The organism is Streptomyces coacervatus (genome assembly GCF_029223485.1).
Classification (GTDB): Bacteria; Actinomycetota; Actinomycetes; order Streptomycetales; family Streptomycetaceae; genus Streptomyces; species Streptomyces coacervatus.
In genome coordinates this window covers 114,987-171,922 of the sequence record NZ_JARHTP010000015.1, presented here as the reverse complement: position 1 = coordinate 171,922, position 56,936 = coordinate 114,987, and the positions used below count along the sequence as shown (strand labels likewise).

The 56,936-nt window shown below is 69.6% G+C and carries 51 protein-coding genes and 1 pseudogene (1 of these 52 only partly in view); 24 read left to right on the top strand and 28 right to left on the bottom strand.

The window, feature by feature from the left end; translation table 11 throughout:
* The 4 genes from P2Q00_RS32790 to P2Q00_RS32775 all read left to right on the top strand — a co-directional run.
* Positions 1-780, top strand: partial view of an AI-2E family transporter gene (locus tag P2Q00_RS32790; RefSeq protein WP_275777090.1) — the 3' portion only. It extends 558 nt beyond the left edge of the window; the window shows 780 of its 1,338 coding nt (coding positions 559-1,338); its start codon lies off the left edge, out of view; the stop codon is at positions 778-780.
* 132 nt (positions 781-912) lie between these two features.
* The gene (locus P2Q00_RS32785) at positions 913-1,737 is read left to right on the top strand and encodes a MarR family transcriptional regulator (protein WP_275777089.1); all 825 of its coding nucleotides are present in this window, start codon (positions 913-915) and stop codon (positions 1,735-1,737) included.
* An 85-nt stretch (positions 1,738-1,822) separates the two neighbouring features.
* Positions 1,823-2,215 carry a roadblock/LC7 domain-containing protein gene (locus P2Q00_RS32780; RefSeq protein ID WP_275777087.1) on the top strand — a complete coding sequence of 131 codons (393 nt, stop codon included), beginning with the start codon at positions 1,823-1,825 and terminating at the stop codon, positions 2,213-2,215.
* Positions 2,216-2,219: 4 nt separating this feature from the next.
* On the top strand, positions 2,220-2,648 hold the full coding sequence (locus tag P2Q00_RS32775; protein WP_275777085.1) for a hypothetical protein: 429 nt from the start codon (positions 2,220-2,222) through the stop codon (positions 2,646-2,648).
* Between the two features lie 15 nt (positions 2,649-2,663).
* On the opposite strand, the gene P2Q00_RS32770 is transcribed toward P2Q00_RS32775, so the two are convergent.
* The 5 genes from P2Q00_RS32770 to P2Q00_RS32750 all read right to left on the bottom strand — a co-directional run bounded on the left by P2Q00_RS32770 (position 2,664) and on the right by P2Q00_RS32750 (position 7,543).
* Positions 2,664-4,988 carry an ABC transporter permease gene (locus P2Q00_RS32770; RefSeq protein ID WP_275777084.1) on the bottom strand — a complete coding sequence of 775 codons (2,325 nt, stop codon included), beginning with the start codon at positions 4,986-4,988 and terminating at the stop codon, positions 2,664-2,666.
* On the bottom strand, positions 4,985-5,671 hold the full coding sequence (locus P2Q00_RS32765; RefSeq protein WP_275777083.1) for an ABC transporter ATP-binding protein: 687 nt from the start codon (positions 5,669-5,671) through the stop codon (positions 4,985-4,987). The genes P2Q00_RS32770 and P2Q00_RS32765 overlap by 4 nt, the downstream gene beginning before the upstream one ends.
* On the bottom strand, positions 5,668-6,192 hold the full coding sequence (locus tag P2Q00_RS32760) for a PadR family transcriptional regulator (protein WP_275777082.1): 525 nt from the start codon (positions 6,190-6,192) through the stop codon (positions 5,668-5,670). Before P2Q00_RS32760 ends, P2Q00_RS32765 begins: the two co-directional genes overlap by 4 nt.
* Before the next feature lie 161 nt (positions 6,193-6,353).
* Entirely contained in the window at positions 6,354-6,611 is a 258-nt protein-coding gene (locus P2Q00_RS32755; RefSeq protein ID WP_275777080.1) for a type II toxin-antitoxin system antitoxin, read from the bottom strand.
* On the bottom strand, positions 6,608-7,543 hold the full coding sequence (locus tag P2Q00_RS32750) for an SPFH domain-containing protein (RefSeq protein ID WP_275777079.1): 936 nt from the start codon (positions 7,541-7,543) through the stop codon (positions 6,608-6,610). Before P2Q00_RS32750 ends, P2Q00_RS32755 begins: the two co-directional genes overlap by 4 nt.
* 282 nt (positions 7,544-7,825) lie before the next feature.
* Between P2Q00_RS32750 and P2Q00_RS32745 the strand changes: the two genes are divergently transcribed.
* Positions 7,826-10,195 carry a transglycosylase domain-containing protein gene (locus tag P2Q00_RS32745; RefSeq protein WP_275777077.1) on the top strand — a complete coding sequence of 790 codons (2,370 nt, stop codon included), beginning with the start codon at positions 7,826-7,828 and terminating at the stop codon, positions 10,193-10,195.
* A gap of 195 nt (positions 10,196-10,390) precedes the next feature.
* Positions 10,391-10,507, top strand: a pseudogene (locus P2Q00_RS32740) (DUF397 domain-containing protein); the annotation flags it as partial.
* Positions 10,508-10,841: 334 nt separating this feature from the next.
* Here P2Q00_RS32740 and P2Q00_RS32735 read toward each other — a convergent pair.
* The 11 genes from P2Q00_RS32735 to P2Q00_RS32685 all read right to left on the bottom strand — a co-directional run bounded on the left by P2Q00_RS32735 (position 10,842) and on the right by P2Q00_RS32685 (position 25,098).
* Complete coding sequence (locus P2Q00_RS32735; RefSeq protein WP_275777076.1) at positions 10,842-11,273, bottom strand: hypothetical protein; 432 nt, start codon at positions 11,271-11,273, stop codon at positions 10,842-10,844.
* Between the two features lie 277 nt (positions 11,274-11,550).
* Positions 11,551-11,856 (bottom strand): hypothetical protein, encoded by a 306-nt coding sequence (locus tag P2Q00_RS32730; RefSeq protein WP_275777074.1) that lies wholly within the window; start codon positions 11,854-11,856, stop codon positions 11,551-11,553.
* A gap of 16 nt (positions 11,857-11,872) precedes the next feature.
* Positions 11,873-12,058 carry a hypothetical protein gene (locus P2Q00_RS32725; RefSeq protein WP_275777072.1) on the bottom strand — a complete coding sequence of 62 codons (186 nt, stop codon included), beginning with the start codon at positions 12,056-12,058 and terminating at the stop codon, positions 11,873-11,875.
* 73 nt (positions 12,059-12,131) lie between these two features.
* The gene (locus P2Q00_RS32720; RefSeq protein ID WP_275777070.1) at positions 12,132-15,986 is read right to left on the bottom strand and encodes a carbohydrate-binding protein; all 3,855 of its coding nucleotides are present in this window, start codon (positions 15,984-15,986) and stop codon (positions 12,132-12,134) included.
* Positions 15,983-16,534: a hypothetical protein gene (locus P2Q00_RS32715; RefSeq protein ID WP_275777069.1), complete on the bottom strand. Its 552-nt coding sequence runs from the start codon at positions 16,532-16,534 to the stop codon at positions 15,983-15,985. The genes P2Q00_RS32720 and P2Q00_RS32715 overlap by 4 nt, the downstream gene beginning before the upstream one ends.
* Before the next feature lie 403 nt (positions 16,535-16,937).
* On the bottom strand, positions 16,938-19,040 hold the full coding sequence (locus tag P2Q00_RS32710) for a SpoIIE family protein phosphatase (protein WP_275777068.1): 2,103 nt from the start codon (positions 19,038-19,040) through the stop codon (positions 16,938-16,940).
* 310 nt (positions 19,041-19,350) lie between these two features.
* Positions 19,351-20,052: a cytidylyl-2-hydroxypropylphosphonate hydrolase gene (gene fomD / locus P2Q00_RS32705; RefSeq protein WP_275777067.1), complete on the bottom strand. Its 702-nt coding sequence runs from the start codon at positions 20,050-20,052 to the stop codon at positions 19,351-19,353.
* Between the two features lie 72 nt (positions 20,053-20,124).
* Positions 20,125-21,510, bottom strand: a complete 1,386-nt coding sequence (locus tag P2Q00_RS32700) for a class II fumarate hydratase (protein WP_275777065.1) — start codon at positions 21,508-21,510, stop codon at positions 20,125-20,127.
* Between the two features lie 89 nt (positions 21,511-21,599).
* Positions 21,600-22,400 (bottom strand): helix-turn-helix domain-containing protein, encoded by an 801-nt coding sequence (locus tag P2Q00_RS32695; protein WP_275777063.1) that lies wholly within the window; start codon positions 22,398-22,400, stop codon positions 21,600-21,602.
* A 234-nt stretch (positions 22,401-22,634) separates the two neighbouring features.
* Positions 22,635-23,195, bottom strand: a complete 561-nt coding sequence (locus P2Q00_RS32690; RefSeq protein ID WP_275777061.1) for an SH3 domain-containing protein — start codon at positions 23,193-23,195, stop codon at positions 22,635-22,637.
* A gap of 235 nt (positions 23,196-23,430) precedes the next feature.
* Entirely contained in the window at positions 23,431-25,098 is a 1,668-nt protein-coding gene (locus P2Q00_RS32685; RefSeq protein WP_275777059.1) for a fumarate hydratase, read from the bottom strand.
* Between the two features lie 168 nt (positions 25,099-25,266).
* Here P2Q00_RS32685 and P2Q00_RS32680 point away from each other — a divergent pair, with 168 nt between their 5' ends.
* On the top strand, positions 25,267-25,986 hold the full coding sequence (locus P2Q00_RS32680) for a DUF1707 SHOCT-like domain-containing protein (protein ID WP_338059364.1): 720 nt from the start codon (positions 25,267-25,269) through the stop codon (positions 25,984-25,986).
* A gap of 174 nt (positions 25,987-26,160) precedes the next feature.
* Entirely contained in the window at positions 26,161-26,538 is a 378-nt protein-coding gene (locus P2Q00_RS32675; protein ID WP_030929529.1) for a WhiB family transcriptional regulator, read from the top strand.
* A 181-nt stretch (positions 26,539-26,719) separates the two neighbouring features.
* On the opposite strand, the gene glpX is transcribed toward P2Q00_RS32675, so the two are convergent.
* On the bottom strand, positions 26,720-27,754 hold the full coding sequence (glpX, locus tag P2Q00_RS32670) for a class II fructose-bisphosphatase (RefSeq protein WP_275777055.1): 1,035 nt from the start codon (positions 27,752-27,754) through the stop codon (positions 26,720-26,722).
* Between the two features lie 127 nt (positions 27,755-27,881).
* On the opposite strand from glpX, the gene P2Q00_RS32665 reads away from it, so the two are divergent.
* Entirely contained in the window at positions 27,882-28,403 is a 522-nt protein-coding gene (locus P2Q00_RS32665) for a DUF4245 domain-containing protein (protein ID WP_275777054.1), read from the top strand.
* A gap of 79 nt (positions 28,404-28,482) precedes the next feature.
* Here P2Q00_RS32665 and P2Q00_RS32660 read toward each other — a convergent pair whose 3' ends face one another.
* From P2Q00_RS32660 to xseA, 3 genes are all read right to left on the bottom strand, one after another.
* The gene (locus tag P2Q00_RS32660) at positions 28,483-29,073 is read right to left on the bottom strand and encodes a malonic semialdehyde reductase (RefSeq protein WP_275777052.1); all 591 of its coding nucleotides are present in this window, start codon (positions 29,071-29,073) and stop codon (positions 28,483-28,485) included.
* Between the two features lie 147 nt (positions 29,074-29,220).
* Positions 29,221-29,454, bottom strand: coding sequence for an exodeoxyribonuclease VII small subunit (locus P2Q00_RS32655; protein WP_275777050.1), 234 nt, complete (start codon positions 29,452-29,454; stop codon positions 29,221-29,223).
* Positions 29,451-30,683, bottom strand: coding sequence for an exodeoxyribonuclease VII large subunit (gene xseA / locus P2Q00_RS32650; protein WP_275777048.1), 1,233 nt, complete (start codon positions 30,681-30,683; stop codon positions 29,451-29,453). The genes P2Q00_RS32655 and xseA overlap by 4 nt, the downstream gene beginning before the upstream one ends.
* 184 nt (positions 30,684-30,867) lie before the next feature.
* Here xseA and P2Q00_RS32645 point away from each other — a divergent pair, with 184 nt between their 5' ends.
* Entirely contained in the window at positions 30,868-31,878 is a 1,011-nt protein-coding gene (locus P2Q00_RS32645; protein ID WP_275777046.1) for a 4-hydroxy-3-methylbut-2-enyl diphosphate reductase, read from the top strand.
* Positions 31,879-31,907: 29 nt separating this feature from the next.
* A complete protein-coding gene (ppgK, locus tag P2Q00_RS32640; RefSeq protein WP_275777045.1) occupies positions 31,908-32,651 on the top strand; it encodes a polyphosphate--glucose phosphotransferase in 744 nt (247 codons plus the stop codon).
* 81 nt (positions 32,652-32,732) lie between these two features.
* Here ppgK and P2Q00_RS32635 read toward each other — a convergent pair whose 3' ends face one another.
* The gene (locus P2Q00_RS32635; RefSeq protein ID WP_275777044.1) at positions 32,733-33,323 is read right to left on the bottom strand and encodes a DUF6542 domain-containing protein; all 591 of its coding nucleotides are present in this window, start codon (positions 33,321-33,323) and stop codon (positions 32,733-32,735) included.
* 198 nt (positions 33,324-33,521) lie between these two features.
* On the opposite strand from P2Q00_RS32635, the gene ychF reads away from it, so the two are divergent.
* The gene (gene ychF / locus P2Q00_RS32630; RefSeq protein ID WP_275777042.1) at positions 33,522-34,610 is read left to right on the top strand and encodes a redox-regulated ATPase YchF; all 1,089 of its coding nucleotides are present in this window, start codon (positions 33,522-33,524) and stop codon (positions 34,608-34,610) included.
* On the opposite strand, the gene P2Q00_RS32625 is transcribed toward ychF, so the two are convergent.
* Entirely contained in the window at positions 34,607-35,530 is a 924-nt protein-coding gene (locus P2Q00_RS32625; RefSeq protein ID WP_275777040.1) for a LysR family transcriptional regulator, read from the bottom strand. The genes ychF and P2Q00_RS32625 overlap by 4 nt on opposite strands.
* 82 nt (positions 35,531-35,612) lie before the next feature.
* Between P2Q00_RS32625 and P2Q00_RS32620 the strand changes: the two genes are divergently transcribed.
* Positions 35,613-36,437 carry an SDR family NAD(P)-dependent oxidoreductase gene (locus P2Q00_RS32620; RefSeq protein WP_275777039.1) on the top strand — a complete coding sequence of 275 codons (825 nt, stop codon included), beginning with the start codon at positions 35,613-35,615 and terminating at the stop codon, positions 36,435-36,437.
* Positions 36,438-36,457: 20 nt separating this feature from the next.
* Here P2Q00_RS32620 and P2Q00_RS32615 read toward each other — a convergent pair whose 3' ends face one another.
* A complete protein-coding gene (locus tag P2Q00_RS32615; protein ID WP_275777037.1) occupies positions 36,458-37,438 on the bottom strand; it encodes an SMP-30/gluconolactonase/LRE family protein in 981 nt (326 codons plus the stop codon).
* Between the two features lie 133 nt (positions 37,439-37,571).
* On the opposite strand from P2Q00_RS32615, the gene P2Q00_RS32610 reads away from it, so the two are divergent.
* The 7 genes from P2Q00_RS32610 to P2Q00_RS32580 all read left to right on the top strand — a co-directional run bounded on the left by P2Q00_RS32610 (position 37,572) and on the right by P2Q00_RS32580 (position 44,793).
* The gene (locus P2Q00_RS32610) at positions 37,572-38,018 is read left to right on the top strand and encodes a MarR family winged helix-turn-helix transcriptional regulator (RefSeq protein ID WP_275777035.1); all 447 of its coding nucleotides are present in this window, start codon (positions 37,572-37,574) and stop codon (positions 38,016-38,018) included.
* 98 nt (positions 38,019-38,116) lie between these two features.
* Positions 38,117-39,325, top strand: coding sequence for a DUF4190 domain-containing protein (locus P2Q00_RS32605; protein ID WP_275777033.1), 1,209 nt, complete (start codon positions 38,117-38,119; stop codon positions 39,323-39,325).
* 147 nt (positions 39,326-39,472) lie between these two features.
* Positions 39,473-40,225, top strand: a complete 753-nt coding sequence (locus P2Q00_RS32600) for a GntR family transcriptional regulator (RefSeq protein WP_275777031.1) — start codon at positions 39,473-39,475, stop codon at positions 40,223-40,225.
* 352 nt (positions 40,226-40,577) lie between these two features.
* Positions 40,578-40,778 (top strand): SPOR domain-containing protein, encoded by a 201-nt coding sequence (locus P2Q00_RS32595; RefSeq protein ID WP_266959676.1) that lies wholly within the window; start codon positions 40,578-40,580, stop codon positions 40,776-40,778.
* 26 nt (positions 40,779-40,804) lie between these two features.
* Positions 40,805-41,212, top strand: a complete 408-nt coding sequence (locus P2Q00_RS32590; protein ID WP_275777028.1) for a (deoxy)nucleoside triphosphate pyrophosphohydrolase — start codon at positions 40,805-40,807, stop codon at positions 41,210-41,212.
* Positions 41,213-41,407: 195 nt separating this feature from the next.
* On the top strand, positions 41,408-41,839 hold the full coding sequence (locus tag P2Q00_RS32585) for an ATP-binding protein (protein ID WP_275777026.1): 432 nt from the start codon (positions 41,408-41,410) through the stop codon (positions 41,837-41,839).
* Positions 41,840-42,135: 296 nt separating this feature from the next.
* A complete protein-coding gene (locus P2Q00_RS32580) occupies positions 42,136-44,793 on the top strand; it encodes a SpoIIE family protein phosphatase (protein WP_275777025.1) in 2,658 nt (885 codons plus the stop codon).
* A gap of 83 nt (positions 44,794-44,876) precedes the next feature.
* Here the strand turns inward: P2Q00_RS32580 and P2Q00_RS32575 are convergent, their stop codons facing one another.
* Positions 44,877-46,445, bottom strand: coding sequence for a hypothetical protein (locus P2Q00_RS32575; protein WP_425579638.1), 1,569 nt, complete (start codon positions 46,443-46,445; stop codon positions 44,877-44,879).
* A gap of 116 nt (positions 46,446-46,561) precedes the next feature.
* Here P2Q00_RS32575 and P2Q00_RS32570 point away from each other — a divergent pair, with 116 nt between their 5' ends.
* On the top strand, positions 46,562-47,779 hold the full coding sequence (locus tag P2Q00_RS32570) for a glycoside hydrolase family 18 protein (protein WP_275777024.1): 1,218 nt from the start codon (positions 46,562-46,564) through the stop codon (positions 47,777-47,779).
* A gap of 37 nt (positions 47,780-47,816) precedes the next feature.
* Positions 47,817-48,122, top strand: coding sequence for a hypothetical protein (locus P2Q00_RS32565; RefSeq protein ID WP_275777022.1), 306 nt, complete (start codon positions 47,817-47,819; stop codon positions 48,120-48,122).
* On the opposite strand, the gene P2Q00_RS32560 is transcribed toward P2Q00_RS32565, so the two are convergent.
* The 4 genes from P2Q00_RS32560 to P2Q00_RS32545 are packed head-to-tail and all read right to left on the bottom strand — an operon-like array spanning position 48,103 to position 51,973.
* Positions 48,103-48,873 carry a succinate dehydrogenase/fumarate reductase iron-sulfur subunit gene (locus tag P2Q00_RS32560; protein WP_275777020.1) on the bottom strand — a complete coding sequence of 257 codons (771 nt, stop codon included), beginning with the start codon at positions 48,871-48,873 and terminating at the stop codon, positions 48,103-48,105. The two genes, P2Q00_RS32565 and P2Q00_RS32560, sit on opposite strands and share 20 nt — an antisense overlap.
* Entirely contained in the window at positions 48,870-50,813 is a 1,944-nt protein-coding gene (locus P2Q00_RS32555; protein ID WP_275777018.1) for a fumarate reductase/succinate dehydrogenase flavoprotein subunit, read from the bottom strand. The genes P2Q00_RS32560 and P2Q00_RS32555 overlap by 4 nt, the downstream gene beginning before the upstream one ends.
* A 16-nt stretch (positions 50,814-50,829) precedes the next feature.
* Entirely contained in the window at positions 50,830-51,651 is an 822-nt protein-coding gene (sdhC, locus tag P2Q00_RS32550) for a succinate dehydrogenase subunit SdhC (RefSeq protein ID WP_275777016.1), read from the bottom strand.
* A gap of 31 nt (positions 51,652-51,682) precedes the next feature.
* Positions 51,683-51,973: an Rv0250c family protein gene (locus P2Q00_RS32545; protein WP_275777015.1), complete on the bottom strand. Its 291-nt coding sequence runs from the start codon at positions 51,971-51,973 to the stop codon at positions 51,683-51,685.
* 332 nt (positions 51,974-52,305) lie between these two features.
* Here P2Q00_RS32545 and P2Q00_RS32540 point away from each other — a divergent pair, with 332 nt between their 5' ends.
* Together P2Q00_RS32540 and typA are read left to right on the top strand one after the other, a co-directional pair.
* The gene (locus tag P2Q00_RS32540; protein ID WP_275777014.1) at positions 52,306-54,435 is read left to right on the top strand and encodes an ABC transporter family substrate-binding protein; all 2,130 of its coding nucleotides are present in this window, start codon (positions 52,306-52,308) and stop codon (positions 54,433-54,435) included.
* Between the two features lie 160 nt (positions 54,436-54,595).
* Positions 54,596-56,503: a translational GTPase TypA gene (gene typA, locus P2Q00_RS32535; RefSeq protein WP_275777012.1), complete on the top strand. Its 1,908-nt coding sequence runs from the start codon at positions 54,596-54,598 to the stop codon at positions 56,501-56,503.
* Positions 56,504-56,936 lie beyond the last annotated feature (433 nt).

The following is a 56,936-nucleotide window of genomic DNA, read 5'->3' as shown; positions in this document are numbered from 1 at the left end:
TTCCACGTCACCGACAAGCAGATCAACCAGATCGCCAAGAACCTGCGGGAGGCGGTCGGCGCCAACACCGACCAGATCACCTCCGCCGGGCTGGAGGGCGTCCAGGTCGTCGTCGAGGCCCTGACCGGCATCCTCCTGACCTTCTTCTCGACCCTCTTCCTCCTCTACGACGGCCGGCGCATCTGGGAGTGGACGCTGAAGCTGGTCCCCGCGGCGGCCCGCCCGGCCGTCGCGGGCGCGGGCCCGCGCGCCTGGCGCACCCTGACCGCCTACGTCCGCGGCACGGTCCTGGTGGCCCTCATCGACGCCACCTTCATCGGCATCGGCATCTACTTCCTCAACGTCCCGATGGCCGTCCCGCTGGCCGTCTTCATCTTCCTGTTCTCCTTCATCCCGCTGGTCGGCGCGGTGGCGTCCGGCGCGCTGGCGGTGGTCGTCGCGCTGGTCACCCAGGGCGTGTTCACGGCGGTGATGACACTCGTCGTGGTCCTCGCCGTCCAGCAGATCGAGGGCCACATCCTGCAGCCGTTCATCCTCGGCCGCGCGGTGCGCGTCCACCCGCTCGCGGTGGTCCTGTCGGTCGCGGCCGGCGGCATGGTGGCCGGGATCGGCGGCGCGGTGGTCGCCGTACCGCTGGTGGCGGTGACGAACACGGTCGTCGGCTATCTGCGTGCGTACGCTCAACCAGCCCGTCCGGCGTTTGAGGACGAGGCCGTTCAGGCCGACGGGGGGTCTGGGGGCAAAGCCCCCCGCGACGTCACCGAAAGCGCCGGCGCATAACACCCACCGCTCGATCAAATGCGCACCGAACAAAGCGATTTGAAAGAGTTCGAGGCTCAACTTCCGTCACCTGGGGACAGGTCGGAAATCTGCGGACGGAATATGCGTTCGGACTGATACACCTTCCGCGTGATGTCGGGCTACGACCTGTTGGCGCGAGCCCTCGCCGCCTGCTGGCGCGAGAGGTGGACCGGTGTCCTGCGTGTGTCCGGGTCGCCCGGCGGCATCCTGCATCTGCAGGACGGGCTCGTCGTCGCCGCCGAGTCACCCGGGGCGCCGGGCCCCGAGACGCTGCTGCTGCGGTCCGGGCGGGTGGACGGCGAGCAGTGGGCCGCGCTGGTGCGGGAGGCCGGGGGTGCGCGCTGGCCGGCCGCCGGGCTGATCGCCCACGGGTACGCCGGCGCCGCCCAGCTCCGGGTGGTGTGCCTGCTGGCGCTGGAGGACGCGGTGTTCGCGATCGTCGCGGGCCGCGTCGACGGCTGCGAGCGCGCCGGCGCCGGCGCCGGACCGACCGCCCCGGTGGCCGTGGGCGAGCCGCCCGCCCGGCTCCTTCAGGACGCGGCCCGCAAGCTCGCCGCCCTGGCCGCCCTGCCCCGCCCCGTCCACCCCGACCGCGAACGGCCCGTCCCCGCCCCGCAGCACGACGGCCCGCTCACCCCGCTGCAGCGCGCGCTGCTCGACCATGCCGACGGCCGCCGTACCGCACGCGACCTCGCCTTCCGTGCGGGGCGGGGCGTCTACACCGTCACCGTCGAGGTCGCGCGCATGCTCGGCGAAGGGCTCCTGGAGTGCCCCGCCGCGCCCGCGCCGATCCCGGTCCACGCACCCCCCGAAGGCATCCGCCACCGCACCCCGCCGCCGCCCGCACCACCCCCGCCGCAGCCGCCGGCACCCGTCGACCTGCCCCGTCGCAGACCGAGCGGCTTCTTCCGCCTGCGGAACGGAACCCCGAAATGAGCCGGCTGAACAGATACGACATACGAAGCGACATGCGACGCGACATACGAAGCGAAATGCCAAGAGAAATAAGGGAGTTGGTCATATGGATCACGAAGCTCTGGAGCTTGAGATGCGCGGCCTGCGGGAGCAGGTGACCGGAATCACCGACACCGCGGTCGCGGCCGCCGACGGGCTGCTGATCGCGGCCGACACCGCCGACACGATCGACCCGGAAGGCCTCGCCGCGCTCGCCGCGGCCGGCCTCGGTCTGGCCCGCCGCACCGCTCAGGCGACCGCCCGCGGCACCCTGCGCCAGACAGTGACGTACGGGAGCCACGGCTGTGCCGCCTTCTACGCCGTCGGCGACACCGCCCTGATGGTCGTGCTGGGCGACGAGGGCATGGACGTGGACGGCCTGCACCGGGCGACCGGGCCTGCGCTGGACCGCATCGGCTCGATCCTCATGCACAAGAACAAGACAGCAGAAGGAGTCTGAAGGGATGGCGACGAAGCGTATGACCCCAGGTTTCTCCGACCAGGTGATGGGCCTGGTCAAGTCCCTCCGCACCGACGCCCCCGACTGCGTCGCCTCGGGCGTGGTCGACATGTCCACCGGCATGCTGCTGTCGTACGAGACCGTCGACAACCACCCGCCGGAGGTCCTGGACCTGCTGGCGGGCGCGACCCTCGACCTGTTCCAGGGACGCACCGTCGCGATGATCGAGGACGTCTTCAAGGAGCGCCGCGGGATCCAGAGCGAGAACCACTTCTTCCAGGAGATCCTGGTCAACAGCGAGAACCTCACGCACCTGTTCGTGCGCATGAATGAGCAGCAGGACGTCGTCGCCGTCGTCGTCTGCCGCAAGTCGGTCAATGTGGGCATGCTGTTCGCGCAGGTGCGGCGGGTGGTGCGCGAGTACAGCCTGTGAAACGGCCCGTTCCGGCTACTCCGTGCGCAGGCCGTCCGGGCGCATCAGCCGCAGCAGCGGGGGCAGGCTGAGCAGGGTCACCGCGAGGACGACCCCCGCGCCGATCGCCGTCATCGACAGCACACTCGCCCAGTCCACGCTGATCGTGGAATCGACCATCTCCAGCAGCACCGCGCCCAGCGTCAGCCCGACCACCGACGCCAGCAGCAGGCCCAGTGCGATCGGGATCGCCGTCTGCCACAGCACCGACAGGCTCAGCGTGCGGCGCCGGGTGCCGAAGGCGACCAGCGAGGACAGCAGCTTCTTGCGCTCGCGCAACTGCTCCAGCTGGGAGACCAGCAGGCTCGCGCCGATCAGCAGGAGGACGCAGGTGGCGCCGACGAACAGGCCGTTGCGGATGGCGCGGAACTGCAGGTCCACCTTGCCGGACGTCAGCATGTACACGTCCGCCAGCGGATCCAGTCGCGCGGCGGTGTTGCGCGCGTACTCGCGGGCGTCCGGCACCGAGGGATCCAGCGCGACGAACACCTGCTGGTTCAGGCCGGCCACCGTCGCCTCGGGCAGCGCGCCCGAGGCGAACAGCAGGCCGCCGCGCTCATAGCCGGTCGGGTCCTCGCGCTGGGCGGCCGTCTTGATCCCGGCGGGCAACTTCCAGGACGTGGTGCGGACATCGGTCCCGCCGTCGAACCACAGGGTGGTGCCCGGCTTGGCGAGCTTCTTGGTGTCGTCGTCGTACCCGGTGCCCAGGATCTGGAAGACGTCGCCCTTGTGGCAGGACGGCAGCTGTGCCACCTCGCGCAGTTCCGCGCAGCTGCCGACGCCCACCTCGGTCGAGTTCGCCGGATCCTTCGCCTTGTTCCCGGCCGAACCGGTGGCCAGGGCCAGCGCGCTGCGCACACCCTTCGTGTCGGCGAGCTGCCCGCGGACGTCGGCAGGCCGGACACTGCCCTCCACGTTGATCTGGAGCTGGGCCCGGCGCAGGTTGTTGTCGGTCGCCTTGACGTAGTCGTGCTCGACGCCCGCGAACAGCATCTGCAGGGCGATCGCCCCGGCCACCGCGACCGCGATGCCGTTGACCATGCGGGCCGCCGAGCCACTGCTCAACTGCAGCCTGCGGACGGCCAGTTGCCAGGAGACCGAGCCGGAGTTGAGCCGGGCCACCGTGGCCTCGACGATCCACGGCAGCAGCGCGGTGACGCCGATCAGCAGCAGCACGGTGCCGCTGATCACCATCCCCTCGTTGAAGTTCCCGTTGGTCCTGCCCTGCCCGATCATCGGGTACAGCAGCGCGAGACCGCCCAGCGGCAGCAGCAGCCGCCACCACAGCCGGCGGCGCGGCGGCTTCGCCGTACGGACCACGCCGAGCGGTTCGATGACGACCCCGCGCAGCGCGAACAGCGTCACCAGGACGGCCGCGGCCGGTACCGCGACGGCGATCAGCGCGACGAGCGCGGGTGACGGGTTGAGGTCGCTCGGGAACACACTGATGTCCCGTACCACCAGCACACCTGCCAACTGCCGCCCGGCCAGGAAGAAGACGCTGCCGAGGACAAGCCCGAGCAGCGCCCCCGCGAGGGCCTCGCCGCCCGCGATCCGGCGCGCCATCCGCCCGTCCGCCCCGACCAGCCTGAGGGCCGCGAGCCGGCGGTCGCGCCGCTCGCCGCCGAAGCGCACGGCGGCCGCGATGAACACGCCGACGGGCAGCAGCAGCACCACGAAGATGATCATGATGAGCAGGATCAGGATCGGGTCGAGCTGGTCCTGCTGATGCTGCGGGGAGGGCCCGAAGTAGTTGATCCGCTCGGCGGAGCCGGCGGCCAGATGGTCCTCCAGCCCGGTCGCCCCCGCGTAGTAGGCGAGTTCGGCGGGCCCGATCACCCCGGAGTGCCCGATCGTCCCGACGACGCGATAGGGCAGGCGCTCGCGCAGCAGCTTGCCGGAGTCGGACTTCAGCAGGTCCTGCAGTGCGGGCGAGACGACCATCTCGCCCTTGCCCGGGAACTTCCCGACCCCCGGCGGCAACGGCGCCTTCACGCCCTCGGGCTCCAGCAGCCGCCCTCGCACGTCCGTACTGCGGAAGGTCGTGTCGGCCCGGCCGATGATCAGGGTGTCGTCCTTCTTCGGCAGCACCTTCCCGCTGTACGTGAAGTCGTCCCGGGCGGTGCTGCGCTTGTCCCGCGCGGACAGGGCGCTGGGTACCGCCGTGGTCAGCAGCAGCAAGGCCACCCCGAGCCCGACCCCCACGGCCGTCAGCACGGCCCGGGTCCATCCCTCACGCCCGCCGGCGAAGGCGAAGCGCACCCCCATGGCCAGATCCCCGGCCCACCCCCGCAGTCTCATACGACGCGCTCCATGTCCCGGGACTTGCCGTCCCGTACGACGATCTCGCGGTCGGAGTAGGCGGCGACCCGCGCCTCGTGCGTGACCAGCACGACGGCGGCGTTGGTGGACCGGGCCGCGTCCGTCAGCAGCTCCATCACGCGCTCGCCGTTGAGCGAGTCGAGCGCGCCGGTGGGCTCGTCGGCGAACAGCACGCGGGGGTTGGTGACCAGTGCCCGGGCGACGGCGACGCGCTGCCCCTGCCCGCCCGACACCTCACCGGGCCGCTTCTTCCTGAGGTCGTCGACCTCCAGCCGCTCCATCCACGTCAGCGCGGCCCGTTCGGCCTCCTTGCGGGAGGTGCCGTTCAGCCGGAGCGGCAGCGCGACGTTCTCGACGCAGGTCAGCTCCGGCACCAACTGCCCGAACTGGAACACGAACCCGAACTCGGAGCGGCGCAGCCGGCTCCGCTCGGCGTCGCTCATGGTCGCCATCTCACTGCCGTTGTACGTGATCGAGCCGGAGTCGGGCGTCACGATCCCGGCGAGACAGTGCAGCAGCGTCGACTTGCCGGACCCGGAGGGGCCCATCACGGCGACGACCTCGCCCGGGTGGATGGAGAACTCGGCACCGTCGAGCGCGACGGTCGGCCCGTACGCCTTGCGCAGCTCGTCGGCGACGAGCAGAGAACCTGCGGGAGTCACTTGGCCACCGCCTCAGCGAGCTTGTCGAGGCGCGCGGCGGTGAGCTCCAGCCAGCGCAGGTCGGCCTCGAGATGGAACAGGGCGTGGTCGCAGATGAGCTGGTCGGCCAGGTCCCCCTTCCGCTTCCGGTCGGTCAGGATCCGCATCATGCGCAGGTGCTCGGAGCGCTGCGTGTCGAGGATGTCGGCCGCGTCGCGGTGGGTGAGCAGTGCCAGGACGACCTTGGTGTACAGCGTGGACTGCAGATACGGCTCGGGCGTCTCCGGCGTCGCGAGCCACCGCTCCACGTCGGTGATCCCGGCGTCGGTGATCGCATACCGCTTGCGCTCGGGGCCACCGCCGGCCTCTATGCCGTCGACCTCGACCAGCCCGTTCTTCAGCAGACGGGACATCGTCGAGTAGACCTGGCCGTAGTGCAGCGGCCGGTCGTGACCGAACTTTTCGTCGAAGGCCCGCTTGAGGTCGTAGCCGTGGCGGGGCCCGGACTCCAGGAGTCCTAGAAGGGTGTGACCGATGGACATGACGAGGACTCTACACGGGGTGTATACGCCTTGTGTATACGCGGAGTGTGTAGATCATGGGTAGGGGTGAGAGTGCGCACGTGGGGGCCGATTGTCACGGTTCTGCTACTGAGCCGCGGTCGGCTGTATTCAGCCCGTCCGGCGTTTGAGGACGAGGCCCTTCAGGCCGACGGGGGTCTGGGGGCGGAGCCCCCAGGGGGGCGCCCACGACGGGGAAGCGGCCCGGCCTCCCCAGGCAACCGACCGGCCTCCGCGAGGGCCCGCCGCAACAGAAACTCGATCTGCGCGTTGGCGGAACGCAGTTCGTCCCCCGCCCACCGGGCAAGCGCCTCATACACGGACGGGTCCAGCCGCAGCAGCACCTGCTTACGCTGCTGCGGCCGACGCTGAGGGTCCGAACCCCCGGAGGGAACCGTCACTGGTAGAGGGTCCCGGTGTTCAGCACGGGCTGCGGCGCCCGGTCCCCGCACAGCACCACCATCAGGTTCGACACCATCGCCGCCTTCCGCTCCTCGTCCAGCTCCACGATGTCCTGCTCGGTGATCCGGGCGAGCGCCGCCTCGACCATCCCCACCGCTCCGTCCACGATCTGCCGCCGGGCCGCGACGACCGCCCCGGCCTGCTGCCGCTGAAGCATCGCCGAGGCGATCTCGGGAGCGTACGCGAGATGCGTGAAGCGCGACTCGATGATCTGCACACCGGCCGCCTCCACACGCGCGTGCAGCTCGGCGGCGAGCTTCTCGGTGATTTCCTCGGCGTTGCCGCGCAGCGAGAGCCCGCCCTCGTCGTGGGCGTCGTAGGGGTACTCGATGGCGATGTGCCGCACGGCCGCCTCGGTCTGTGTGGCGACGAACTCGAGGTAGTTGTCGACCTCGAAGGTGGCCTGCGCGGTGTCCTGGACCTTCCACACCACGACCGAGGCGAGCTCGATCGGGTTGCCGTAGGCGTCGTTGACCTTGAGGACCGCGGTCTCGTGGTTGCGTACGCGCGTCGAGATCTTCGTGCGCGAGGTGAGCGGGTTCACCCAGCGCAGCCCGTCCTGCCGGATCGTCCCCCGGTAGCGCCCGAAGAGCTGGACGACCCGCGCCTCGCCCGGCGCCACGGTGTTGAGCCCGCACATGGCGATGAAGGCGGCGAGCGCGATCACGATGCCGCCTGCTATGAGTGCGGCCTTGGCGCCGGTCGCGGACACCGTGGCCCCGGTGGCGATCATCCCGGCGCCGAGCGCCAGGCCGACCAGCCCGAGCAGCAGCGCAAGCGCACCGCCGATGCTGTGTGCGGCGAACTCCCGCACACGCGGCGCGGGCATCTCCGGTACGTCGGCTTCAGGTGTGGAGTCGTGCATGGACATGGGTGGTCCCCCGTAGTCGTAGTGCGCTTCATTCGTGGTGCCTTCTGGTGGTCAAGCGAAAGCACCTGTCTAGCTAAGTGATATCACTTTACCCCCGCAGAGCAACCCTGAACCCCTCCCGGCCGTCGGTTCCGTTGGAGCGGGTGCTCATTGTCACGTCCGCAAAAGACCGGATCCGCGGACCTTTGCCATATCTGCCGGTGTTAGCTTTCTGAGCTGACCTGTGCGGCGAACCTGTGTGACACACGAGCACACATGAACGAAGCGGAGCGGAACGGACCCATGGGACGGGCGGAAGACAGACGAGCGCGACAGCGCGGTGGCCGCCGCGCGGCGCCCCCCACACGCTCGTCCGGGATGGAGTCGTCCGGGACCGAGCCCACCGTCATAGGCGGCCGGGCCGAGGCCCGGCGGGCGGCTCAGGGCAAGGGCAGAGGGAAGAGCAAGGCGGGCAAGGGCGGCAAGGACGGCCGGAGCTTCATACGCCGGCTGTTCACCTGGAAGAAGATCGTCGGGACCTTCTTCGTGCTGTGCCTGCTCGGCATGGGCGCCTTCGTCGCGCTGTACATGATGATCAGCGTCCCCGAAGTCGGCAACGGCGACGCGACGCTGCAGAGCAATGTCTACAAGTACAGCGACGGCAAGCTGCTGACCCGGGACGGCCACCTCAACCGCGAGATCGTCGACCTGGCGAAGGTCCCCAAGCCCGTCCAGCACACCTTCGTCGCCGCCGAGAACAAGACCTTCTACAAGGACAACGGCGTCGACCTCAGGGGCACCGCCCGAGGCATCCTCAACACGCTCTCCGGCAAGGGCGCCCAGGGCGGTTCGACGATCACCCAGCAGTACGTCAAGAACTACTACCTGACGCAGAACCAGACCGTCACGCGCAAGCTGAAGGAACTGGTCATCTCGCTGAAGCTGGACCGCACGAAGACCAAGGACTACATCCTCGCCGGCTACATCAACACCAGCTACTACGGTCGCGGCGCGTACGGCATCCAGGCTGCCGCGCAGGCCTACTACCGCGTCGACGCCGAGAAGCTGACGGTCCAGCAGGGCGCCTATCTCGCCGCACTCCTCCAGGCGCCGAACCAGTACGACTGGGCGATCGCCTCCGACACCGGCAAGAAGATGGTGCAGGCCCGCTGGAACTACGTCCTCGACAACATGGTCGAGGAGAACTGGCTGGACAAGACCAAGCGCGAGGGCCTGAAGTTCCCGATCCCGAAGCCGCCTAAGGCGGCGCCCGGCATGGGCGGCCAGACCGGCTACCTGGTGGACGCTGCCAACAACCAGCTGGCCAGGCGGCTGGTGACGCAGGGCACCGCTGACAACTACAACGACGCCATGACGATGGTGAAGGCCGGCGGCTGGACCATCACGCTCAACATCGACAAGAAGAAGCAGGTGGCGCTGGAGAAGGCCGCCCAGTCGCAGCTGAACAGCAAGCTCGACGAGAAGAAGCGCTCGGTCGACGCGGACGTCCAGGCGGGCGCCGTGTCCGTGAACCCGAAGACCGGCGCGGTCGTCGCGATGTACGGCGGCAAGGACTACTACAAGCACTACCGCAACAACGCGACCCGCACGGACTACCAGCCCGCCTCGACCTTCAAGCCGGTCATCCTCGCCGCCGCCCTGGACGAGGCCGCCCAGACGCAGAGCGGCAAGGCCATCGGCGCGAACACGATCTACGACGGCACGAGCAAGCGCCAGGTCGTGGACAGCAACGGCAACAAGGTCGGCTTCGCCCCCGAGAACGAGGACGACCACAGCTACGGCCCCATCACCGTCCAGACGGCGATGAACCAGTCCGTGAACTCCGTCTTCGCGCAGATGGGCGTCGACGTCGGCATGCGCAAGGTGCTCAAGGTCGCGAGCCAGCTCGGCATGGACACGGCCGGCCTCGATCCGGTGTCCGCGCAGACCCTCGGCACCATGGGCGCGAGCCCGCTGCAGATGGCCGGGGTCTACGCGACCCTCGACAACCACGGAAAGCAGGTCACCCCGACCATCCTCAAGTCCGTGGAGAACAGCCGGCATTCGGTGACCCTGCCGAACCCGATCGGCGACCAGGTCATCAGCCCCGAGGCCGCCGACACGGTCACCTCGGTGCTGACCGGCGTGGTCGACGACGGTACGGCCAAGACGTCGGTCGAGGCCAACCCCAACCGCGACGGCCGCAAGGTCGCCGGCAAGACCGGTACGTCCGATGAGAACCGCTCGGCCTGGTTCACCGGCTACACGCCGGACCTGGTCACCTCGGTGGGCCTGTTCGGCGAGAGCCACAAGAACTTCGCACAGGTCTCGATGTACCACGCGGGCGGACTGCCCCGCGTCAACGGTGGCACGTTCCCGGCGCAGATCTGGGCGGCGTACACCTTCGGCGTCGCCAAGACGGACCTGAAGTTCGAGCTGAACACCACGCAGGGTGCGGCGGTCCAGCCGACCTGGACACCGTCGCCCACGCTGTCGCCGAGCCGGACGCCCAGCCAGTCGCCTACGACCCAGAAGCCGACCAAGTCGCCGACGCAGACCCCCACGCAGACGCCGACCCAGACGCCCACGCAGCCGCCGACGCAAACACCCACGCAGCCGCCGACAACGACCCCGACGACCCCGACGGACCCGCTCAACCCGAACGGTCAGTAGCAGCAACAGCGAAGGGCGCCCGGCGGGTGCCGGGCGCCCCTCGCGTTCTCGGCGGTGCTGTCGACCCGCCGTGTGGCGGGCTGGTGGCCTGTCCTGGCCGGACGCCTTCCTGTGCCCTGTGCAAACAGCGACGGCTCGATGCGTTCCGATGGATCTTGCGCGTCATATGGACCAAGCGTGGTCTGATTCAAGAGCAGCAATGGCGACGGCGGCGACTGCGTGGAGGTCGCCGACGGCGTGCCCGGCATTGTCCAAGTCCGCGACAGCAAGAACCAGGACGGGCCTGCGCTCGTCCTGGCAGCCGGTGCGTGAGCGCCGTTCGTCGGGGTGCTCAAGGCGGGGCGCCTGCAGAGCTGGCAACAGGGGCTGCAGCGGAGTGCTGCTATGTCTTTCGCCAAGACGCCTCTGCCGGGTGTCGGGCGGACGAGGCGAAGCCGGACATGGGCTTGGTCCTGCCGCGAGCTCGGCGGTTTCTCGGCCGGGCTCTCGCCCACAGATCCGCGTCAGCATGAGCGCGGCGCTCCCGGTCGACAGCTACCTGCCTTTCGCGTGCTCGGCGCCCGATTGTCGGGCGCCTGCCCCGAGCAGGTGTGCCTTCCCGCGGCAGGAGTCGCGGGAAGGCACACGGGTGACGGCAGAGCAGGCGTCAGGAGACGCCGGCCGAGCAGTAGTTCAGCAGCTTCGAGCCCTCGAATCGGGCGACCTCGATGTCGAGGTCCCAGATCCCGCTGACCCCGCCCGCGGTGGCGGATGTGTCGAACTCCTTGGAGGTGCCGTATCCGTCGTAGTCCGAGTGCCAGGGGTAGTACCCCTTGGAGCCGTCGGCGTAGTACGCCACCACACGGATGCTCACATGGTGGCGGTCCTCGAGCCAGTCATAGACCTTGAGCGTGATGGACGGCACCGTCCTCTGGCCGACGCCGCGGTGCCACCCGCTGGTGGCTATGGAACCGCTGGCACCCTCGGTCTGGCACGTCCCGGAGTACCTGTAGTCCGCAGCGTGCGCGGGGGCCACCCCGAGCCCCAGAGTGAGAGCCAGGCCGGCCACGAGTGTGCCGCACTTTTCTTTGATAGCCATGCAATTACCTCCAGAAATATGTAGATCATTTACTGCAGCGGGACCGGAGGAGATGTCAACGGATATTTATCTCCGGTGTCGTCGCTGTACTTGAAGAGGTTGGCCTGCAGTTTGGCGTCGTTGTGCCCTTGGGTACGTCGATAACCATGAGCGGCACCACGACGCCCCACGGCCGCGTTGCGCGCCTGTACGCCTATCTCGCTTCCGTTCGGCCCGGATTTAGCGCGGAACATGGAATGAGGGAACACCGATCGCGCGCTGAGGCTTTTCCATTCCCTCAACTGAGAATTTCCTGCTCATGCTCGCGCTTCCGCCAGATCTGGCGGGGCTTCTCGAGTATGCCCGTTGCTTCTGCGATCGCCCGGACAGCGGAGGTGTACACCGCTGCTTCAAAGAAGTCGCTCACCATGAACCGGTTTGTGTACCGGAATCCCAGTCCGAAGAAGACCGCCACGGCGCAGCAGTAGAGGGCTGCCCAAAAGCCACGCCGCCGGTTGAGCGGGTAGACCAGCAGCGGAATCACCGGCCATGCGTAGGCTGCGCACAGGAACGCGATGGACACGGCGATGATGAAGAATTTCATTTGTAGCCCCTGATCTCTACCAGGCGCCAGATTCATACATGCCGGCGATGGTGAGGACGCCTGCGGGAAAGAAGATGAGAGCCGTCGCGAACAGCCATCCCATTTTCCAGGACGTCTTGTCGGCGATTTTCACACACAGAAGCACAACCAGTGTCACATAGAGGAACAGTGGGATGAATACGAAACTGAGGCCTGATCCCATGCTGTCTCTCCCTTGCTGTGATCCCGGGGCCGAACCGAAGCAGGAACGGCCCCGGGAATTGGATCACCCGTTGTCAGGGTGTCAGGTTGTCAGTGAAATTCGTGCCCGAGTCGTCGCAGTGAACGACACTTGTTGGGCGGTTTCCAGGGCCGTCTCCGTAGAAGGGAACTGGCGGCTGGACGTTCCAGGGGTTACCGCCGCTTCCACGGTCTGAGGCGTCGCAGGTACCGTAGGCGTTTCCCTTTTCGAGCGGAACGGGGACGTTCGAGAAGTCCCTCCAGTCCCCTCCCCTGATTCTGCTGCTCGAGGGGCGTCCCAGGTTATCGGTCATCTTGTCGTCGATGTACAGGTACAGATCGGGCATGTAGCTCTGGTAGACGATGCCATTTGAGGGCGTGGCGTCTCGGTCGTCCTGCTTGTGGGTCGGCTTGACGCTGCCGTCGGCGCAGAACGCGGCCGCGACGTCCTGCCAGATGGGCGGAGCGTTGCCGATCAGTGATCCCCACATGTTCTTGTTCCAGTCGCCGGAGTTCTTGAAGAACATCGAGTAGATGTCTCCGGCGAACTGACGCACGCCGTAGTTGGTGTCCGGGCTGGCGTTGATCTTGTCGACCCATGCCTTGACGTTGTCGTTGACGTACTTGTGGCCGATCATGGCCCGGTAACCGTGTACGCCGCCGCCGATCGCCCGGAAGTCCACGCACGTGTGGTCCGCGTTCAGGCGTGCACCCCGGAAGTGCGGGAAGTAGGCCTGCCCCGGTGTGTCACCGTCTGTGTAGGGGCGGGACGTCATGACGTTGCCGTATTCGAGCGCGTCCTGGGTGGTGTAGTCGATGTTCGGCTTCGGGATGCCGTAGTCGGCTTCTATGCCCTTCATGATGCTGGTCAAGAAGGTGGGGAGGTGGGCGTTGCCGACCCGAACCCGGTAGTTCGAGCCCTCACTGCCCGGAATGATCTTCCCGTTGCCATCGGTGACGAAGGTCACGACGACATCGCTCTTGATCTTGTAGCTGTTGTTCCCCTGGTACGCCTGGCTCGCGGGCAGCGACGGATCGGGCCGATTATTGGCCATGCCCATCCACCACGGGATCGACATCGTTGGTGCCGAGCCGTCGGCATTCGGTGTGTAACCGCCGGCCTTGATGTCGTCGGCCCAGATCTTGGCGGCGTCCCAGGTCTTCTGGCCGGTGCAGTCCTCGGACACCCCGCCCGTGCACCGAGGCCAGGAAATGAGGCCTTGCGTGCGCACCGATGGGTCGTCGTTGTCCCACAGGTGGCCTTCGTCGGCGCGGCCCAGCGCCCACTCGTACAGCGACTTCATCGAGCGCAGGGGAGTGTCGACCTCGGTGGACACCGGGAAGTTCTGGTTGAGCTCCTGGTTCGGGTCGAAGATCGCGGCCGCGGTCAGGGTGCGCCGGACGAACGTGCCCTTGACGGGCTGGAAGGCCATGGCGCCGAAGGCGATGTCGTCGTCGCCGGTGCCGTCGGGGGTGAAGTTCGACAGGGCCACGCTCGGGGTGGAGGTGAACTTGTAGGCGCCCAGGGACACCCACTTGCCGTTGTTGCCGTTCTGGTCGACGTAGCGGTCGTAGGGACCACCGGACGCGCCGTTGATGACATAGTGCGCCCGCTTGGTCTGGGCGCCGGTGTCCGGGATGTAGGCCCAGACCTGGGCCAGGTCCATATTCTCGCCGAGCGTCCACTTGGCGTCGATGTTCATCAGGCCGTCGGGGCCGCCGAGATGGTCCTCGTCGCGGGTGTGGGTGTACCAGTAGTGACCGCCGTAGCCGCCGCCGATCTGGTGCAGGTCGGCTCTCGCCTCGTAGTGGGTCCCCAGCGTGTCCGGGTTGAACGTGAACTGGAAGGTGCCGGACGAGGTGGCCTGGCCGCAGTCGCTCCATGTCTCGGTGGTGTTCGGGACGGTGGCGATGACATGAGAGCCGGTCGCTTCACCGGAGCAGACGGCCGCACCGTTCTTGAGGCGGTAACCACGCCCCGGCTCCGAGATCTCCGTCTCGTACTTGATCAGCTCGTGCCCGCACTCAGTGGCGCAGTTCTTCTTCCATGCCGCATTGGGCTTGTTGAACCAGAACTGCTTGTAACAGTTCTCCGTGCCGCAGTTCGGCGGCTTGGTCGGGTCGCAGTTGTTGGCGCTGTTGCAGAAAGTGACCAGCGGCGGCGAGACCTGGCTGCGCGCGGCCGTGGTGTTCCACCAGGCCGGCCGGAAGCCCGCCGAGGAGAATCCGGGGTCGCCCTTCCAGTCCTGGCGGCCGTTGGTGCCGTAGGAGTAGCCGGTGTCGATGGACCATGCGGCCCAGCCCATCACCTTCTCCTCGTACGGCCAGTCCTGCGGATGCGCCGCGTCGTGGTTGGCCTCGGTGCCGTCCACGTCCGTGTCCATGAACGGGTGGTTCCAGCTGTTCTTGTAGATGGGGTTGGCCGGGTTGTTGTACCAGCCGAGCCCCCAGTGCCCGTCGTTCTTCGAGGCGTCGGAGGGCGGGTTGAAGCCGAGGTTGTAGTTCCAGACCGCGGTGAACCAGTTCTCGACGTAGGCGGGGTCGTCGTTGTTGACGGTGATTGTCTGGCCGGCCTTGTGGACCTCGTTCCACTTGTCGGCGAGGATCTTCAAGGAGGCGGCGATGTTCGTCGCGTAGTCGACGGCGACGGCCATCTGCACAGCCGGCTTCAGGCTGGTCTCATGCGGCTTCTCGTGACCGGCCAGGCGCATCCCGTCGGTGACCTGTCCGACGCCGTACCCGCAGTCGGACTTGTCCCAGTTGATGCTCCAGTACGACTCGGGGTTCCCCGGGTCGATCTTGTGCCCGTAGTAGCCGTCGACCGCCGCCAGCGGACTGCCCATCTGGCCGGGAATGGCACCGGATTCGGCCTGCCACAGGTTGGACTCCTGGGCCATGATGCCGAGCATCACGTTGGCCGGGATCCGCGCGTCCTTCGGGCCGGTCAGAGTGGGCGCGGGGAACAGGCCTTGCGGGTCGATATTGCTCATGCCGGTCTGGTTGCGGTACCCGCCCTGCCGGATGGAGCCGGCGTGCAGTTTGCCGCGTACGGCCATGTCGACGGCCCACTCGACCTGGTTGGGGGTCGGCTGGAGGGCCTGCGCCTTGACGTCGTTGCGGGAGATGGCGCACCAGCGGTCGGGGTCGGTGGGGTCGTGCGACACGTTCGCACCCCCGATCCGCCTCAGCCGCGTGTGGTTGCCCGCGGCCGCGCGGGGTGAGCCGCCGGAGGTGAGAGCGGGCGACAAGCCGTCGTCGCCGGCGGAGTTCGCGACGGCGGCGACCTTCTGGCTGATCTTCACGCCGGTGGTGGTGGCGGTGGAGGTGACCGTCACCGGCGTGTCCGCCGCAAGGGCACCTGGCGCCTGTGCCGGAGTGTCCTGCGCGGCGGGTTCGGTCTTGCTGAAACCCTTGCCGGCGTTGTTGACCCGCTCGATTCCCGCCCGGACACCGGGAGTGAGGACGGGGCCGACGGCCAGGCGCCCCTGACTGGAGATGTCCGTGTCGGCGGGGGCGTTGACGCGGGTGATCCCGCTGCCCGCGGTGTGGGAGACGCCGGCGGGATGGCCCGTGAGGAACACCTGCTCGGACCCGCCGCGCTTCAGGTCGAGGTCGCCGAGCCTGCCGCTGGCGATCGTGGCGGCCGAGTCGCCGCTTCCGCCCCACACCCTGGCACGTGCCTTCGTGGCGCCGTCGCGTTGGACGAAGGCGACCTTTCCGCCCTTGACCGGGTGGAGGTCGAAGGCCACCCCGCTCGTGGTGAGCAGATTGCTGACCTTGCCGGAGCGGTCGAGGTGGATCAGCCGGCGGCCCAGGGCGGCGACCACGCCATCCTTGACCGGGACGGCGCTGGTGATCTCGCCCTTCGCCGCGGCTTTGATGACGGTCTTGCCGGCGGTGTTCACCGTCACGACCGGGTCATGGTCCTGGCCGCGTCGTTCATGTCCCGGAACGCGGTGAACGCCGCGGTGTGCGTGTCCGGGTCGCACGACGGGTCGAAGTACGCCAGCGATGCGGTGAACGACAGCTTCGTCACCTGGCCGGTGCTGAGGTTCACGACAGCCGCGAAGGCGCCGCCCTGCATCAGGTCCGGCTTGTTCGTGAACGTGCGCGGCGCGTACACGGCAGCGACATGGTCATGATCCATGACGCACTGGTTACCGATCCAGGTATCCGCGGGCATGCCCGGCTCCGAGAGGACAGCCGCGGTCTTCCACTGGTACGCCTTCGTACTGTCGGCCACCAGGATGTGCAAGCCGTCGCTGTCGGCCGCTGCCGTGACGGCACGGTCTCCGGAGGTCCGCCATCCCTTGCCGAGGGTGTGGTCGGGATTGCTGACACCTCCGCGTCGTGCCGACTCGCCCGTGCTTGTACTGGAGTTCGACTTGGGGGTGGCGGTGGCGGGCACGGCTTGCAGCAGCCCGCCGGTGAGGGCGGCCGAAGTCACTGTAACGGCCACGGAAATGAATGTTCGTCTTCTACGTCTCAAGAGAGGCTGTCCCCGTTTCTCGTTGAGTAGGTTCCCCCGCCTGCACGACCAAGCGCGCGTGGGCCTGTCCGCCCCCGGGGAAGTGGCCAGGGGGGCGGACAGGGCATCTTTGGGAGGGTCAGTGAGGGAGGGCGCCCAGGGCCGACGAACTACCGATTCTTCTGAGACGCAACTCGATCCCCCACGTGCTAATGCATACAGATGGGGGCGACACGGAGTGCACTGTGCGGGAGTCCCCCTGGATGTTCACGCGCTCAGGAGGTCGGAGTGGTCGAGTCCGGGTCGCTGATCGCGGGGTCACCTTACACGAGGCATGGACACGCCAGGGAAGGGCGCCCAGTTCCACGGGGCGCCCTTCCCTCGTTCTCGCGGCTCAGTTCTGGGCAGCGTTCCTGCCGAGCTCGAACCAGACCACCTTCCCGGTACTCAGCCGCGTCGCCCCCCACCGCCGGGCCAGCTTGTTCACCAGATACAGCCCGCGACCACCCTCATCCGTCGCCCGCGCCTGCCGCAGCCGAGGCAACTGGGGTACGTCGTCCCCGACTTCGCACCGCAGCACGTCGGTGCGCAGCAACCGCAAGGTCACCGGCCGGGACGCGTACCGCACCGCATTGGTCACGACCTCGCTGACCAGCAGCTCCACGGAGTCGCTGAGGTCCTCCATGCCCCAGCGGGACAGCGCGCGCCGGGCCAGTCGGCGGGCGCGGCCGGGGGCCGCGTCCTCGGGCTCAAGGAACCAGTACGCCACGTCGCTCGGCGCGATGCCGTCGAAGCGGGCGGCGAGCAGTGCGATGTCGTCGTCCCGGTCGCCCGGGCCGAGCATGTCCAGCACCTCGTCGCACAGCGCCTCGAGCGGCGGCGGATGATCCGGTCCCGTCAGCTGCGCGGTCGCGGCGAGCTTCTCGCGCAGCTGCTCTATGCCGGTCCACACGTCCCGCAGCCGGGACTCGACCAGACCGTCGGTGTACAGGAGCAGGGTCGCTCCGGCCGGTGCGTCCAGTTCCACGGCCTCGAAGTCGACGCCGCCGACGCCGATCGGGGCGCCCGGCGGTACCCGCAGCACCTCGGCGCGGCCGCCCAGATGCAGCAGGACCGGCGGCGGATGCCCCGCGTTGGCGATGGTGATGCGGTGCGATACCGGGTCGTAGACGGCGTACAGGCAGGTCGCCATGCGGTCGGTGCCGAGGCGCTGGGCCTGCTCGTCGAGATGGTGCAGGACCTCCTGCGGGGGCAGGTCGAGGCCGGCCAGGGTCTGGGCCGTGGTCCGCAGCTGGCCCATGATGGCCGCGGACGTCATGGAGTGGCCCATGACGTCGCCGACCACGAGGGCGACCCGGCTGCCGGGCAGCGGGATGGCGTCGTACCAGTCGCCGCCCACCCGTGCGGTCTCGGCGGCGGGCAGGTAACGGGACGCCAGGCGTACGCCCGTGGGGCGCGGGAGCGTCTCCGGCAGCATGGTGCGCTGCAGTTCGTCGGCGATGTACGCCTCGCGGCCGTACAGCACCGCCTTGTCGATGCCGAGGGCGCTGTGCGTGGCCAGCTGAGCGGCGACCAGGAGGTCGTCGGCCTCGAAGGCCATGCGCTCCGGGCGGCGCAGGAAGAGCGCGGCGCCGATCACGCGGCGGCGGCCGCGCAGCGGGGCGAGGATCGCGCGTTGTCCGCCGGGTACGACGAACTCGCCGCCCTCGCCGAGGAGTTCGGGCAGGGCGGCGCGGGCGGCGGGCGCGTCCGTGAAGACCGGGCGCACCCCGCGCAGCACCTCGGCGAGCGCGCTGCCCGGCCGTACCTCGCACAGTTCGGCGCCGAGCGTGTCGAGCTCCGAGAGCTCGGCCGGCTCCGGCTGCAGGGCGGGCGAGAAGCCGCCCTCGGTGTCCCGCTCCGCCGGGATCCGGTCGGTGCGCCTCAGGCGCAGCAGCAGCGGGCCGGTGGGCCGCTCGTCGCCGACGGGCAGCGGATCGCGCAGATAGACCAGGATCGCGTCGGAGAAGGTCGGCACGGTCGCCCGGCACAGCCCCATGACGATCTCGTCGAGGTCGATGCCGCGGGCGATCCGCCGCGTCGCGGCGCCGACGAAGCGCAGCCGGTCGCCGTCCCGCCGCATGGGCGTGGGCTGCCCGGGCGGCGTCACTCCCTGTCCGGTGCGGCGCTCCTGGCCGCCGGTCCCCTGCGGCCGGTCCTGCTCGCCGCCCGGCTGGTCCGGGATGGACTCGGGCACCGGACGCGGGCGGTGCGTGCCCGGTTCCACGGCTTCTGCGGCGGCGGGCTGGGAGTGCTCGGGGCCGGTGATGTCGGAGGGTGGCGAGGCCGGCTCCTTTCCCTTGCCGCACGGCGTGGCCGTACCCGACGTCGACGGTGTCTCCCCGGTGCGTCCCTGCGCGGGTAAGGCGGCCGCGGGGGGTGCCTGTGCCGGGGTGTGCAGGAGCGCCCCGCGGGGGTCCGCGGGGTCGGCGCCCGGCTGCGGGCGCTCGAAGGACATGGGGTGCTCCGTCACGCGTGTCGAATCCGTCCGTCCGGGGCTGCGCATCGCGAGCGCAGTTGGTCCCGCAGGAATCCCGATACCCGGAATACGTGTCCCCGGAACGGAATTCCCGCGTGGTCAGAGGCTGTTGTTGTGCCACCGGCGAACCGTTCATGATTCGTTCCGATGTTGCCCACGTACCCCTTGCTCACGTCCTGCCGCCCCTCGGTGACGATCGGTCAAGCCCAGCGCATGCTCCCGCAGTTGCGCCTGCCCACCCTTGCGGAGGACGATCCTACGGTTGTGCACCGGGGGCGCATCAAGAGTCTCACGTGGACACGCGCGCGGGCGTACGGTCCCAGTCCTCCGGAAGTGACGGTACAACCCAGGACGGATCCGGGCGCCAGTGCTGCCAGCCGTCGCTGAACGGAGGGCCCCAGGCCCGGATCACCTCCACCGCGGACCGCCCCGCCTTCCGTACCTGTTCGGCGGCCGACGAGTCCATCAGCCCGTCCAGCTGGGCCTGCGCGAACTCGTCCTCGTCACGCCAGTGCCAACTGCGGTCCGGGTGCACGGAGATGTCGAGGAAGTGGTCCTCGGAGTCGACCCCGCCGTCCCAACGCACCAGCGGCGACTCAAGATTCACGTACCAGTTCTTGAACTGCCAGCCCGGTTCCCAGAACAGCCACACCGACCAGGGCTCACCGGGGCGGGCCAGCTTCAGGACGCCCGTGCCGAACCAGTGGTCGAGCTGGACGGTACGGGGCTTGGTGTAACGGGATTCGAGGGGTTCGACATGCACGGGGGTGCCGTCGGCGAGGACGGGCTTCACGCACTCGGTGCCGGGCGCCAGCCAGACGGCGAGCAGCTCGTCGTCGTCCCGGACGACGGTGACGGGGCGCGCGATGTGGAAGCGCGCGCCGGCGTTCTCCCGATAGCGCCACAGGATCTCTGTCCCGGGGGCCCAGCACCCCGTCCGCGCCGCCGGAACCCGGTCCGCTTCCGCTCTCACCGCTCCACCCTCTGCCATGCACAGATATTAGGTGCCCAGGGCATACGACGCTGCGGCGCGCGTCACGGTTCGCGGCGGCGCGACGAAAGGTTACGGATGCGTCATACGCAGGACATCCAGCGCCTCGTCGAGCTGCTCCACCGTGAGGTCGCCGCGCTCCACATACCCGCCGTCCAGGACGACTTGGCGGATGGTCCTGCGCTCGGCGAGGGCCTTCTTGGCGACCTTGGCGGCCTCCTCGTACCCGATGTACTTGTTGAGCGGGGTGACCACGGAGGGCGACGACTCGGCGTACTCGCGGGCCCGCTCCCGGTGCGCGGTGATCCCGTCCACGGTCCGGTCGGCGAGCAGTCGCGAGACATTGGCGAGCAGCCGGACCGACTCCAGTACGTTCCTGGCGATGACCGGCAGCATCACATTGAGCTCGAAGTTGCCGGCGGCCCCGGCGGTGGCGACGGTGGCGTCGTTGCCCACGACCTGGGCGGCGACCATGAGCACGGCTTCCGGGATGACCGGGTTGACCTTGCCGGGCATGATCGACGAACCGGGCTGGAGGTCGGGGAGGCTGATCTCGGCGAGTCCGGTCCGGGGGCCCGACGCCATCCACCGCAGATCGTTGGCGATCTTGGTCAGCCCGACGGCGATGGTCCTGAGCTGCCCGCTCGTCTCGACGATCCCGTCCCGGGCGCCCTGCGCCTCGAAGTGGTTGCGGGCCTCGGTGAGCGGCAGCCCCGTGACGCGGGCGACCTCCTCGATGACGGCGGCGGAGAAGCCCGGCGGGGTGTTGATGCCGGTGCCGACCGCCGTCCCGCCGAGGGGCAGCTCGGCGAGGCGGGGCAGGGCCGCGTACAGCCGCTCGACGCCGTACCGGATCTGGGCCGCGTAGCCGCCGAACTCCTGCCCCAGGGTCACCGGCGTGGCGTCCATCAGATGCGTCCGCCCGGACTTCACGACGTCCGCGAACTCCTCGGACTTGCGGGTGAGAGCGTCGGCGAGGTGCTCCAGGGCGGGGATCAGGTCGCGGGTGACGGCGGCGGTGGCGGCGATGTGGATGGAGGAGGGGAAGACGTCGTTGGACGACTGGGAGGCGTTCACATGGTCATTGGGGTGTACGTCCCTGCCCAGCCGCTCGGTGGCGAGGGTGGCGATGACCTCGTTGGTGTTCATGTTCGACGAGGTGCCGGAACCGGTCTGGAAGACATCGATCGGGAAGTGCTCGTCCCAGTCCCCCCGGGCGACCTCCTGGGCCGCCTCCTGGATCGCCTCGGCGACGTCCTTGTCGAGCACGCCGAGCCGCGCGTTCACCTTCGCCGCGGCGCCCTTGATCCGGGCCAGGGCCTCGATGTGGGCGCGCTCGATGCGCTGGCCGGAGATCGGGAAGTTCTCGACGGCACGCTGCGTCTGGGCCCGCCACTTGGCGTCGGCGGGGACGCGGACCTCGCCCATGGAGTCGTGCTCGATGCGGTATTCGCTCATGCCCGTATAGCGATCGGGGAGGTGGGGATGTTCCGGACTTTGGGCCGGCCGGGGGTTGTTGTCCAGGCCGGTGGACGCCGGTGCCGTCGTCAGCGGCCCGGAACGCCGAACCGGCCGGTGCACGCGGGCTTTCCGGCGACCTCGGCGCACGCCTGAGCCCCGCGCGGGTCCGACGCGGCCAGCATCGGGCTGGTGTATCCGTCCTCCTTGTCGCCCTGGTACTCCGCGGACAGCTCGTCCTGGCCCGCCCTGATCGAGATCTCCCGCGCGCCGCCCGTCCGGGTGCGCAGCTGGGACCAGACCGTGCCGCAGGACGGCGAGAACCGCAGCAGCACCACCTCGGCGGCCCTGACGACCCTGCTCTCCGTGCGGGCGTCCCGGTCGCAGGTCTCCGAGGTGGGGAGTTCGCCCTGGCAGTCGCTGCCGTGGCAGGAGGCTGCCGCCCTCGGCGCCGGGGCGTGGTCGGGGTCCAGTACGTCCGCGGCGGCCGCGGTGACCGCCACTGTGGCGGCCATGGTGGCGAGGGCGACGACGGCGCGGCTCGGCCGGCGGATGCGGCGGCGTCGTACGACGACGGGCGGCGCGGGCGGGACCGGCTGCCGTTTCGCGGTGGCCGCCTCGTCGGCCTGTGCCCGGGAGGCGGCGTCCCACAGGGCGAGCAGCGGGCCGGGTTCGGCGTCCGCGAGCCGGCCGAGCGCCACCACCGCCGCCCGGGGCGGGAACTGGTCGCCGTTCAGATAGCGGTGCCAGGTCGACTTGCTGAACGGGGTGACGGTGGCCAGTGCGGCCAGGCTCAGCCCCGTCCGTTGCTTGAGGGCCCGCAGCCGCTCCGTCAGGAGCCGCCCTTCGTCCTGCGACGCGTCGGGCAGCGGCTGCCTCTTGACCGTCACGTGGCTCTCCATCTCGCTCCCTCGCCATGCCGGGGTGACCGCCTTGATGTGTTCCCGGCGGCGGCGCCCGGTCATCCCACGATCACCGGAATATGAAGGGGAGTTGACCGAGTTGACCTGCGATTACGCCACTCGGGGGTGTGATCGGCCGATTTACCGGCCGGTGCCTCCCGGCGGGCTCTCATGGCCCGCCTGGAGGCACCGGAGATCATCGGTGGTGCGGTCGAGGGGCCGTCAGCACCAGCGGACGGTGCTGAGGTTGCGCACGTAGCGGGCGGAGACGTAGCCCTTGTGGTGGGCGAGCTTGTACCAGCGGTGGTTGCCCCGGACGCCGGAACCCCGCACCTTGCAGGTGAGGGCCACACTGCCGCCGACGGGCCGCGCGCCGATGACGCGGTAGCCGGTGCCCGGTCCGGACCGGACGTTCAGCGGCAGATGGCGGGTGGTGACGTAGCCCCAGGTGTGGGTCGCGACGATGTGCCGGATGCCGTGGTTGTGCCGGTTGTGCCGGATGTGGCGGATCTGGCGGTGGTGGCGGGCGGCGTGGGCCTTCACGTGGTGGCGACCGTGGTGGCAGTTCGGCGCCTTGGGGGCCTTCGGCGTCTTCGGCCTGATGGGCAGCGTGGACGGGGTGGCCACCGGCTGCCACCCCGTCACGACGGAGATCTGCGGGGGAGTGGAGTTCAAGGCGTGGGCCTGCGCGGCCGGCCCGGCGGAGGCGACGGCCGCCACCGGGAAGACGGCGACGACCGCGAACGCGGCCACCAGGCCACTGCGCAGTGTGCGTCGAATCATGGGTTGTCCCTCCGAGATGACCTGCGGATCACGGGCTGTGATCCAGTCAGCACGGAGCGTTTCCGGCGAAGTTCGCAAAGATGCCGTCCCGCTCGTTCCTGGGACGAACTGGGACGGCATCCAGGCATTCACCCGTCCCGGGACGGCATCCTTCAGCCCGTCCGGCGTTTGAGGACGAGGCCGTTCAGGCCGACCGGGGGTCCAGGGGGCAGAGCCCCCTGGCGGGGCCGAGCCGCTACGCGAGCCCAGGCCCCCGCACCGGAATCGACGTGAACGTCGGCGCCGGCGCCGGATCCTGGAAGAAGTCGTTGCCCTTGTCGTCCACCACGATGAACGCCGGGAAGTCCTCGACCTCGATCTTCCAGACGGCCTCCATGCCGAGCTCCTCGTACTCGACGACCTCGACCTTCTTGATGCAGTCCTGGGCGAGGCGGGCGGCCGGCCCGCCGATCGAGCCGAGGTAGAAGCCGCCGTGCGCGTCACACGCATCGGTGACCTGCTTGCTGCGGTTGCCCTTGGCGAGCATGACCTTGGAGCCGCCGGCGGCCTGGAACTGCTCGACGTAGGAGTCCATGCGCCCGGCCGTCGTAGGACCGAAGGAACCGGACGCGTACCCCTCGGGGGTCTTGGCCGGTCCCGCGTAGTACACGGGGTGGTCCTTCAGGTATTGCGGCATCTCCTCGCCCGCGTCCAGCCGCTCCTTGATCTTGGCGTGCGCGATGTCGCGGGCGACGACCAGCGGGCCGGTGAGCGAAAGCCGTGTCTTCACCGGGTACTTGGTGAGCTCGGCGAGGATGTCGTCCATCGGCTGGTTGAGGTCGATCCGGACGACGTCGGACGACTCGTCGAGATGCTCGTCGGTGGTCTCCGGCAGGAAGCGCGCCGGGTCGGTCTCCAACTGCTCCAGGAAGACGCCCTCGGGCGTGATCTTCGCCAGCGCCTGCCGGTCGGCGGAGCAGGAGACCGCGATGGCGACCGGGCAGGACGCACCGTGCCGCGGAAGCCGGACGACCCGCACGTCGTGGCAGAAGTACTTGCCGCCGAACTGTGCACCGATCCCGATCTTCTGCGTCAGCTCGAAGACCTTCTGCTCCAGGTCCTTGTCGCGGAAGCCATGACCGAGCTCGGAGCCCTCGGCGGGGATCTCGTCCAGGTAGTGCGCGGAGGCGTACTTGGCGGTCTTCAGCGCGTACTCGGCCGACGTGCCGCCGACGACGATCGCCAGGTGGTACGGAGGGCAGGCGGCCGTACCCAGCGAACGGATCTTCTCCTCCAGGAACTTCATCATGGAGGACTCGTTCAGGACGGCCTTCGTCTCCTGGTACAGGAAGGACTTGTTGGCGGAGCCGCCGCCCTTCGCCATGAACAGGAACTTGTACGCGCCGCCGTCGGTGGCGTAGAGCTCGATCTGCGCAGGCAGGTTGGAGCCGGTGTTCTTCTCGTCCCACATGGTGAGCGGGGCCATCTGCGAGTACCGCAGGTTGAGGTTCAGATAGGCGTCGTAGATGCCGCGGCTGAGAGCCGCCTCGTCGCCGCCCTCGGTGAGGACGTTCTGTCCGCGCTTGCCCATGACGATCGCCGTGCCGGTGTCCTGGCACATGGGGAGCACGCCCGCGGCCGCGATGTTGGCGTTCTTCAGCAGGTCGAGGGCCACGAACTTGTCGTTGCCGGACGCCTCGGGGTCGTCGATGATGCGGCGCAGCTGGGCGAGGTGGGCGGGCCGCAGATAGTGCTGGATGTCATGGATGGCCTCGGCCGCCAGCTTGCGCAGCGCCTCCGGCTCCACCTTGAGGAACGTCCGCCCGTCGGCCTCGAAGGTGGCCACACCCTCGGAGGTCACCAGCCGGTACGGGGTGGTGTCCTCTCCCATGGGGAGCAGATCGGTGTACGCGAACTCAGGCATCTCAGCCCATTCCTCACTCGACGGACGACGGCCCGCCGACACTGGCGAGCGCTCACCAGCGTAGAACCTGCCTCTGACAGCAGGCTTGTGAGGTTGTCCTCAGTCGGCCCGGCGGTCATTGCCGGTTTGGGGTAGTCGCGATCTATCGCGTTTCGCTACGCTGTTGTCGTGGACCTTCAGAAGAGTGCCCAACACCCGGACGCGGCAGCACGCCAGGACACGACAGCGCGGGCTTCCGAACTGCGCGCCTCGGACGCCGACCGTGACCGCATCGCCGACATCCTGCGCGACGCCCTCGCCGAGGGGCGCCTGACCGCCGACGAGCACGCCGAGCGCGTCGAGGGCGTGCTCGCCGCCAAGACGGTCGGTGAGCTGGAGGTCTTCATACGGGACCTGCCCGCCGCCCACCGGCACGGCGCGGCCCCCGCCTTCGCCGCGGCCCCGAACCGCCCCACGGCGGGCGCGATCCCGGCCTACCCGGACGACAACGTGGTGGCGGTCTTCAGCAGCGCCGTCCGCAAGGGCCGCTGGCGCGCGGGCCGCCGTATCCATGCGTACGCGATCTTCGGCAGCGTGGAGATAGACCTCAGCGAGGCGCTCTTCGAGTACCAGCAGGTCGCGATCAAGACGCTCTCGGTCTTCGGCAGCGTCGAGGTCCGCGTCCCGGAGAACGTGTCGCTGCGCGGCACCGGCGGCGGTGTGCTCGGCAGCTTCGAGGTGGACACCCTCGACTCGACCGATCCGGACGCCCCGGTCGTCTACATCGACGGCTGGGCCGTGATGGGCAGCGTCGAGGCGCGACCGAAGCGGGGCAAACTCGTCGCGGACATTCTCGATCGGGTTCAGAGCAAGGTCGACAAGAGTTTGCGCAAACACCTGGATCGTTGACGGTTGCGAATCCGGCCGCGCGGGAAGGGAATTGGTCCACCCGCGGTCGGGGTCGGCAGACGCTCAGGACCACCCGAAAACCAGCGGTTCGGAACTCAGTGCATAGGCGCGCGTACAGCGGGTAGGCCTTGCTGCATCGTCGCTCGCTCGCGAAGCCGTCGTCAGGAGTAGACCGTGCTGCAACCGCCGCATTCGTCCCTGCAGGTAGCTGCCGTTCCGGCCCAGCGGGTGCCAGTGCGGGACAGGGACCAAGACGCTCCATGGCACACCGAGGCGGTGTGCCGGCGCGACGAGGCCGGCCTGTTCTTCGCACCCTCCAAGGAACCCACCGCCGCCCGGCTCTCCCGCGAGGAGGCGGCCAAGCGCGTCTGCGCCCGCTGCCCCGTCATGGTCGAGTGCCGCGAGCACGCACTCCTGCAACCAGAGCCCTACGGCGTCTGGGGTGGCCTCACCGCCGCGGAACGCCGAGTGGTGCTGGCCCGACGCCGCCGCCGCGAGATGGAACTCAAGAAGACGGCACGCACACAGGGCCGCATAGCAGCAGCGGGCTGACCGCCCCTCACATACGCCGATGGGGCGCCCCCACCGCACCGGGGGCGCCCCATCGATATCACTGCTGCCGGCGCTTCTGGAGCGCGCGGGAACTGCACCCCCCTAGGGGCGCGGGGAACTGCGCGAGCAACCACGAATTAGCCGCAGCCGCCGACGATTCGCAGTCCCCCCTGCTCAGGCGCTACTTGGCGCGATCAAAGTCAATCGCGCTATAGGCCCGCAGCTTGCTGAGCCGATGCTCCGAGTCGATCCGCCGCACCGTCCCCGACTTCGATCGCATCACGATCGAGTCGGTGGTCGCATTCTCCGACCGATACCGCACACCCCGCAGCAGCTCACCGTCGGTGATCCCGGTGGCGACGAAGAAGACGTTCTCGCCCGACACCAGGTCGTCGGTCGTCAGCACCCGATCCAGATCGTGCCCGGCGTCGATCGCCCGCGCCCGCTCCTCGTCGTCCTTCGGCCACAGCTTGCCCTGAATCGTGCCGCCCAGACACTTCACGGCGCACGCGGAGATGATCCCCTCCGGCGTACCGCCGACACCGAGCAGCATGTCGACCCCGGTGCCCTCCCGCAGCGCGTAGATCGACCCGGCGACGTCACCGTCGGAGATCAGCTTGATGCGCGCGCCGGCCTCCCGGACCTCCTTGATGATGCCCTCGTGCCGAGGCCGGTCGAGGATCACCACGGTCACGTCCTCCGGGGTGGACCGCTTGGCCTTGGCGACGCGACGGATGTTCACTGCCACAGGCGCGTCGATGTCGACGAAATCCGCCGCCTCGGGCCCCGTGACCAGCTTGTCCATGTAGAAGACGGCGGACGGGTCGAACATCGACCCGCGGTCGGCGGCCGCCAGCACGGCAATGGCGTTCGGCATGCCCTTGGCCGTCAGGGTGGTCCCGTCGATCGGATCGACGGCGATGTCGCACTCGGGCCCGGTCCCGTCACCGACGCGCTCCCCGTTGAAGAGCATCGGGGCCTCGTCCTTCTCGCCCTCGCCGATGACGACCACGCCGTTCATCGACACGGTGGAGACGAGGGTCCGCATGGCGCGCACCGCGGCACCGTCGGCGCCGTTCTTGTCGCCCCGCCCGACCCAGCGGCCCGCGGCCATCGCGGCTGCTTCGGTCACCCGGACGAGCTCCAGGGCGAGGTTGCGGTCGGGGGCTTCACTGGGGACTTCGAGTTCGGACGGCAAGTGATGATGCTCGGTCATCGAGGCGCACCTTTCTGATACGACGACGGCCGGATGAGGGTTCGACCATCGACTCTATCGTCAGTCCGACAAAATGAGCAGGGGACCCCACGGATGAGCGAGCCGGGCACCTGCGACGATAGAGGGCGTGGCAGGTTCGAACGGCAAGCAGAAGACGGTCCGGGACATGATTCTCTCCCTGGGCCTCATCGGGATCGCGGCGGCACTCATCTACGTCTTCATCCCGCACGACGACTCGCCTCCGGACATCCCGCGGGTCGACTACCGCGTCGAACTGCTCACCGCGCGCCGCGCCGCGGCCTACCCGGTGGCCGCCCCCGAGGGCCTGTCCAAGGACTGGAAGGCGACCTCGGTCCGCTTCCGGGGCGACGAGTTCGACGCCTGGCACCTGGGTTTCCACACCCCCGACGGCCAGTACGTGCAGATCGAGCAGTCGACTCAGAAGCCGTCGGCGTTCATCGACGAGGCCAGCCAGGGGGCGAAGGCGACGAAGGCCACCGAGGAGATCGACGGCCGCACCTGGACGCGCTACACCGGCGGCCGCTACGACGCCCTCGTGCTCCCCGGCAAGAGCTCCACGACCGTGATCGCGGGCACGGGCTCGTTCCAGCAGCTGACGGAGATGGCGCAGGCGCTGAAACTGGCGTAGCCGCCGCGTACGTATGACGAAGGCCCCCGGGCGCTGCTGCCGGGGGCCTTCGTCATACGTGTGGCTCAATACGTGTGGCTCAGACGGTGGTGACGACCTCGTCGTACTCCAGGCGCGGGGAGCGCGGGAACCAGGCGTCCTCGCCCGGCTTGCCGATGTTGACGACCATCAGCGGGGTGTGGTCGTCGTCCAGGAACTCCTTCTGGACGCCCGCGAAGTCGAGACCGGTCATCGGGCCGGCGGCGAGGCCGGCGGCACGGACGCCGACGATGAAGTACGCGGCCTGCAGGGCGGCGTTCAGCGCGGCGGCACCCTCGCGGGCCGGGCGCTCGGAGAAGAAGACGTCCTTGGCGGCCGGGAAGTGCGGGAAGAGGGCCGGCAGCTCCTCGTGGAACTCGTTGTCCGCGGAGAGGATCGCGACCAGTGGGGCGGTGGCCGTCTTCGGCTGGTTGCCCTCGGCCATGTGCTTGACCAGGCGCTCACGGGCCTCGGCGGAACGGACCAGGGTGATGCGCAGCGGCGACTGGTTGAAGGCGGTCGGGCCGTACTTGACCAGGTCGTAGATGGCCTGCACCTGCTCGTCGGTCACCGGCTCGTCGGTGAAGGTGTTCGCGGTGCGGGCCTCGCGGAAGAGCAGGTCCTGGGCGGCGGGGTCGAGAACGAGAGACATGCGTGGACTTCCTCGGGTGGAGCCTGGGTCCGGATTACCGGACCGCGGTCCGGATCGGCTGACGAGACCGACCGTACGCGAATGAAGTTCAAGCTTCAACAAAAAGCCGGGTGTGGTGATCCGCTTCACAGTGAAGCGTCCCGGCGGTTAGTCGTCGCCGTCCGATTCGGCCTCTTCTTCCTCGGCGAGAGCCGCGTCCAGCCGCGCCCGCGCCCCGTCCAGCCACCGCCGGCACACCTTGGCCAGCTCCTCGCCCCGCTCCCAGAGCGCGAGGGACTCCTCCAGCGTCGTGCCGCCCGCCTCCAGCCGTCGTACGACCTCGATCAGCTCGTCCCGGGCCTGCTCGTACCCGGGCGTCTCTTCCGCCACCTTGCTGGTCATTCGCCCACCCTATGCATCTGCTCGGCATCCACCCGTACGGAGAACTCACCCTCGGACACCCGCGCCCGCAGCGCCTCGTCCGCCGTGACCTCGGCCGGGTCGCGGACGACGTGACCGTCGGCCTTCTGCAGCACGGCGTACCCGCGCTTCAGGGTGGCGGCGGGGGAGAGGGCCACCACGCGCGCGTGCGTGTGCGTCAGCTCGGAGTCGGCGCGGTCGAGGAGGTGGCCGAGCGTGCGCCGCGAACGGTCGACCAGCGAGGCGACATGATCGGCCCGCTCGTCGATCATCCGGTGCGGATCCTCCATCGAGGGCCGGGCCAGCGCATGGGCGAGCCCGCGCTCCTCCCGCTCGACGAGGGCCTCGACGCACCGCCGCGCACGATTGCGCAACTGCTGCACGCGCTCGTACTCCTCCCCGACATCCGGTACGACCTTCTTGGCGGCGTCGGTGGGGGTGGAGGCGCGCAGGTCCGCGACGTAGTCGAGGAGCGGAGTGTCCGGTTCGTGCCCGATGGCGGACACGACGGGCGTACGGCAGGAGGCGACGGCGCGTACCAGCTGCTCGTCGGAGAAAGGAAGCAGATCCTCGACGCTGCCGCCCCCGCGCGCGACGATGATGACGTCCACGTCGCCCGCCTCGTCGAGCTCCTTCACGGCCTGCACGACCTGCGGGACCGCGTGTACGCCCTGTACGGCGACGTTGCGCACCTCGAAGCGGACGGCGGGCCAGCGGTGCCGGGCGTTCTCCAGGACGTCCCGCTCGGCGGCGGAGGCGCGTCCGCAGACGAGCCCGATGAGCTGCGGAAGGAAGGGCAGGGCCTTCTTCCGCTCGGGCGCGAACAGCCCCTCGGCGGCGAGGGACTTCTTCAACTGCTCCAGCCGCGCGAGGAGTTCACCGACCCCCACGGGCCTTATCTCGGCGGCCCGCAGGGACAGCTGCCCCCGCGGCGCGTACCACTCCGGCTTCGCGTATACGACGACCCGCGCACCCTCGCTCACCACATCGGCCACGGCGTCGAAGACCTGCCGGTAGCAGGTGACGCCGACCGAGATGTCGTGCGACGGATCCCGCAAGGTCAGAAACACGACGCCGGCGCCGGGCCGCCGCGAGAGCTGAGTGATCTGCCCCTCGACCCAGACGGCCCCCAGCCGGTCGATCCACCCCCCGATGAGCCGCGAGACCTCACCGACGGGCAGCGGAGCTTCTGCGGACGTGTTGAGAGCCATGCCGCGAGAGTAACGGCCGTGACTGACAACGCAGGCCAGCTCCACCCAGCCCGTCCGGCGTTTGAGGACGAGGCCGTTCAGGCCGAAAGCGGGGGTCTGGGGGCGCAGCCCCCAGGGACGGGACGGGTAGGGGCGGCGGGGGCGAAAAGGGCGCGATCATCGCCCCACCGAACGCGGCCTTACGATGGATCGCATGACTGCTTCGCCTGGCCGCCGTGTCCTGCTCGCCGCCCCCCGTGGCTACTGCGCGGGTGTGGACCGCGCCGTGATCGCCGTCGAGAAAGCCCTGGAGCAGTACGGGGCTCCGATCTATGTCCGCCACGAGATCGTCCACAACAAGTACGTCGTGCAGACCCTGGAGAAGAAGGGCGCCATCTTCGTCGAGCGGACGGAGGAGGTCCCCGAGGGGAGCATCGTCATGTTCTCCGCGCACGGCGTGGCCCCGGTCGTCCACGAGGAGGCCGAGCGCGGCAGGCTCGCCACCATCGACGCCACGTGCCCGCTGGTCACCAAGGTCCACAAGGAAGCCGTCCGCTTCGCCAATGAGGACTACGACATCCTCCTGATCGGGCACGAGGGCCACGAGGAGGTCATCGGCACCTCCGGTGAGGCCCCCGACCACATCCAGCTCGTCGACGGACCGGGGGACGTGGCCAAGGTCGAGGTCCGCGACCCGTCCAAGGTCGTCTGGCTGTCCCAGACCACCCTCTCGGTGGACGAGACCATGGAGACCGTCGACGCCCTGCAGGAGAAGTTCCCGCAGCTGATCTCGCCGCCGAGCGACGACATCTGCTACGCCACGCAGAACCGCCAGCTCGCGGTGAAGCAGATGGGCGCCGAGGCCGAGCTGGTGATTGTCGTCGGCTCCCGCAACTCCTCCAACTCCAAGCGGCTGGTGGAGGTCGCCAAGCTGGCCGGCTCCCGCGAGGCCTACCTGGTGGACTTCGCCAGTGAGATCGACGAGGCCTGGCTGGAGGGCGTGAGCACGGTCGGAGTCACCTCCGGCGCCTCCGTTCCCGAGGTCCTGGTCGAGCAGGTCCTGGAGTGGCTCTCGCAGCGCGGCTTCGAGGACGTCGAGATCGTCAAGGCGGCCGAGGAGTCCATCACGTTCTCGCTGCCCAAGGAGCTCCGCCGCGATCTGCGCGAGGAGGCCGCGGCGCTGATCGCGGAGCGAACGGACACCTCGCCGGAGTGACTGTCAGTCGTCCGTCGTAACGTAGAGCCATGCAGATCTTCGGTGTGGACATCGGCGGATCCGGGATCAAGGGCGCCCCGGTGGACCTGGACAAGGGCGACCTGGCGGAGGAGCGCTGCAAAGTGCTCACTCCGCACCCGGCGACGCCGGACGGCGTGGCCGACGGCGTGAAGCAGGTCGTCGAGCACTTCGGCTGGACCGGCCCGGTCGGCCTCACCTTCCCCGGCGTGGTCACCGGCGGATCCACCATCCGTACGGCGGCCAATGTCGACAAGAGCTGGATCGACACGGACGCGCGCGCGTTGTTCAGCGACCGCCTGGGCGGCCTGCCGGTGACGGTGGTCAACGACGCGGACGCGGCGGGCGTCGCCGAGATGCACTTCGGCGCGGGCCGCGACCGCCCGGGCACGGTCATCCTGCTCACCTTCGGCACCGGCATCGGCAGCGCCCTGTTCGTCGACGGCGCCCTGGTGCCCAACACCGAGCTGGGCCACCTGGAGCTACACGGCCACGACGCGGAGAAGCGCGCCTCCAGCAAGGCCAAGGAGGACGGCGAGCTGACGTGGGAGCACTGGGCCCGCCGCGTCACGAAGTACCTCGCCCACGTCGAGATGCTCTTCTCGCCCGACCTGTTCATCATCGGCGGCGGCGTCAGCCGTAAGTCCGAGAAGTTCCTGCACTTCATCGAGGGCATCAAGGCGGAGATCGTCCCGGCGCAGCTGCAGAACAACGCGGGGATCGTGGGGGCGGCGATGCATGCCGCGGAGCATTAAAGCCTGAGCCTGAGCCGGGACCTGGGCCCTGGCACTCGGTCTGGACCCGGGTCCGGACCTGGGTCTGGACCCGGGTCTGGGCTAGTACATGGGCGGACGGCGGCGGTCCGTGCGGTGGTGCATCAGGACGGCCTTCCGTGCGATCACGATCACGCCCGCGACAAGGGTCCCCCCGTAGAGCCACCCGGCCTGCGTGGCCAGCGCCGTCACCAGTCCCATCAGCCGGCCGAGCAGCCCGCCGCTGCTGTCGGCCACGGGAAGCAGGCCCGCCGCGAAGGCGATCGGTACGACGACGGGTGCGGTCGCCAGATCGCCCTTGCGCACCCAGACCGCGGTCAGCAGGCACACCGGCAGGAACAGCACGCCGTACAGGGTCAGCGACGCCCCGAACAGCAGCTGGTCGAGAAAACCGAGCGCGAACATCAGCGCCCCGCAGAACAGACCGCCGCCCAGCCCGGTCAGCCGCGGGTTGGGCAGCCGCCGTACGGTCTCGATCAGCGGCGGACCCGGTTGGCGCCCGGCCGCCGGCTGGGCGGCCGGGCGGCGCTGTGCGGCAGGTCGCGCAGCACCGCCCGCGCCCCCGCCGCTTCCGCCGTGCTTCGCCTGCGGGGGCAGCGGGGGCGTGCCGCGTCGTGTTCCGTTGTGCGGGCGTCCCGTCCCGTGTTGCTCCACCGGACCAACTTAGGTCGGTTTATGTGTGCAATCGCCCCTCAGACACGCCGATGGGCGGAGCTTGGCCAAGCGTTCGACGGGGCGCCGGGGCGGCGACCGGTACGCCGTAGACTGGTGGATCGGCCCGCCCGTGCACCGAAGAAGGACCGGGCCCCAGCCCCAGTCCTCTGATGTCTCTCACGTACGGGAAGTCGCAACGTGTCGCTCACGATCGGAATCGTCGGTCTGCCGAATGTCGGCAAGTCGACCCTGTTCAACGCCCTGACCAAGAACGACGTGCTCGCGGCCAACTACCCGTTCGCCACGATCGAGCCCAACGTGGGCGTGGTCGGCGTCCCCGACGCCCGTCTGACGAAACTGGCCGAAATCTTCGGCTCGCAGCGCATCCTTCCGGCCACCGTCGACTTCGTCGACATCGCGGGCATCGTGAAGGGCGCGTCCGAGGGCGAGGGCCTGGGCAACAAGTTCCTCGCGAACATCCGTGAGTCCGATGCCATCTGCCAGGTCATCCGCGCCTTCAAGGACGAGAACGTCGTGCACGTCGACGGCAAGGTCTCGCCGAAGGACGACATCGAGACGATCAACACCGAGCTGATCCTCGCCGACCTCCAGACCATCGAGAAGGTCCTCCCGCGCCTCCAGAAGGAGTCGCGCATCAAGAAGGACGTGGCGCCGAAGGTGGCGGCGGTCGAGGCGGCGAAGGAGATCCTGGACAAGGGCGACACCCTCTTCTCCGCGGGCATCGTCCAGGGCTCCGGCAACGAGGAACTCCTCCACGACCTGCACCTGCTGACCACGAAGCCCTTCCTCTACGTCTTCAACGTCGACGAGGACGAGCTGCTCGACGAGGACTTCAAGGCCGAACAGCGCGCCCTGGTCGCCCCCGCCGAGGCGATCTTCCTCAACGCCAAGCTCGAGGCGGACCTCGCGGAGCTCGACGAGGAGGACGCCATGGAGCTCCTGGAGTCCGTCGGCGCCGAGGAGCCCGGCCTCACCACCCTGGCGCGCGTGGGCTTCAACACCCTCGGCCTGCAGACCTACCTCACGGCCGGCCCCAAGGAATCCCGCGCCTGGACCATCAAGCAGGGCGCCACCGCCCCCGAGGCCGCCGGTGTCATCCACACCGACTTCCAGAAGGGCTTCATCAAGGCGGAGGTCATCTCCTTCGCCGACCTGGTGGAGACGGGCTCGGTGGCGGAGGCCCGCGCGAAGGGCAAGGCGCGGATGGAGGGCAAGGAGTATGTGATGCAGGACGGGGACGTGGTGGAGTTCCGCTTCAACGTCTAAGCCCCCGCAGTCCGGCCCCGCTCCCTCACCCGTCGGCAAGCCTCCGCATACCCCCGCACCAACGGTCTGCGGTCCCCCTTCCGCCAGGCCAGGACATACCGGCTGGGTGTCACCCCGCGCACCGGTCGTGTCACCACGCCGCCCAGGGTGATCAGGGGGACGTTGCCGGCGGCCACCAGGCATACGCCGAGGCCCGCGACCAGGGCCTCGTACGTCTCCTCCGTGCTGGCGATCTCCGCGCCGATGCGGGGGAGGCGGCCCTCGCGTTCTTCGAGCGCCAGCCAGTAGTCCCTCAGCGGTCCTGCGGTCTTCGGCAGGGCGAGGAAGGGTTCCTCGGCGAGGTCGGTGAAGTCGATTTCCGTGCGGGGTGCGAGGGGGTGGGTGTCGGGGAGAGCGACCAGGCGGGGTTCCTCGGCGACGAGTGTCCAGGCGTAGCGGTCCTGGTCGGGCAGGGGCAGCCAGACGAAGGCCATGTCCGTGTCGCCGTCCGCCAGGCCCGCGGTGGGGTCGTCCCAGCTCACCTGGCGCAGGCGGACCGCGGCCCCGGGGTGTGCGGCGGTGAAGCGGGAGCGGATCGCGGGCAGCAGGCCGCCGCGGCCGGGGCTGGTGCTCATGCCCACCACCAGCGTGCTGCGCTGCTCGGCCCGTGCCTCCTCCACCGCCAACGCACCCTCGGCCCACGCGTCCAGCACCCGTCGGGCATGCGGCAGCAGCGCCGCGCCCGCCGCGGTGAGCGCCACGCCGTGCCGGTCGCGCCGCAGCAGCTCCGCCCCCAACTGCCGCTCCAGCGCCCGGATCTGTTTGCTCAGCGCGGGCTGCGAGACGTACAACCGCTCGGCCGCGCGCGTGAAGTGCAACTCCTCGGCGACCGTGACGAAGTAGCGCAGGTCCCGCACATGGACGTCCGCCGTCATAGCCATCGGTAATCACCGTAGGTCTTGGACGGGCAACTCGCCACAGGAGCAGCCTGGTTCACGAGTTGCCGAGAGAGGGTGAGTTGTCGTGAACAAGGTGTGGTTGATCACCGGTGCCAGCAGCGGACTCGGGCGGGCCGTCGCCGAGGCGGCCGTCGCCGACGGAGATGTCGTGGTGGGCGCCGCACGGCGGCCCGAGGGGCTGGACGACCTCGTGGCCGCCCACCCCGACCAGGTCGAGGCGCTGCGGCTCGATGTCGCGGACACGACGGCCGCCGAACCTGCCGTACGGGACGTGGTGGCGCGGCACGGCCGGATCGATGTCCTGGTCAACAACGCCGGCCGCGGCCATGTCGGCGCCTTCGAGGAGACCACCGACGACGAGCTGCGTGCCCTGTTCGACGTGCATGTCTTCGGCCCCGCTGCCCTCGTGCGCGCCGTACTGCCGTACATGCGCTCCCGGCGCACCGGCGCGATCGTGCAGATGAGCAGCATGGGCGGGCAGACGTCCTACCCCGGCTTCTCGGCGTACAGCGGAACGAAGTTCGCCCTGGAGGGCATGTCCGAGGCGCTCGCGGGCGAGGTCGCGGAGTACGGCATCAAGGTGCTCGTCGTCGAACCGGGCGCCTTCCGTACGTCGCTGTACGACGGGACGCAGGCCAGCGTCGACGGCGGGGCGTACGCCACCGTGGGCGGTACCCGCGCGATGGTCGACGCCGGTTTCGACGACCGGGCCGGCGACCCGGCCAAGGCGGCGGCTCTCATCCTGGCCGCGCTGGAGTCGGGGCAGAGCCCGCTGCGCCTGCCGCTCGGCGACGACGGCGTGAGTGCGGTCCTCGACCACCTGGACCAGGTGCGCGACGACGTCCTCGCCTGGGAGAAGCGCACCCGCCGCACGGGCTTCCGCGACTGAGCCGCCGCACTGGCCGACGGTCAGATCCCGTCCACCCACGCCACGGTGAACGGCTCCTCGGGCACCCCCTGCCCCATCGGCCCGCCCTTGTCGAACTGCGAGCGGACGACCAGCAGCCGGCCGTGGGTGCGGGCGATGGTCGTCGGGATCTGCAGCGCGGTGTCGGTGAATCGCTGCTGCAGGCGGGCCGACGTACCGTCCGCGGAGAGCCGCCAGCGGCTGAGGGTGTTGGTGGCGTTGTGCGCGGCCCACAGGGTGCCGTGGGCCAGCTCCAGGCCGTCGCCGTTCTTCAAGTCACCGCCGTTCAGGGTGACTCGGCTTGCGGATCCGGTGACCGTGCCCACCCGGTACAGACCGCCGCCGGTCATGCCGACGGCGAGCAGGTACCGCCCCCACGGGTCGACGACGATGCCGTTGAGGAAGAGCCCGTCGGGCGGGGCCACGGCGCTCAGGTCGTAGGCGGCGTCGAGCGTCGCGCTGCCGCCGCGGGCGCGGTCCAGGTCGGCCGGGGTGACGCGGTAGACCACCGGGCGGGTGCTGTCGGTGAGGTAGGCCGTGCCGTCCGGCCCGAGCGCCAGGTCGTTGACGAAGGAGGGGGCGCTGCCGGGCACGGTGAAGCGGGCGAACAGGGCGCGGGTGCGCAGGTCATAGACGTCCACCCCGGCGGTGGAGTCGATGACCCACAGGCGCCCGCCCCGGTCCACCTTCAGACCGTTGGCGGTGGTACGGCCGTCGGTGCCGGACGGCAGGAAGACCTCGGCCGCACTGCTGCCGCGCGCCGCCCGGTACACCGCGCCGGTCGTGTACGAGCCGACGTACGCGTCGCCGCTGTACGGGTCCAGGGCGATGCCTTCGGGGTAGGGGCGGCCGCCGGGGAGCGTGAAGGCGGTGCTGATGCGGACCGCGGTGGTCGCCCGGGCGGTGGTCGCCGGAAGGGCCGTGGCGAGGGCCAGGCCGACGCTGCTGGTGAGGAAGGTACGGCGGTGGATCGAACGGGACACGCTGGTGCCTCTCGATTCGGCTTCGGCTTCACATTCCATGACGTAGGCGAATCTATGTTAGAGCTCTAATCATCGTCAATACATTAATGATGGTGTGGGTTCGTATCGACGATCGCCCCGATATCATGCGCTGATGACGTCCATGCCCGCCTCCGAGCGCCTCGGCTCGCACCTCAAGCTGGCCGAGCAGGCCCTCATGGCGACCAAGGCCGCGGTCCTCAAACCGGCGGGCGTGACCGTCGCGCAGTACTCCGCGCTGCTCCACCTCTCCGAGAACCCCGGCATCTCGGCCGCGGCCCTGGCCCGCCTCTGCGGGGTCACACCGCCGACGATGAACACGATCCTGAACAACCTCCAGGACCGCGCCCTGATCGCGCGCACCCCCCACGAGTGGCACAAGAACGTCCTGGAGACCCGCCTCACCGACGAGGGCCGCGCGGTGATGGCCGACGCGGACGCCCGCGCCGTACGCGTGGAGCGGGCCCTGGCGGCCGAGTTCACGGACGAGGAACGCGCGGCGCTGGTGGGGCTGTTGGGGCGGTGCGTGGAACTGCTGGAGACGGAGCGCGGGCGGGCCTAGGAGCCGCCCATTCCGCCTACGCTCACCTCACGCTTACCATGCGCCCAGTCGTACGCCAGTTCTGTGCGTCAGCCCCCTGAACCAGGAGCACGGTATCCGTGTCCATACCTCCGCCCCCTGGGCCCCACCAGCCCCAGGAATCCCAGGAGCCCCAAGGGCCGTATCCGCAGGGCCAGTACCCGTACCCGCAGCCCTACGCCGCTCCCGGGCCGTACCCGTACCAGCCCTGGGGGCAGGGCTACAGCCCGTACAACAGCCCCGCGCCCGTCAACGGGGTCGCCATCGCCTCCCTGGTCCTCGGCATCCTCTGCTTCGTCCCGGCCATCGGGCTCGTCCTGGGGCTGGTCGCGCTGGCGCAGATCCGGAGGAAGGGCGAGCGGGGCAGGGGCATGGCCGTCGCCGGCGCGGTCCTCTCCTCCCTCGGGCTCGCGCTGTGGGTGGCGGGGATCGCCGGCGGCGCGGCGTCCGACGTCTGGGGCGGCTTCAAGGATGCCGGGCGCGACAACGGCAGCGCCTACTCCCTCGCCAAGGGCGAGTGCTTCGACGCCCCGAGCGGATCCCTTCAGGGCGTGGCCTACGACGTCGACAGGGTGCCCTGCGCCGGCCGGCACGACGGCGAGGTCTTCGCGGCCTTCAAGATGACGGGCGGCGCCGGCTACCCCGGGGACGGCAAGGTCACGGACACCGCCGACGCCAGGTGCTACGCGCTGCGCTACGACTACGCCATGGACGCCTGGGCCGTACCCGACGACGTCGACGTGTACTACCTGACGCCGACCCCGCAGAGCTGGAAGCAGGGCGACCGCGAGGTCACCTGCCTGTTCGGCAACACCGACGAGAAGGCCGGACTGAAGGGTTCGCTGCGCAACGACGGGCGGACCCTGGACGCCGAGCAGATCGCCTACCTCAAGGCCGTCAACGTCGAGAACGCCGCCCTGGACAGACAGCCCCTGGACAGCCCCGACGACGATCTGCAGGCCAGCCGCGCCTGGGCCGGACAGATGTCGGCCGCGCTCACCGAGGAGGCCGGGATGCTGCGCGCCCACCCGTGGCCGGCCGGGGCGAGGACGCCGGTCGCGAAGGTCGCCAAGGAGGTCGGGGCGAGGCAGGAGGAGTGGGCGCGCGCCGCGAAGGCCGACGACGTGAACAGCTTCTACGAGCACTACGACCGCATCATGGCGCTCTCGGCTCCCGGCGGCGCTGTCACCGCCCGCAAGGCTCTGGGCCTGGCCACGACCCCGCCCTCGTCCGAGGACGACAGCAGTGGCGGGGGCGGCGGCACAGGCGGCTCCGGGTTCGAGGTGTGACGGCGGCTATAGCGGGGAGAAAGTGCCTGCGTAAAGCCCTCCGCGGGCACATGTCATCACATCGAGTGATTCTCTGGCCTTTGCTTGCACCGTAGAACCCACGGTTGCCAGGCTGTTGCTGTCTGTACAACCTGATGGGAGCGGCCAGTGACTTTCGGTGAGCAGCCGGCGTACCTGCGCGTCGCGGGTGATCTCCGCAAGAAGATCGTCAACGGCTCGCTGCCACCGCACACCCGCCTCCCCTCCCAGGCCAGGATCCGTGAGGAGTACGGCGTCTCGGACACCGTCGCCCTGGAGGCGCGCAAGGTGCTGATGGCGGAAGGCCTGGTGGAGGGCCGCTCCGGGTCGGGGACGTATGTCCGCGAGCGCCCGGTGCCCCGCAGCGTCGCCCGCTCCGGGTTCCGTCCGGCCGGCGGGGCCACGCCCTTCCGTCAGGAGCAGGCCGACGGCGAGGGGCGCGGCACCTGGGAGTCGAGCAGCGCCCAGGCCGAGGCGAGCAGCTCCGTCGCCGAGCGGCTCGCCATCAAGCCCGGCGACCGTGTGATGTGTACGAGATACGTCTTCCGGGAGGCAGGCGAGGCGATGATGCTCTCCACCTCCTGGGAGCCCCTCGCGGTCACCGGCCGCACCCCCGTGATGCTCCCCGAGGAGGGCCCGCTCGGCGGCATGGGCGTCGTCGAGCGCATGGCGGCGATCGACGTGATCGTGGACAACGTCACGGAGGAGGTCGGCGCCCGCCCCGGCCTCGCCGAGGAGCTTCTCGCCCTCGGCGGCGTCCCCGGTCATGTCGTCCTGGTCATCCAGCGCACCTTCTTCGCGTCGGGCCGCCCCGTGGAGACGGCCGACGTCGTCATCCCCGCCGACCGCTACCGCGTCGCGTACCACCTCCCAGTGAAGTAGCGCACACCTTTACGGCAGTTGACCCCTGTGCCCCCTCGCCGTGACCCCCTCCGGGCAGCCTCGGAGCCTGCTCGTCCGCCGGTGGAATCTGGCCGTTCTCGCAGGTCGTCCCACGCGTGCCCAGCATGCCGCTGACCGGATGCGTCGACCTCTGTGCACGGCGCATCCGAGTCCGTGCGCCCCCCTCGCTCTGGCCGGTTGCGTACCTCTTTGTGAAAAGCCGTGTTCGCTGCGTAAAGGTTAGGCGTAGGCTCGGGCATATGCGGATTGCGGTTTCCTTATGGGGCGGGGCCAGGCACCAACCGCGGGCGGAGAGCGGTGAGGTCGGAGCGGGAAGGAGCGGTGGGGCGCGATGAACGACGGTACGATCACGCTTCCCTGGCTCGTCATACGGCAGGACGACAACGGCAATCGCTACCGCGTGGGCCGGTATGCGACCCGGGCCGAGGCCCAGAAGATCGCGGACAGCCTCGATGACCGCGGACACAAGCAGCTGTACTGGGTCGAGCGCATCGGTCAGAACGGGCAGAACGGAACGGCCACGGCCAACTGATCCCGGAGTCCCGTAGGCTCCCGCGCATGACGGAACGGATCGTGGTGGTGGGCGCCGCCCTCTTCGACGGCGACCGCCTCCTCGCCGCGCGCCGCAGCGCACCCCCCGAACTCGCCGGCCGCTGGGAACTGCCCGGCGGCAAGGTGGAGCCCGGCGAGACCCCCGACGCGGCCCTCGTACGCGAACTGCACGAGGAACTCGGCGTGGCCGCCGAGGCCGTAGAGCATGTACCGGGCGAGTGGCCTCTGAAGCCGCCGTATGTCCTCCAGGTGTGGACTGCCCGGCTCCTCCCGGGCTCCGCGGATCCCAAGCCCCTCGAAGACCACGACGAACTGCGCTGGCTCGCTCCGGATGAGCTGTGGGACGTCGACTGGCTCGATCAGGACATCCCAGCCGTGCGCGAGGTAGCCGAGGTTAGGGGCGCGGGGCTGTGACATCAGCGGCTCCGCCGCGGGGCGCGACCAGCCACAACAAACCCGCAGTCGCACAACAAGCGCACCCCCCGAGCTCATAGGCGCACAACGGCCCAAGCGCCGTAGGCATACGCCGTTCGTGCCACAGTGCGCCACCGCAGACGGTACTGCGTGCCGAATATCGGGTATGTGCCCATTAACCCCACGAAACCGGACATGGGTGTGCTTCTGGCCTGGGAAGTGATCGGCGTGATCGACACCGAAGGCGACTGCGCCGAGTGGAGCTTTCCCGCGGAGCCGGGCGCCGTCCGAGGTGCCCGCGCCGCCGTCCGCGGCCAACTGCGCACCTGGCAGCTCGATGCCCTCGGTGATCTCACGGCCCTGCTGGTCAGCGAGTTGGTGACCAACTCCCTGCGGCACGCCACCGGACCCATCGGCGTACGCCTTGTGCGGCCCGCCGGTCTTGAGGACGTACTGCTGGTGGAGGTCTCCGACCCGCTCCCGGATCCGCCGCGCGAGCGCGTCGCCCACCCCGAGGACGAGAGCGGCCGTGGACTGCAGTTGGTCGCCCACTCCTCGCGCCGCTGGGGCACCCGGCCCGGCGAGGCGGGCAAGACGGTGTGGTTCGAGCTCGCCGTTCCGGGCTGAGCCGGCTCCGGATCCGCTCCCGATCCGCTCCAGGATCCGGTCCTTCGGACGCTGTACGGGGGCTGCTGCCCTGTCGACCGACTGGTTCAGGCCAGTGGCAGTGTTCGGCAGGCGTGATTCGACGAGGTGTTGGCTGGTTAGAAGACTGGAAGTGTTGTCGCAGCCGGGACCGAAAACCGTCGGGACCGTGCTGTGATCGTGAACACCGTGTTGTGGGGCGCCGTAGTGCTGGATACTGCGGGCAGCCGCCCCCGGTGACCGGTGCCGGACGCGGTGAGCTGGAGGGGACGGTTCGCGTGAGCGAGATACCAGCGAAGGCCACGGAGTCCGAGGACCCGTCGGACGGCGCGAGGGCGGAGGCTGCGGGTGATGCCGCGGCCGACGTGACGAGCGGGACGGCGGGCGGGACGGGCCTGTCCTCCTTCGACGGAACGCCTCACGGCGACGCCATGTGGCAGAGCAGTCCGCCCGGCTCCATCTACGACTACATCAAGGTCGCGTCCTTCTCCATCGGCCCCGACGGGCTGGTCGACCAGTGGAGTCTGCGCGCCGAGCAGCTCTTCGGGATCCCCGCCGAGCGCGCGGTCGGCATGGACCCCATCGAGGCGTTCATCGACCCCGACCTGCGGGAGCAGGGTCAGCGCAAGATGGCCGAGATCCTGGACGGGCGGGAGTGGACCGGAGTGGTCCCGTTCCGTAAGCCCGGGGCGGCCGAGGGGGAACCCGGGCGGGAGGCGCTCGCCGAGGTCTATGTGATGCCGACGCGGACGGAGGACGGCGAGAAGGCCGCCGTCTGCATCGTGGTCGACGTACGCACCCTGCGCAGCATCGAGACCGACCTGGCCGCCTCGCAGTCGATTTTCGGTCAATCTCCTTTCGGCTTCCTGCTGATCGACACCGATCTACGGGTCCGCCGCGCCAACCAGCAGTTTGCGAGCACCTTCGGCGGCACGCCCGACGACCATCGCGGCCGCGGTGTCCACGACTATCTGCAGCGGCCCGAGGCCGAGCGGGTCGCGGCCACGCTGCGCCGGGTCCTGGAGACCGGCGACTCGATCACGGACATGCACGTCACGGGCTTCGTACCCGGTTCGGAGGGTCGTCGCCACTGGTCCATCAACCTCTACCGGGTGCACAGCGGCTCCGGCCGCCCCATCGGCATCGCATGGCTCGGAACCGACATCACCTCCCGTCGCGCCGCGGCCCGCGAGGCCGCCGCCGCGCGGCGCAATCTCGCCCTTCTCAACGAGGCCGGCGCCCGCATCGGCAACTCCCTGGACCTGGAGACCACGGCCCGCGAACTCCTCGACGTCGTCGTCCCCGGCTTCTGCGACCTCGCGACGGTCGACCTCTACCAGGGCCTGCTGGCCGGCGACGAGACCCCGCCGGGCCTCGCCGACGGCAGCGCGCAGCTGCGCCGGGTCGCCTTCGCCAGCGCGGTCTCCGACGCGCCGTTCGTCGGGGGCGGCACGCCCGTCGCCGTGGGCGCCGTCCACCACTACCCCTTCAACTCACCTTGTGCGGACGCTCTGCGCACCGCCCGGACGCAGTTCGTGCCCGCCGAGGAGGGCGGCCTCGTCCAGTCCACGCTGGCCGTGCCGATGGTCGCCCACGACACCGTCGTAGGACTGGCGCAGTTCGCCCGCACCAAGGGCAGTGAGCCGTTCGGGGACCGGGACCGGGACCTCGCGGTGGAGCTGGCGGCGCGGGCGGCGGTCTGTATCGACAACGCGCGCCTCTACCGGCGTGAACACGAGCGGGCGTTGATACTGCAGCGGTCCCTGCTCCCGCCGGGCGACCCGGTGGCCTCCGGCCTGGACATCGCCTGCCGCTATCTGCCGGGCAACTCCTCCGCCGACCGCCCCAGCGAGGTCGGCGGCGACTGGTTCGACGTCATCGAACTGCCGGGCCACCGTACGGCGTTGGTGGTCGGTGACGTCATGGGCCGCGGACTGCGCGCGGCCGTGGCCATGGGCGAACTCCGTTCGGCCGTAAGAACACTTGCCCTTCTCGACCTCGAACCGGCGGAAGTGCTCAGCGCGTTGGACGAGATCGCACGGGGCCTCGGCGCACCGGGCGGCGTCCAGCAGGCCACCCGCGCGGCCCGCCGCCCCCGCGAGGCGGACCTCTCCGAGGTGTACCTCGCGACCTGCGTGTACGCCGTCTACGACTCCGTCACCCGCCGCTGCACCTTCGCCAACGCGGGCCATCTGCCGCCCGTCCTGGTCGAGCCCGGCGAGGACGCGCTGATGCTCGACGTGCCGCCGGGCATGCCGCTCGGCGTCGGCGGGGAGCCCTTCGAGGAGGTCGAGGTCGAACTCCCCGAAGGTGCGCTGCTGGCGCTCTACACGGATGGACTGGTCGAATCCCGCGACCATCCGCTGGACGAGGGCCTCCAGGCCTTCGTGGGAGCGCTGACGGATCCGACGCGGCCCCTGGAGGACGTCTGCGACCACGTCCTCAACACCCTCGACACCCATCACGGCGAGGACGACATCGCCCTGCTGATGGCCCGCGTCCAGGGTCTGCCCGCCGACTCGGTCGGCGACTGGACGCTGCCGCGGGAGCCGCGCAGCGTGGGCCGGGCCCGCGAGTACGCCCGCGGGCAGCTGCTGTCCTGGGACCTCGAACCCCTCGTCGACACAACGGAGTTGCTGGTCAGCGAGCTGGTCACCAATGCTCTGCGGTACGGCGAGGGTGAGATACGGCTGCGGCTGCTGCTCGACCGGACGCTGGTGTGTGAGGTGTGGGACTCCGGGCTTGTGCAGCCTCGGCGGCGGCGGGCGCGTGACACGGATGAAGGTGGCCGGGGGCTTCAGCTCGTCGGCCTCCTCAGCGCCGCCTGGGGATCGCGTCGTACGCCTCGTGGCAAGACGGTGTGGTTCGAACTGCCGTTGCCTGATGGGGAGACGGGGTTGGCGGATCCGGCGGAGGCGTTGTTGAGTCTGTTTTGACGGGGGTGCGCCTATTGGGGAGGGGGTGCGGTTGTCGGGCGAGTGCGGGTGCGTTGTGGTTGCTCGCGCAGTTCCCCGCGCCCCTAGAGGGCGCTGGCGCGCCCTCTTCGGGGCCGCGTGTGCGGGCCGCCGTAGCTTGCGGGTGACCCGGCTACCAGGACTCCGCCCAGGACTGCCCCTGCGGCTCCGGTCTCGTGCTCTGCCGGGCCGTCGATCGGGTTGCCGTGTATGCGTACGTCCTGCTCGGCCAGTTCGCGGGTGTGGCGGGCCAGGGTGTCGGCTGCGGGCAGGTCCGGTGGACCGTCTGTGAGCAGCCGCTCCGCCTTCGCCAGTCGGGTGCGCGCCGTGCTTCCGACTGCTCCCCGGTGTGTTGTGACGAAGGCGTCGGTGTCGGTCACGGCATTTCGGGCGACCAGCAGCGCAGCGACCGAGAGCACCCCGGCCCGCCCCGCACCCAACGGCGCCAGCCCCTGCACGATCCGCCGGAGGGCGTCGAGCGGGTCGTACGGTCCGGCGGTCAGTTCTTCCCGTACGGCGGCCAGGACCAGGTCGGCGTGTGCGGCGCGGGCGTGCAGCTCGCCGGCGGGGACGGCTCCCGTATCGGTACGGGCCGCGAGCTCCGCCTCCGCCCCGGTGAGCGCGGCCGGTACCAACCCGGCGGCGGAGGTCAGATCGGCGGCGAGCCGCTCGATGCCGGTGACGAACACCTCGGCCTGGGCTATCGCCCCCTCGGCGGCCCGCAGATGGCGTGCCGCGCCCTCGCCCTCCCCGAGGTCGGCCGACTGGCGGGCCTGGTTGAGCCGGGTCGTGGCGAACAGCAGACGGTCCTTGGCCTGTTCGACATGGCCCGTGACGGCGCCGATCGCGGCGGAGCCGTACCGCTCGCCGAGGCCGGCCGGTGTCGCCTGTGCGGCTCCGGTACGCGCGGCCAGCGCGCGGAACCGGTCCTCCGCGACCTCCAGCGCCGCCGCCAGACCGTCCGCCGTCTCCAGCGCCCGCAGACGGTCGAACCCCGCGGCCTCCGCGTCCAGCCGCCGCCCCGCCTCCTGACACCGCCCGACCATCCCGGCGAGCGCGTGCCGCCGGGAGGTCTCGTCGTCCGGGACACCGTCGTCGTACTGCTGCCGCATGCGAAAGGCGGCCGACAGCTCGGACTCGGCGTCCCGCACGGCCTGTGCGAACGGTGCCACGGCTTCGGCGCCGAGCCCCGCCTCTGCGAAGCCGAGCTCCTCCCTGCTGGTGCGTACGCAGTCGTCGGCCTCGACCAGCAACGCCCTTACCCGCTCGTCGAGTTCCGAAAGCGGCGGTTCGGCGGGCCCGGCGGGGGTCGCGGTGCCGCCGGGCGTCGTGCGCGTCCGGGCCCGTCGCGTGCGCCGCACATACCCGTACCCGGCGAGCACGACCGCCGCGCCCACCGCTACGAGCGGCAGCACCAGGTCGGCGGCCGACGTCCCGTCCTGCTCCGGCGCGGCGCTGCTCGCGACGGCCTGGTGCGCACGGGTGACGGGAACCGGCGCGTCGCTGTTGATCGTCATCCACGGCAACATCAGCCACACCACCGCGGCCAGCCCGCCCACCACGGTGTGCAGCACCCGCACACATATGTGAGAGGTGGCGCGCCGCGGCCGGCCCCGGATCAAGGATGACGTCACATTTCGGAGCGTATGAGCAGGAATGCGGCCGCGCGACCGGGGTGCGTCAGAGGTGGGGGTGGGGTGACGCAGGGGGACCGATGGCCAAGGTGGACGATGCACGAGGGGGAGCGGGGATGGACCGGACGGAGCGTGTGCACGTGGAGAGGCCCGACGCGGAAGGGCCGGTCGCCGCTACCGACGAATCCCCAGCCGCTGCTCCCCATGAACCCGCACCCGCCGACGCTCAGGAACCCCCACAGGGGCCACCCGCACCCGAGGACGAAAGTTGCACGGGTGGTGCGGGTGGGAACGAAAAGGCCGATGGCGAAGCCGAGGCCGCAAGCCACCCCTGGCGCCGCAGGATCAAACGCACCGTCCTGGCCCTGATCCTCGCCCTGCTCCTCCCCACCCTCGCCGCCGAGACCGCGCTTCGCGTGAACTACACCGGCGACCCCGCAGCCGGCACGTACACCAGGAACAAGGACGCCATCTGGCTGGGCCACGCCTGGATCGACGGCCGCAAAACGGACGCCGACGTCACCGCCCTCGCCGACCGCTTCCAGGGCACCGGCATCCGTGACGTCTACGTCCACGCAGGCCCGCTCGAACACAACGGCACCCTCCCCAAGTCGGCCTACCCCAAGGCGAGTTGGCTCATCACCACCCTGCACCGCCGAGCGCCGCGGCTCCGCGTGCAGGCCTGGCTCGGCGACGTCCTCGCGACCGAGAGCCCGACCGGGATGCGCCTGGAACGCCCCGCGACCCGGGCCGCCGTCGTCGCCTCCACCCGCCGGATCCTGGCCACCGGCTTCGACGGGGTCCACTTCGACCTGGAGCCCCTCCACTCCGGCGACCGCAACTACCTCGCCCTCCTCGACTCCCTCCACTCCGTCACCCGCGCGCACCACGCCCTGCTGTCCGTCGCCGCCCACCAGATCGACCCGCTCCCCGGGTTCCACTCCTTCTGGGGCACGGTCGCCGGACACCCGAAGTGGTGGTCGCAGAGGTTCTTCGGGCAGGTAGCGCGCCGGGTCGACCAGATCGCCGTGATGTCGTACGACACCATGCAGCCGCTGCAGAGCCTGTACGGCGGCTATGTGGCCCAGCAGACGTCACTCGCCCTGGAGGCCACCCCGAAGTCGACGGACCTGCTGATGGGCCTGCCCTTCTACCACGAGAACCGGTTCGGCCACTGGAACCATGCCGAAACCGTCCCCGCCGCCGTCCGCGGCGCCCGCCTCGGCCTGTCCCGCACGGACGCCAGCCGCGCGAACTTCGGCGTCGCCCTCTACGTCGACTTCGCGGCCACGGAGGCGGACTGGCGGGCGTACCGGGAGGGCTGGGTGGGATGACTTCCCCCGCAGCCACTCCGGTGCGACGATGATCGGCATGCACATATACCTGGTGGTGGCCGCATGGCTGGCCGTGGCGCTGCTCGCCGCGTGCGGCATCGCGGCCGTCGTGGCGGACTGGGTGCCGCGGCCTGCCCGCCGCCGGGTGGTGCGGCCCCGGCTGTGGGGCTACGGGTCACTGGTGAGCACACTCGGGCTGGGCCTGTGGATGTTTCTGGGACCGCTCATGGACGCGGGGCTGAGCCCCCTTCCCGTCATCGGGTGGTGCCTGTTCATGGGCGGGATGATCATCCAGCTCCTTGCCCAGCGCCCCGGCCGGGGCGCTACGAAGACCGCCTCCTGATCTTCGACCCCAGCCACACCAACGGGTCGTACTTGCGGTCGACCGCCCGTTCCTTCAAGGGAATCAGCGCATTGTCCGTGATCTTGATGCCCTCGGGGCACACCTCCGTGCAGCACTTGGTGATGTTGCAGTAGCCGAGGCCGTGTTCGTCCTGGGCGGTCTTCTTGCGGTCGAGTCCGCCCTCGGCGGCCGCGTCCAGCGGGTGCATGTCCAGTTCCGCGACCCGCATCAGGAAGCGCGGCCCCGCGAACGCCGGCTTGTTCTCCTCGTGGTCGCGCACCACATGGCAGGTGTCCTGGCACAGGAAGCACTCGATGCACTTGCGGAACTCCTGCGAGCGGTCCACGTCCTCCTGCATCATCCGGTACTCGCCGGCAGCCACACCCTCCGGCGGCACGAACGCGGGGACCTCGCGCGCCTTCTGGTAGTTGAAGCCGACGTCCGTGACGAGATCCCGTACGACCGGGAAGGCACGCAGGGGTGTGACGGTGATCGTCTCCTCCCGGGTGAAGACGGACATGCGGGTCATGCACATCAGGCGCGGGCGGCCGTTGATCTCGGCGGAGCACGAACCGCACTTGCCCGCCTTGCAGTTCCAGCGGACCGCCAGATCAGGGGCCTGGGTGGCCTGGAGGCGGTGGATGATGTCCAGCACCACCTCGCCGTCGTTGACTTCGACCTTGAAGTCCTCAAGGTCTCCGCCCTTGAGATCGCCCCGCCACACCTTGAAGCGGGCCTCGTAGCTGCTCACTCGTAGAGCTCCTCTTCGGCGAGGTATTTGACCAGCTCTTCCTTCTCGAAGAGAGCGAGCAGGTCGGGGCGGATGGGCTCGGTGGTCTCACGGGTGAGGTCGATCTGGCCGCGGACGGGGTCCGTGGCCGCCAACCCGCCCGTGGGGTCGGTCAGTTGGCACAGCAGGTTGATGTTGCGCCACTTGCGGTCCATCGTCGGATGGTCCTCGCGGGTGTGGCCGCCGCGGGACTCCGAGCGCTCCAGGGCCGCCCGGGCCACGCACTCGCTGACCAGCAGCATGTTCCGCAGGTCCAGCGCGAGATGCCAGCCCGGGTTGAACTGGCGGTGGCCCTCCACTCCGGCCCGACGCGCTCGTACCCGAAGATCCGCCAGCTTCTCCAGCGCCTGCTCCATCTCGCCCTCGCGGCGGATGATGCCGACGAGGTCGTTCATGGTCTGCTGGAGTTCCTGGTGGAGGGTGTACGGGTTCTCCGGCGGGCGGCCGTCGTCCGCGCCGGGGGCGGGGCCCTCGGCGGAGAAGGGGCGCAGGGCCTCCGCGGCCGCCGTGTCGACCTGGACGTCGTCGACGGCGGGGCGCCCGAAGGCCAGGGCCGCCGCGTACTCGGCCGCGTGCCAGCCCGCCCGGCGCCCGAACACCAGCAGGTCGGAGAGGGAGTTCCCGCCGAGGCGGTTGGAGCCGTGCATGCCGCCCGCGACCTCGCCGGCCGCGAACAGGCCGGGCACCCCGCGTGCCGCCGCCGTGTCCGACTCGACCGCGATACCGCCCATCACGTAGTGACAGGTCGGCCCGACCTCCATCGCCTCCGCCGTGATGTCGACGTCCGCCAGCTCCTTGAACTGGTGGTACATGGACGGCAGCCGCCGCCGGATGACCTCGGCAGGCATACGCGTCGAGACGTCGAGGAACACACCGCCGTGCGGGGAGCCGCGGCCCGCCTTGACCTCGGAGTTGATCGCGCGGGCGACCTCGTCGCGGGGGAGCAGCTCGGGGGGACGCCGGTTGTTGTCCGGGTCCTCGTACCAGCGGTCGCCCTCCTCCTCCGACTCCGCGTACTTCTCCTTGAAGACGTCGGGGATGTAGTCGAACATGAAGCGTTTTCCCTCGGAGTTGCGCAGCACTCCGCCGTCGCCGCGCACCGACTCGGTGACGAGGATGCCCTTCACCGACGGCGGCCAGACCATGCCCGTCGGATGGAACTGCACGAACTCCATGTTCAGCAGCGGCGCCCCGGCCAGCAGCGCGAGCGCGTGGCCGTCGCCCGTGTACTCCCACGAGTTCGACGTCACCTTGAAGGACTTGCCGATACCGCCCGTCGCGATGACGACGGAAGGGGCCTCCAGCACGAAGAAACGGCCGGTCTCGCGCTCGTAGGCGAAGACACCGGAGACTTGGCTTCCGTCCTTCAGGACCCGGGTGACCGTGCACTCCTGGAAGACCTTCAGCCGGGACTCGTAGTCGCCGGTCTCGCGGTGGTCCTCCTGCTGGAGCGAGACGATCTTCTGCTGGAGGGTGCGGATCAGCTCCAGGCCCGTACGGTCGCCGACGTGCGCAAGGCGCGGGTACTCGTGGCCGCCGAAGTTGCGCTGGGAGATCTTCCCTTCCTTCGTACGGTCGAAGAGGGCACCCCAGGTCTCCAGCTCCCACACCCGGTCCGGGGCCTCCTGCGCATGCAGCTCGGCCATCCGCCACTGGTTGAGGAACTTGCCGCCGCGCATCGTGTCGCGGAAGTGGACCTGCCAGTTGTCGTGCTCGTTGACATTGGCCATCGCCGCCGCGATGCCGCCCTCGGCCATCACCGTGTGCGCCTTGCCGAACAGCGACTTGCAGATCACGGCCGTACGGGCACCCCGCTCGCGCGCCTCGATGGCCGCACGCAGCCCGGCGCCGCCGGCGCCGACCACGACCACGTCCCACTCCTGGCGGTCGACCACGGACATCAGAAGGCACCCCTCATCAGAAGAATCGCGGATCGTCGAAGGCGCCCGAGGCCACCAGATAGACGTAGAAGTCGGCGAGCGCCACGCTCACCAACGACGCCCAGGCGAGCAGCATGTGACGGGCATTCAGCTTCCCGACGAACTGCCAGGCCTTGTAGCGCACGGGATGCTTGGAGAAGTGTTTGAGCTTGCCGCCGACGATGTGCCGGCAGGAGTGGCAGGAGACCGTGTACATCCAGATCAGCGTGATGTTGACCAGGAACACGACGGTGCCGAGGCCCATATGGCCCCAGTTCTCGTGGGTGTCGCGGAAGGACAGCACGGTGTCGTACGTCAGCACGCCCGCGACCAGGATCGCCGCGTAGAAGAAGTACCGGTGGATGTTCTGCAGGATCAGCGGGAAGCGGGTCTCACCGGTGTACTTCTTGTGCGGCTCGGCCACCGCACAGGCCGGGGGCGATGCCCAGAAGCCCCGGTAGTAGGCCTTGCGGTAGTAGTAGCAGGTCAGGCGGAAGCCGAGCGGGAAGATCAGGATGATGATGGCGGGGGAGATGCCCCACCAGCTCCCGAAGAGGTCGGCGTTCGGGCCGGACGGCATGGTCTTGCAGTTCTCCGCCAGACACGGCGAGTAGAACGGGGAGACATACGGCGCCGAGTAGTAGTCCGCGTTCGCGAAGGCCCGCCAGGTCGAGTACACGATGAAGGCCAGCAGTCCGGCCGCGGTGGCGGCCGGGGCCAGCCACCAACGGTCGGTGCGCAGATGCGGGGCGTCGATCGCGGCGCGCGTACCGGTCCGTACGCCGCCGCTGTTCAGATGTGGTTCCGTACCAGTGGCCAACTTGAAGACTCCGGTCGGTGTCTAGGGGCGCTCAGTGGCCGGGGCCGTGGTGGGCGCCGAGCCCTTCGTCGTCCGTGTCGATCCACAGCGAGCGGTCGTAGGGCGTGTCGGGGATGGTGACGAGTTCGGGTTTGCGGGGCGTGCCCGGACTCGACGCCGCCGCACTCAGGAGCGCGACGCTCTCCCGCAGGTGGTCGGCGTCGGCGCGGACGCGGCGCATGTCCAGCCCGCCACTGCCCAGCTGCTTCTCCAGGCGGCCCACGGACCGGAACAGGTCGTCTAGGCAGCGCTGGACTGACGTCAGGTCGTCTTGCACGGACATGACGTGACCTCACTTCCATGGGCCGTCAGGCCCCCGGTGGCAACGTTCATGCGCCTGCGAGTGTTGCGCGTCACACCTGCCGGTGGGAAGGGATGTGCAGCGATTGGCGGATTGCATGCCTCCAGTGCACGCCTGCAAGCGCTCTGTGTGCGCCGGGGGCGCACATTGCGCCGCACGGGTGGGGTTGCCCGCCGCTGCCGCCGTGTCGCCCCCGGTGGGCGAACCCTTTCCTCTTCAGTGGGGCCGTAGATCTGATCAGCTCAAAAATACCGCCAAATGTGAGCAAACCCCCACCCGTGTCACCGGCTGGAGCAGCCTCGGAGGTAGCAGAGATGTCCCACGACGGGAGATTGAGGACCAGGCCCGGCGCGGTCGCGCGTTCCGTCGCCTTCCTCGCCGCGGGTGCCCTCGTGGTGCCCGTGCTCACTGGCTGCTCCTCCGAGGACGAGGCGGGCAAGCCGGTCGCCGCGCAGGACATCGTGCCCGCCGCCCGTGATCTGGTGGCCGACGGCGGAACCCTGCACTGGGCCGTGGACGACGTACCGGAGACCCTGAACACGTTCCAGTCGGACGCCGACGCGACCACGAACCGCATCGCGCAGGCCGTCCTGCCGTCCATGTACCGACTGGACGCGACCGGGCGGCCGCAGCGCAACTCCGACTACCTGGAGTCCGCCAAGGTCGTCCAGACCGAGCCCAAGCAGGTCGTGCTCTACAAGCTGAACCAGCAGGCCGTCTGGAGCGACGGCCGTGAGATCGGCGCCGCCGACTTCGCCGCCCAGTGGCGCGCCCTGTCCGGCAAGGACAACGCGTACTGGACGGCCCGCAACGCCGGCTACGACCGCATCGAGAAGATCGAGCGCGGGGCCAACGACCTGGAGGTCAAGGTCACCTTCGCGCGGCCGTACGCCGACTGGCAGTCGCTGTTCTCGCCGCTGTACCCCAAGGACGTCATGGGGACGCCGGACTCCTTCAACGACGGGGCGCGCAGGGCGCTCAAGGTCACCGCCGGGCCCTTCGCCCTGAGCGCGGTCGACCACAAGAACGCCCAGGTCACCCTCGTCCGCAACCCGCGCTGGTGGGGTCAGCCCGCCAAGCTCGCCGAGATCGACCTGCAGGCCGTACCGCTCGACAAGCGGGCCGCCGCACTGGCCGACGGGAAGCTCGACCTGGCCGAGATCGACCCGTCAGCCGCCCAGCGCATCGACCTGGCCGGCCGGGCGGGGGGCACGGGCACGCCGCTGCAGGGCCCGGGCGCCGCGCGCCCCGCCGCGAAGGCCCTGCCCCGTGACGCCGGGGCCCTGGGCGGTTTCGAGGTCCGCAGGTCGCTGGAGCCGGTCTACACCCAGCTCGCCCTCAACGGCTCCGAGGGTCCCCTCGCGGACGAGCGCGTGCGCAGGGCAGTGGCCCGCGCCCTCGACCGCAAGGCGCTGGCCGAGGCCGTCCTCAAGCCGCTCGGGCTGCCCGCCGTGCCCGTCGGCAGCCATCTGGCACTGTCCGGGCAGGCCGCCTACGCCGACAACAGCGGATCGCTCGGCGGCCAGGACACCGCGGAGGCGCAGGCGCTGCTCACGGACGCCGGGTGGGTGCGCGGCGGTCCGGTCAAGGAGCAGAAGAAGGAGCAGAAGGAGAAGGGCGAGAAGGCCGCCGGGTCCGAGGGCCGCGGCGCCGACGAGTCCGAGGGCGGGGACGACGGGACGTACATCGTCGGCGAGGACAACAGCGGCGGCGACAGCAAGAGCGGACACCACAAGGACCCCAAGGACCACACGAAGAAGCAGGACAAGGTCACGGACGGCAAGCAGTACGCCGGAGCGCGGCCGCAGCAGGGCGGCGCGCCCGGCGCCTATGCCCCCAAGGGCACCGCGGCCCCGGCCGGCGCCGCGTCCGGGATGCTGGCCAAGAACGGCAAGCCGCTCACCCTCCGCTTCGTGCTCCCGTCGGGACCCGGCTCGGAAGCCCTGCGCACCGTGGCCGACGGGATCAGCCGCATGCTGCAGCGGGTCGGCATCAGCACCCGGATCACGAAGGTCTCCGACGAGAGCTACTTCAAGGACCACATCGCGTCCGGACAGTTCGACCTCGCCCTGTACTCCTGGCCCGCCACCGCCTTCCCCGCCACCGACGCCCGGCCCATCTACGCCAAGCCGGTTCCTGCCGCCGACGGCTCCCTCGACGTCGAGCAGAACTACACCCGCGTCGGTACCGACCAGGTCGACCATCTCTTCGACCAGGCCGCGGCCACCCTGGACGGTGACGAGAATCTCTCCCTGATCCGCAAGGCCGACTCCCGTATCTGGGCGGCGGCCGGCTCCATCCCGCTGTACCAGCGTCCCCAGCTCATGGCCGCGAGGAAGAACCTGGTGAACGCCGGGTCCTTCGGCTTCCAGACCCCGCTCTACCAGGACATGGGCTTCCTGAAGAAAGGTGCGAAGCCCTCCGCGAGCCCGTCCGGAGACTGAGCCGAGCCCGTCCGGCAACTGGGCCACGTGGCCCTGAGGAGGCCGTCTCCCTCAGGGCCACGTAACATGGGGTGAGGCCGTGGCATGTCAAGCCCGGCAGGGTCCGCGTAACACAGACGTACGCGCAGGCCTTCCTCACTCTCCGGGAGTACGCCGCAATATGGCCACGCGCCACGACATCCGCAACGTCGCCATCGTCGCCCACGTCGACCACGGGAAGACGACCCTCGTCGACGCCATGCTGAAGCAGGCCGGTGCCTTCGCCGCGCACGCCGCCGAATCGCTCGACGACCGCATGATGGACTCGAACGACCTGGAGCGTGAGAAGGGCATCACGATCCTGGCCAAGAACACGGCCGTGAAGTACCACCCGAAGGATGGCGGCGACGTCATCACCATCAACATCATCGACACCCCCGGCCACGCCGACTTCGGCGGCGAGGTCGAGCGTGGTCTGTCGATGGTGGACGCGGTGGTCCTGCTCGTCGACGCGTCCGAGGGCCCGCTGCCCCAGACCCGCTTCGTGCTGCGCAAGGCGCTGCAGGCCCGGCTGCCCGTCATCCTGTGCATCAACAAGACGGACCGCCCCGACTCGCGCATCGACGAGGTCGTCAACGAGGCCTACGACCTCTTCCTCGACCTCGACGCCGACGAGGACCAGATCGAGTTCCCCATCGTCTACGCGTGTGCGCGTGACGGTGTCGCCTCGCTGACCAAGCCGGAGGACGGCACCGTCCCGTCCGACAGCACCAACCTGGAGCCGTTCTTCTCCACGATCCTGTCGCACGTCCCGGCCCCGGAGTACGACGAGACGGCCCCGCTCCAGGCGCACGTCACCAACCTGGACGCCGACAACTTCCTCGGCCGTATCGCGCTGCTCCGCGTCGAGCAGGGCGAGCTGCGCAAGGGCCAGACCGTCACCTGGATCAAGCGTGACGGCACGATGTCCAACGTGCGCATCACCGAGCTGCTGATGACCGAGGCGCTCACCCGCAAGCCCGCCGAGGTGGCCGGCCCGGGCGACATCTGTGCCGTCGCCGGTATCTCGGACATCATGATCGGCGAGACCCTCGCCGACCCCGAGAACCCGATCCCGCTGCCGCTGATCACGGTCGACGAGCCGGCGATCTCGATGACCATCGGTACCAACACCTCGCCGCTGGTCGGCCGTGGCGGTACCGGCAAGGGCGCCGACAACAAGGCCGCGGTCAAGGACCGCAAGGTCACCGCCCGCCAGGTCAAGGACCGTCTCGACCGCGAGCTGATCGGTAACGTCTCCCTCCGTGTGCTCGACACCGAGCGTCCGGACGCCTGGGAGGTCCAGGGCCGTGGTGAGCTGGCGCTCGCCATCCTGGTCGAGCAGATGCGCCGCGAGGGCTTCGAGCTGACCATCGGCAAGCCGCAGGTCGTCACGAAGCAGGTCGACGGCAAGACGTACGAGCCGGTCGAGCGCATGACGATCGACGTGCCCGAGGAGCACATGGGCGCGGTCACCCAGCTCATGGGCGTCCGCAAGGGCCGGATGGACAACATGTCCAACCATGGCTCGGGCTGGGTCCGCATGGAGTTCGTGGTGCCGTCCCGCGGTCTCATCGGCTTCCGTACCGAGTTCCTGACGCAGACGCGCGGCACGGGTATCGGGCACTCCATCCACGAGGGCCACGAGCCCTGGTTCGGCGCCCTGCAGACCCGTAACAACGGCTCGCTGGTCGCCGACCGCTCCGGTGCCGTCACCGCCTTCGCGATGACGAACCTCCAGGAGCGCGGCGTGCTCTTCACCGACCCCGGCACCGAGGTGTACGAGGGCATGATCGTCGGCGAGAACTCGCGCTCCGACGACATGGACGTGAACATCACCAAGGAGAAGAAGCTCACGAACATGCGGTCCTCCTCGGCCGACACGTTCGAGGCGATCGTCCCGCCGCGCAAGCTCTCGCTGGAGCAGTCGCTGGAGTTCTGCCGCGACGACGAGTGCGTGGAGGTCACCCCGGAGGCGGTTCGCATCCGCAAGGTGAACCTGGACGCCCGCGAGCGCGCCCGCGCCGCGAGCCGCGCCAAGCACGGCTGACAACAGGCCACTTGAAGCCCGGTTGCCCCCATCCTGGGGGCAACCGGGCTTTTTGCAGCCCGTTTTCAGCCGCCGTATGTCCGAAATGCGGATCCGTGCGCCCGATACCCATGTAACACGTCCGTTTCGCGGCCTTCTCCTCCCGAACACTTTGTCCGAGTCTGGGAAGATGTAGGCGCCAGCTGTGACTGAATTGAGATTTAAAGACGGTGGTCGGGCCTCTGGCTCATGGCAGATAGTTAGCCGCGTAGCGCTCGGGTCAATGGGTCATCGCGCCGTGGGGACGGCGCCGACTCACGAGCACCAGGGGATGTTTGACCCTCCGTCAGGGGTGTCGGAGGGTGCTCGTGCATCCCCTCCTGTCGGTGAACGCGTGGAGTCACGTGGAGTCATGAGGAGGAATCCCATGCACGGTGTCACGAATGCAAAGTGG

What these genes read in the sequence shown, in the direction of transcription:
- fomD (WP_275777067.1), bottom strand. Translation starts at nt 20,052, where the DNA reads ATGGCAGAGGGTGGAGCGGTGAGAGCGGAAGCGGACCGGGTTCCGGCG.
- P2Q00_RS32785 (WP_275777089.1), top strand. Translation starts at nt 913, where the DNA reads ATGTCGGGCTACGACCTGTTGGCGCGAGCCCTCGCCGCCTGCTGGCGC.
- P2Q00_RS32645 (WP_275777046.1), top strand. Translation starts at nt 30,868, where the DNA reads ATGGATCGCATGACTGCTTCGCCTGGCCGCCGTGTCCTGCTCGCCGCC.
- P2Q00_RS32770 (WP_275777084.1), bottom strand. Translation starts at nt 4,988, where the DNA reads ATGAGACTGCGGGGGTGGGCCGGGGATCTGGCCATGGGGGTGCGCTTC.
- P2Q00_RS32555 (WP_275777018.1), bottom strand. Translation starts at nt 50,813, where the DNA reads ATGTCCGTGGTCGACCGCCAGGAGTGGGACGTGGTCGTGGTCGGCGCC.
- P2Q00_RS32590 (WP_275777028.1), top strand. Translation starts at nt 40,805, where the DNA reads ATGACGGAACGGATCGTGGTGGTGGGCGCCGCCCTCTTCGACGGCGAC.
- P2Q00_RS32775 (WP_275777085.1), top strand. Translation starts at nt 2,220, where the DNA reads ATGGCGACGAAGCGTATGACCCCAGGTTTCTCCGACCAGGTGATGGGC.
- P2Q00_RS32690 (WP_275777061.1), bottom strand. Translation starts at nt 23,195, where the DNA reads ATGATTCGACGCACACTGCGCAGTGGCCTGGTGGCCGCGTTCGCGGTC.
- glpX (WP_275777055.1), bottom strand. Translation starts at nt 27,754, where the DNA reads ATGACCGAGCATCATCACTTGCCGTCCGAACTCGAAGTCCCCAGTGAA.
- P2Q00_RS32565 (WP_275777022.1), top strand. Translation starts at nt 47,817, where the DNA reads ATGCACATATACCTGGTGGTGGCCGCATGGCTGGCCGTGGCGCTGCTC.
- P2Q00_RS32585 (WP_275777026.1), top strand. Translation starts at nt 41,408, where the DNA reads ATGGGTGTGCTTCTGGCCTGGGAAGTGATCGGCGTGATCGACACCGAA.
- P2Q00_RS32730 (WP_275777074.1), bottom strand. Translation starts at nt 11,856, where the DNA reads ATGAAATTCTTCATCATCGCCGTGTCCATCGCGTTCCTGTGCGCAGCC.
- P2Q00_RS32540 (WP_275777014.1), top strand. Translation starts at nt 52,306, where the DNA reads ATGTCCCACGACGGGAGATTGAGGACCAGGCCCGGCGCGGTCGCGCGT.
- P2Q00_RS32760 (WP_275777082.1), bottom strand. Translation starts at nt 6,192, where the DNA reads ATGTCCATCGGTCACACCCTTCTAGGACTCCTGGAGTCCGGGCCCCGC.
- P2Q00_RS32710 (WP_275777068.1), bottom strand. Translation starts at nt 19,040, where the DNA reads ATGTCCTTCGAGCGCCCGCAGCCGGGCGCCGACCCCGCGGACCCCCGC.
- P2Q00_RS32610 (WP_275777035.1), top strand. Translation starts at nt 37,572, where the DNA reads ATGACGTCCATGCCCGCCTCCGAGCGCCTCGGCTCGCACCTCAAGCTG.
- P2Q00_RS32545 (WP_275777015.1), bottom strand. Translation starts at nt 51,973, where the DNA reads ATGTCCGTGCAAGACGACCTGACGTCAGTCCAGCGCTGCCTAGACGAC.
- P2Q00_RS32700 (WP_275777065.1), bottom strand. Translation starts at nt 21,510, where the DNA reads ATGAGCGAATACCGCATCGAGCACGACTCCATGGGCGAGGTCCGCGTC.
- P2Q00_RS32745 (WP_275777077.1), top strand. Translation starts at nt 7,826, where the DNA reads ATGGGACGGGCGGAAGACAGACGAGCGCGACAGCGCGGTGGCCGCCGC.
- xseA (WP_275777048.1), bottom strand. Translation starts at nt 30,683, where the DNA reads ATGGCTCTCAACACGTCCGCAGAAGCTCCGCTGCCCGTCGGTGAGGTC.
- typA (WP_275777012.1), top strand. Translation starts at nt 54,596, where the DNA reads ATGGCCACGCGCCACGACATCCGCAACGTCGCCATCGTCGCCCACGTC.
- P2Q00_RS32570 (WP_275777024.1), top strand. Translation starts at nt 46,562, where the DNA reads ATGGACCGGACGGAGCGTGTGCACGTGGAGAGGCCCGACGCGGAAGGG.
- P2Q00_RS32655 (WP_275777050.1), bottom strand. Translation starts at nt 29,454, where the DNA reads ATGACCAGCAAGGTGGCGGAAGAGACGCCCGGGTACGAGCAGGCCCGG.
- P2Q00_RS32735 (WP_275777076.1), bottom strand. Translation starts at nt 11,273, where the DNA reads ATGGCTATCAAAGAAAAGTGCGGCACACTCGTGGCCGGCCTGGCTCTC.
- P2Q00_RS32595 (WP_266959676.1), top strand. Translation starts at nt 40,578, where the DNA reads ATGAACGACGGTACGATCACGCTTCCCTGGCTCGTCATACGGCAGGAC.
- ppgK (WP_275777045.1), top strand. Translation starts at nt 31,908, where the DNA reads ATGCAGATCTTCGGTGTGGACATCGGCGGATCCGGGATCAAGGGCGCC.
- P2Q00_RS32660 (WP_275777052.1), bottom strand. Translation starts at nt 29,073, where the DNA reads ATGTCTCTCGTTCTCGACCCCGCCGCCCAGGACCTGCTCTTCCGCGAG.
- P2Q00_RS32725 (WP_275777072.1), bottom strand. Translation starts at nt 12,058, where the DNA reads ATGGGATCAGGCCTCAGTTTCGTATTCATCCCACTGTTCCTCTATGTG.
- P2Q00_RS32685 (WP_275777059.1), bottom strand. Translation starts at nt 25,098, where the DNA reads ATGCCTGAGTTCGCGTACACCGATCTGCTCCCCATGGGAGAGGACACC.
- P2Q00_RS32780 (WP_275777087.1), top strand. Translation starts at nt 1,823, where the DNA reads ATGGATCACGAAGCTCTGGAGCTTGAGATGCGCGGCCTGCGGGAGCAG.
- P2Q00_RS32750 (WP_275777079.1), bottom strand. Translation starts at nt 7,543, where the DNA reads ATGTCCATGCACGACTCCACACCTGAAGCCGACGTACCGGAGATGCCC.
- P2Q00_RS32625 (WP_275777040.1), bottom strand. Translation starts at nt 35,530, where the DNA reads ATGGCTATGACGGCGGACGTCCATGTGCGGGACCTGCGCTACTTCGTC.